Here is a 57,671-nt window from a genome sequence, read left to right as displayed (position 1 = left end):
TGGCGCCGCCACGCCGAGCACACCGCCGCGCGGGAACGCGGCCGCAGCGACTGGTACGACCATTTCGAACTGCGCGTGGCGAAGGTCGAGCGGGCGTACGGGTGGGACCGCGAGGAACGAGCGAAGAGGAGTGAGGAGTGAGCATGAAGCCTTGCTTTTTTTACCGGTCACTCGTTCCTCACTCCTCTCCACTCACTACTAATCCATGAGCGACATCCTCAACACCATCCTCGCCCGCAAGGCCGAAGAAATCGCCGAGCGCAGCGCACGCACGCCGCTCGCCGAACTCGTCGCTCGCGTGGGCGATGCCTCGCCCGTGCGCGGGTTCGCCGATGCCTTGCACGAACGCATCGCCACCGGCGATGCGGCGGTGATCGCCGAGATCAAGAAGGCCAGCCCGTCCAAGGGCGTGATCCGGCAGGATTTCCGGCCCGGCGAGATCGCCATGAGCTACGAGTTCGGCGGCGCGGCCTGCCTGTCGGTGTTGACCGACGTGGATTTCTTCCAGGGCGCCGACGCCTACCTGCAGCAGGCGCGCGAGGCCTGCACGCTGCCGGTGCTGCGCAAGGATTTCACCATCGATCCCTACCAGGTGTACGAAGCGCGCGTGCTCGGCGCGGACTGCATCCTGCTGATCGTCGCGGCGCTGGACGATGCGCAACTGGTCGAACTCTCCGACCTGGCGATGCGGCTGGACATGGACGTGCTGGTGGAAGTGCACGACATCGACGAACTGGAGCGGGCGCTGCAGGTGCCGGTGCCGCTGATCGGCATCAACAACCGCAACCTGCGTACTTTCGAAGTCTCGCTGGAGAACACGCTGGCGATGAAGGAGGCGGTGCCGAAAGACCGCTTGCTGGTCACCGAAAGCGGCATCGTGGTGGCGGACGACGTCGCCAGGATGCGCGCCGCCGGGGTCAATGCGTTCCTGGTCGGCGAGACCTTCATGCGCGCCGCCGAGCCGGGCGAGGCGTTGCGTCAGTTATTCTTCCCGTATGAGTGAAACCTATCCCGCGCCACGGCCGGATGCCCCGGTCGTGGTTTTCGATTTCGACCATACGCTTTATGACGGCGATTCCTTTGGCCACGTGCTGCGTTGGCTGCTGCAGCGCAATCCGTTGCGTTCGGTGTTGGCCATCGCGGCCTCTGTCGTGCTCGGTCCGATGGTCGCCTGGTTGCCGACGCGGCGCCGCGGCATCTCCGGTTATGTATGGATAGGCACCTTCGGCCTGCATGGTCGCCGCAGTTTCGACGCATTGCTCGATCTCTACGTGGGCACGCACCAGGACGAAATCCGCCAACGCCTGCTGCCGGTGGCGCTGGAAGTCCTGCGCGGCCATCGCGTTGCCGGCGATCGGGTGGTCATCGCCACTGGCGCCCCACCGGAATTGGCGCGCGCGATCCTGGCTTTCGTCGCCCACCAGGACGTTCCCGTCATCGGCACCGCGGTGGGACCGCGTTTCGGCGCGGTGGTGGCTACGCGGCATTGCCACAACCGGGAAAAGGTACGGATGCTGCTGGAGCGCGGCTATGGCGAAATCGCCGTGGCCTATTCCGACAGCAGCGCCGACCTGCCGCTGCTGCAGGCTGCGCGCGCGCCGGTGGTGGTGAATCCCAAAGCCAAGCGGGTGGAGATGTTCCGCCGGGTGCTGCCTCCCGGCACGCCGATCCTCAATTGGGGATGCAAGGATCGTGCAGGCCAGGCGGTCGCGTAGGGTGGGCCTTGGCCCACCCCACGTTCAATCCCGCGGCTTGGCCTTCCAGTCCAGGATGAGGTCGTGGAAATCGTGTTCGGCGAAGTCGCGGAATTCGCCGGCATCGTAAAAACGCCCGTAGCAGTTCTTGCAGCTCTCGAACCAGATGTGCGGCTGCTGCGGGTCGACCATACGGATCAGCGGCCGGTGGCCGGCGCAGGCCGGGCAGGCGATGTGATCGATCTCGTTGCTGGCCTCGCCGCGGCGCGCATCGCCGACGTCGATTTCCTCGGCGTAATTCTTCAAGTGTTCGTATTCGCCCATGTCGAACCACAGGCCCCTGCACTCGGTGCAGCGTTGGGCATGCCAGGCCAGGTGGGTGATGCGTTCCATCGTGCCGGCGCACTTGGGGCATTGCATGCGGAAACCTCGGTCAAGGGGGCGGGCCGAAGATACCCGAGTATCAGGATGCAGGCGAGAGCCGGCTTTGTAGGAGCGGGCCTTGCCCGCGATGCTCTTGCTCTTGGTGTCTGAAATGAAAAGCATCGCGGGCAAGGCCCGCTCCTACGGGAACAAACGCGGATATTCGCGCAAGGAAAAGGCGGGCCGAAGCCCGCCTTTTCCGATCCCCAAACCCGGTGAGGTCAGCGGGTGCCGTAGAGGACCACGGTCTTGCCGCGGGCATGCAGCACGCCATCGGCCTGCTGCTTCTTCAGCACGCGTCCGGCCATCTCGCGCGAGCAGCCGACCAGGCGGGCCAGTTCCTGGCGCGAGACGCGCAACTGGGTGCCTTGCGGATGGCTCATGGCTTCGGGTTCGCGGGCCAGGTCGTGCAGGGTGCGGACGATGCGGTCGGTGACGTCCAGGAAGGCCAGGCGGCTGGCTTTCCTGCTGGTGTCCAGCAGGCGGCGCGACAGCTGCGAGCCGATGGAATAGAGCAGACGCGGCGCATCGGCGGCCAGGGTGCCGGCGAACAGCTGGTGCAGGCGTTCGTAGCTGATCTCGGCCAGTTCGCATTGGGTACGGGTGCGCAGGATCACTTCGCGACGGTCGGATTCGATGAAGAGGCCCATCTCGCCGACGAATTCGCCGGTGCCGAAATAACCCAGCACCAGCTCGCGGTCGTCCTCTTCCTCGGTGATGATGCTGACCGAGCCGCTGACCACGTAATACAGGGTGCCTGCCGGGTCGCCGGGACGGAAGACGTCGGCCCGCGCCGGATAGCGGCGGCGATGGCAATGCGCCAGGAAGCGTTCGATAGTAGCTGCATCGGGCGTCAGCGGGCTGGACGCGATACGGGCGGGATTGGAAATCGGGGTACCTAGGCTCATCGGGGGATTTCAAGCTTGAGGATTCATTAAGCTTAGTCTGAATACGTGCGCAACGGCAAACACCGGCCAGCCGGACATTTCGCTGTCACCCCAATTGCCGCATAATCGCGCCCCTCGCCGCTTTCCCCAGAGGGATCATTGCCGTGGTCAAACCGCTTCCGCGCCTCAGGCTGCAAGGGTTCAACAACCTGACCAAGGCACTGAGTTTCAACATCTACGACGTCTGCTACGCGGTTTCCGAAGAGGAGCGCCAGCGCTATATCGCGTACATCGACGAGGAATACAACGCCGACCGGCTGACCCAGATCCTGACCGACGTGGCCGAGATCATCGGCGCCAACATCCTCAACGTGGCCCGCCAGGACTACGATCCGCAGGGCGCCTCGGTGACGATCCTGATCTCCGAGGAACCGGTGATCGACAAGAAGCTGGCCGGCAAGGAGATCATTTCCGACGCCGTGGTCGCGCACATGGACAAGAGCCACATCACCGTCCACACCTATCCGGAAACGCATCCGCAGCACGGCATCGCCACCTTCCGCGCCGACATCGACGTGGCCACCTGCGGGGTGATTTCGCCGCTGAAGGCGCTGAACTACCTGATCGAGAGCTTCGAGTCCGACATCGTGGTCGCCGACTACCGCGTGCGCGGCTTCACCCGCGACGTGAAGGGCAAGAAGCATTACATCGACCACAAGATCAATTCGATCCAGGACTTCCTGGCCAAGAACATCAAGTCGCGCTACGAGATGTTCGACGTCAACGTCTACCAGGAAAACATCTTCCACACCAAGATGCATCTGAAGGACTTCGACCTGGACCAGTACCTGTTCGAGGAAAAGGCCAAGAACCTGTCGTTCAAGGAGCGCATGAAGATCGAGGCGCTGTTGAAGCGCGAGATCGAAGAGCTGTTCCACGGGCGCAACCTGGTCGAATAAAGCCGGGAGCTTGCGCCTGGGTTACGCGGGATTCGGAATCGCGGGGTTATCCTGCGATCTTATGAAACAGGCGGGACGACCCGCGCGCATGGATCCGATATCCTGCGACGACAAGACCGACGACGGTCCGTGGCGAAAGCCCCGGGCCGTTTTTGCTTTCCGCACCACTCAAACTGAGGAGAACCACCATGGCATGGGTTTACCTGCTGCTCGCCGGCCTGTTCGAGATCGGCTTCGCCATCGGCCTGAAATACACCGAAGGCTTCACCCGGCTGTGGCCCAGCGCGGGCACGGTGGTCGCCGCGGGCATCAGCCTGTGGCTGCTGACCCAGGCCCTGCGCACGATTCCGGTCGGCACGGCTTACGCGATCTGGACCGGCATCGGTGCGGTGGGCGTGGCCACGCTGGGTGTGATTCTTTTTTCGGAAAGCGCCTCGCCTGCGCGGCTGGGCTGCATCGCGCTGATCGTGGCGGGCGTGGTCGGGCTGAAGCTGTTCTCGCCCGCTTGAACCGCAGATGCAGGAGCGACGTGAGTCGCGAATGAAAAGCAACAGGCGTTCGGTCGCGACTCACGTCGCTCCTGCGCGAGCTGCCAGGGTCGCTAGAGCCGGTAGGCCACGGCCTTCATGAAGTTGGAAGCGGCCGCCATCAGCGCGGGGATCGGCTGCGGCAACAGGCGCGCGCCAGCCTGTTCGGCGCGTTCGGCATGGCGGGACTCGTCGGCCTTCATCACCTTGAGGATCTCGCGGCTGCGCAGGTCGGCTTCCGGCAGGGTCTGCAGGTGTTCCTCCAGATGCGCTTCGACCTGGTGTTCGGTTTCCACCACGAAGCCCAGGTTCCAGCCATCGCCGCGCAGGCCGGCAAGCACGCCGAGCGAATAGCTGCCGGCGTACCAGAGCGGGTTGAACACGCTGGGCCGGCTGTCCAGCTCCTGCAGGCGGTCGGCGCACCAGGCCAGGTGATCGGTTTCTTCCTGCGCCGCCTCCATCAGGTGCTGGCGGGTCTGCGCATCGCGGGCGACGGCGGCCTGACCGAAGTACAGGCCCTGGGCGCAGACTTCGCCCACGTGGTTGATCCGCATCAGACCGGCGGCATGGCGGCGCTCGCGGTCGTCCAGTTCCACTTCCGGCGTGGCCGCCGCCGGGTTGGGGCGGCGGGCGAGGGGCCTGCCGGCCAGGGTGCCCAGGGCGTTTTGGGCGTCGACCAGCAGCCGATCGAGGGGAGTAAGAGCGCGGGAGGAGGTCATGACCGTATTGTGCCGCCTTGCGCAGGCCCAGTCAGCGATTGGGTTGGAATAACGGTAATGGCTGGAACATGGCCTCGTGGGAGCGGCGTCCCGCCGCGAGCTTTTGTTATGGGCTGTGGATACGCCAAAAGCTCGCGGCGGGACGCCGCTCCCGCAGCCGCCGATCCATTTGCCGGGCCGGGCTCATGCTGCGAGGGCGCCCTGTTCCGGGTTGCAATGCAGGGAACGGGTCCGTACAATTCCCGCTCTTGTGTTCCGCCATTCACAACGCGAGGCAAAGTTCCGCGGGGATTTCCCTGCCGGAATCAGCCCGACCAAACAACATCGAGCTCCTTCATGAATACGTTTAGCGCCAAGTCCGAGACCGTCCAGCGCGACTGGTACCTCGTCGACGCCGCAGGCAAGACCCTCGGTCGCCTGTCCACCGAGCTGGCCCGCCGCCTCCGCGGCAAGCACAAGCCCGTCTATACCCCGCACGTCGATACCGGCGATTACCTGGTGGTGATCAATGCCGAGAAGATCCACGTGACCGGCAACAAGCTGGCCGACAAGAAGTATCACCGCTTCACCGGCTACATCGGCAACCTGAAGACCGAGACCCTGGGCCAGGCGCTTGAGCGCCACCCCGAGCGCGTGATCGAGATCGCGGTCAAGGGCATGCTGCCGAAGAACACCCTGGGCCGCGAGATGTACCGCAAGCTCAAGGTCTACGCAGGCCCCAATCACCCGCACGCCGCTCAACAGCCGCAAGTCCTGGATATCTGATCATGGCAATTACCCAGAATTACGGCACCGGCCGTCGCAAGTCCTCCACCGCCCGCGTGTTCCTGCGCAAGGGCACCGGCGCCATCAGCGTCAATGGCCGTCCGCTGGACGAGTTCTTCGGCCGTGAGACCGCGCGCATGATCGTGCGCCAGCCGCTGGAGCTGACCAAGAACACCGAAAACTTCGACATCATGGTCACCGCCGCTGGCGGCGGCACCACCGGCCAGGCCGGCGCCATCCGCCTGGGCATCGCCCGCGCGCTGGTGGAATACGATGAAACGCTGAAGACCGAACTACGCAAGGCCGGATTCATGACCCGCGATGCGCGCGAAGTCGAGCGCAAGAAGGTCGGCCTGCACAAGGCACGCCGCGCCACCCAGTTCTCGAAGCGTTAATCGGCAAGGTTCTACAAGGCGTTACTTTTACGAAGTACCTGTTGCCCCGTCGCCAAGCGGTAAGGCACCTGACTCTGACTCAGGCATTCGGTGGTTCGAATCCATCCGGGGCAGCCACTTCGAAGTCGCACGTCATCATCGCCGGGGCAGGCAACACGCCCCGGCAGCAGAAACCCGCCCCGCGCGGGTTTTTTGCTTTTCCGGCCCATGCTTCATATGGGCGTGTTCCGCAGGGTATGTTCCGCTGGGAGTGAACTGAAAGATGGTCGCCACCTTCCTTCCCCCCTTCATCGAGCCGGCAGCCCTGCTTCCGCAACTGCGCGGACGTGGCTATGCGGTGCTGGCGCCGGCCGGCGTGGCGGCCCTGTGCGGCTTCGGACCGCAGGCGCTGGACGAGCTGAAACCGGCCTGGGACGATCTGCAGCCGGATCGCTACCTGAAGGATGGCGGCAACTATCGCAAGCGCCGGCATTCCTGCTTCGTTTCCGACCGCGGCAAGCTGGTCCAGGCGCCGCATCGGGCCCATTGGCAGTCCGAGGAATACAACGCCCTGCATGGCGGCATGCGCCGCTGGTTCGAGCCGATGCAGGCCGATACGATCGCGCAGCCGGCGTGGACACGATTGCTCCAGGCCCTGGCCGACGTCTGCACCGGGCTGAAGGGCGCGCAGCCCTGGTACGTGGAGGCCCATCAGTTCCGCATCGATACCACCGACGGCATCGGCCGGCCCACGCCGGAAGGCGCGCATCGTGACGGCGTGGATCTCGTGGCGGTGCTGCTGGTCGACCGGCATGGCATCAGCGGCGGCGAAACCCGGGTGTTCGACGCCACTGGTCCGGACGGCCAGCGCTTCACCCTGACCGAGCCCTGGACCCTGATGTTGCTTGACGACGAGCGCGTGATCCACGAATCCACCCCGATCCAACCGCTCGGCGACTACGGTTATCGCGATACGCTGGTGCTGACCTATCGTGCCGGCGGGTTCCAGGGCGACGCTCCGTGAGCTGGTAAGCAGCGAGAGGGATAAAGCACCGGGTTCACCGAGGGCGCGGGGTGCCGGATGCGCTTTCGGCTATGATCGGGCGCAGAGGGTCGCAAACCACCCGTCTGCCGGATGGAGCGAAGACGTGAGTGAGGATCTGACCGGATTGCTGCATGGCTGGCGCGGTGGCGACGTTCTCGCGCGGGATCGATTGCTGGAAGAGGTCTACGACACATTACGCGGCATGGCCGCAGCGCGGCTGGGTCGCGGCCGCGATAACCGCACGCTGCAGCCTACTGCTGTGGTCAACGAGGCGCTGTTGCGGTTGCTCGGGAACGATACAGACTGGGAGGACCGGGCCCATTTCTTCGCCTTGGCGTCGCTGAAGATGCGCGCCGTGCTGGTCGACCATGCGCGCGCCAGAGCCGCGGAAAAGCGTGGTGGCGACGTCGCCATGCTCACGCTCTCGCATGCCGAGCGCGAGTCGGGACAGAACGTGGACTACGACGTGTTGGCGTTGCACCAGGCCCTCGAACGCCTGGCCGGCCACGACGAGCGTGCCGCGCGTGGACTGGAGATGGCGTACTTCGGCGGCATGGAACAGCGCGACATCGCCTGCGTGCTGGGGATATCGGTGCCTACCGTGGAGCGCGACCTGCGTTTCGCGCGGGCCTGGCTGAACCAGCAATTGGCCTAGCCAATCGTGTCACCACAGGGGAGAACCGGTCATGGAGGCGGAGCGCTGGCAACAATTGCGGCGGTTGTTCGACGCGGTCTGCGAACTACCGTCGACGCAATGGTCGCAGCGCCTGGGTGAGCTGAGCGACGATCCCGCTCTGATCGAGGAGGCTTTGTCGCTGTTGGCGGCGCAGACCGCGAGTTTCAACCGCGCGCTGCAACCTTTGGGCGAATTGATGGCCGCGCTGCCGGCCAGCGAGTTGCAGGCCGGCGACCGCCTCGGCGCCTGGCAACTGGTCGAGCGCCTGGCCAGTGGCGGCATGGGGACGGTGTTCGTCGCCGAGCGCGTCGACCAGCTGTTCCGCCAGCGCGTGGCGATCAAGCTGTTGCGTGGCACTGTCGCCGGCCCTGCCGTCGCCGAGCGCCTGGCGTCGGAGCGGCAAATCCTGGCGGAACTGCAGCACCCTGGCATCGCCCGTCTCTACGACGGCGGCACCACGCCCGCGGGGCAGCCTTACCTGGTGATGGAATACGTCGATGGCCTGCCGCTCGACCGATATTGCGCACAGCACGCGCTGGATCTGCGCGGGCGCTTGCGGTTGTTTCTGCGCATCTGCGGGGCTGTGCAGGCCGCGCACCAGCAGTTGGTCGTCCACTGCGACCTGAAACCCAGCAACATACTGGTGCGCGGTGCCAGCGAGCCGGTACTGCTGGATTTCGGCATCGCGCGGATGATGGGCGACGGCGGGGATGTGGATGCGGCCGGCTTCTGTACGCCCGCCTATGCCAGCCCCGAATTGCTCGCTGGAGCCTACGTCGGCGTCGCCGGCGACGTATTCAGCCTCGGCGTGCTGCTCACGGAATTGCTCGTGGGCAAGCGGATCGACCGCGCGCTGACCGATTTCGCGCAACCGGTGCCGCTCGCCAGCGCGCTGGCCGGGCATGGGGCGCGGCGACGATTGTCCGGCGATCTCGATGCGATTGCCGGCAAGGCCTGCGCACTGGAGCCGGTGCAGCGATATCCGTCGGTGGAAGCACTTGCACTCGACATCGAGCGGTACCTGGCGCGGCGCCCGGTCGCGGCGCGCGCAGCGAGTGTGCGCTACCGGTTGGGTCGCTTCGTGCAACGGCATTGGCGCGAGAGCGCGATGGCCGCGCTGCTGCTGGTGCTGAGCACCGTCTTTGTCTGGCGCCTGGTGGTGGAGCGTGCGCGCGCCGAACACGAGGCAGTGGTCGCGGGCCAGGTCAGCGATTTCCTGGTCGAAGCCTTCAGTGTCGACAATACAACCGGGCGCGACGCGGCCGATCCAGCGGAAATCAGCGCGCGCGAGGTGCTTGACCGGGGTGTGGCGCGCGTCGACGCCGAGTTGACGGATGCGCCGGCCATGCAGGCACGCCTGCGCCTGGTGCTGGGCAGGGCGTACCGGGGGCTTGGTGCGCCGGAACAAGCCGAGCGGTTGTTGCGCCAGGCAGCCGATGGCTATCAGGACCGGCAAGTGGGGCGCCCGCTCGAAGCCGCCGAGGCGTTGGGCGACCTGTCGGTGTTGATGGGCAACCAGATGCGCGGCGACGACGCCGTGGCCGTTGCGCGACAGGCCATGTCGTTGCGCGAGGAGTTCGGTGCGGAACCGGAGTCGCTCGCCGATTCCTACAACATGCTTGGACTGGCGCTGCTGAGGAAGGCGGACCTCCAGCAAGCGCGCCGCGCGCTGGAAAAGAGCCTCGCATTGCGCCGCGAGTTGTTCGGATCGACAGCCATGCAGACGTCCGTCGCACTGCACAATCTCGGGCTTCTGTACCGCGAAATGGGCGACAACGCGAAAGCGGAGGCGTATTACCGGCAGGCCTTGGCGATCAGGCGCAAGCACAATCGACGCAGCGACGCGGTCCAGTCCAGCCTGCAGGGACTGGCGGTCACCCTGGCCGCGCAGGCACGCCCTGCCGAAGCAACCGCATTGCTGCGCGAGAACCTCGAGTTGGCGCAAGCCCTCTACGGCATCGACAGCGACAAGGTGGCCAAGGCCAGGATGCGTCTGGCCATGGCGCTGCAGGAGCGGGGCGATTACATGCTTGCGCGCGAACACCTGCTGCAGGCGATGGCGGCCAGCGAGCGTCTGAGCGGCGAAGACAGCCTGGACTACGGCCAGGTGCTCAACGCCTATGCGGCACTACTGGCGGTGCGTGGCGACTGGGTAACTGCGGAGCAGACATACCGGCGCGCGCTGGCGATCCGCGTCATGCGCCTGCCCGACGACGATCGTGCGGTCTTGCGAACCCGGGAGTATCTGGGCGGTGTGCTGATGCGGCTGCGGCGGATGCCCGAGGCCCGCGCCATTTTCGAGGACACGTGGCTGCAATGGCGGCGGAAATACGAGAATGAAGATCCGCGCCTGCCCGAGTTTCTGGACGCCCGGCTGCGGCGGTCCGAATGGCTGTCTTGGCAGGGCGAAACCGATGCCGCCGAAGCATCGCTGCCGGCATCGTTCGAAGGCCAGCCGGCCATGGACCTGCGTGCGCGGGTCCTGCGGGCGGAGCTGGCGCAACGCCGCCGCGACTGGAACGAGGCAGTCGCGCTCTGGCGGGGCGTCATTGCGATGTCCACGTCTCACACCGCCGCGGACGCCGCATCCACCGCGCAATGGCGCGTGCCCTATGCCGAAGCGCTGGCGGCGGCGGGTGACCGACCCGCGGCCGACGAGCAACTGCGCCTGGCCGAACGACCGCTGTACAGGGAAATGGTGGCCGGCGCGGAAGTGCTGCAGAGACTGAGTGCGCTCAAGATGACATTGGCCGCCGCCGCCGGTGAGGACCGGGATTGAAGAGAGGGAGCGGAGACGAAACGTCTCCGCTCCCGCGTACCGACAGCGTCGATGCCCGATCGCGGCATCACAGGTCATGGCCGAAGCCGATGCCGGTCGAACGTCCGCAACCGCTGCCGGTGTCGCCCGGAGATAGCGCGCCATGCCGGTTGGCACGATGGCCGACATCGGATCCGAATTGAGTCCAGCCACCAGGTGCCACGGTTCACGGCGGGGTGATCGCGCTACAAGTCGACGCCGAAGCCGACGCCCGCCGATTTTTCGCTGCCGCTGAAGGCGCCACCTAGCGAGAACGAAGCGCGTTTGCCCACACGCTTGCCGTAGCCGACCGACAGCGCCTGCTCGCCGCCCTGGAAGCCGGCGCCCACGGCGATGCGCCCGCGCGGGCTTTGCGAACCGGCGGCGTTGATCGCCATGTTGAGCATGGCCGAGCCCATCGCACCCTGGCGGTCGATGCGCTTGTCCTGGCGGTGCAGGCGTCGGTCGACGTCGACGAAGCGGTCTTCAAGCGCATCGAGGCGGCCGTTGATCGAACTCGGGTCGAAGCCGATCAGGCTGGCGATCTGGGTGTCGGTATAGGTGTTGGCCGCCGACAGTGTCTGCGCATCACCGGCATCGGCATGAGCGGTGGCCGTATCGAGCGTGGCGTCGTCGCCCGCATCCATCTGCCCCTTGTTGACCGCATCGGTCGCATCGACGCCTGCGGCGACATTGGAGATCGCGGTGCCTGCGGCGCCTTCCAGCGTGAGGGTGCCCTTGCCGTCGTCGTCGTAGGCCACGCTCAGCGGATTTCCCGGGCCTTGCGGGCCGGCCGGCCCCTGCGGTCCCGCTGGACCCTGTGGGCCTGCAGGTCCTGCCGGACCTTGCGGGCCAGGGGCGCCGACCTGATCAGACAATGCCGTCAACCTTGTGTCCACCGCGGCGAAGGCGCTGCCGACATCGTGGTAGTCGCTGCCCTGGATCGAATAGGTCGGCGCCGCGAACACGCCGCCGGCGAAGCTGGCGCCGCCGCCCAGCGCCGTGGCGAAGGGATGCAACTGGCCGACGTTGACCGCATCGGTGTCCGTCGCGCCGCCCAGCAGGTTGACCAGCCGGCGTTCGCTGCCGGCACTGCCGATCGAGACGGTGTCGGCCTGGTCGGCCACCGAGTTGGCACCCAGCGCCACCGCATTGGTCGCATCGGCCGTGGTCGCACTGGACATGCCCAGCGCCAGGCTCGCATCACCGGTGGCGACAGCGGTCGAGCCCAGCGCCATGCTGAGTTGGCCGCTGGCGATGCTGTCCACGCCGAATGCCGTGCTGCTCGTGCCACTGGCCCGGCTGTTGCGGCCCACAGCAGTGCTGTTGTCCCCACTGGCCTGGCTCAGCATGCCGAGCGCGGTGCCGCGCAGGCCGCTGGCGTCGCTGCCGGCGCCGAGTGCGGTGGAGTGCTCGCCGGTGGCATCGCTGGCCTGGCCCAGTGCAGTACTGCCCAGGCCGCTGGCCTCGCTACCGACACCCAGCGCGGTGCTGGCGCTGCCACTGGCGGTGCTGCTGCCGCCGATCGCGGTCGATGAGCTTGCGCTGGCGACGCTGCCCGTGCCCATAGCGGTCGCGACTTGGCCACTAGCCTCGCTCTGGTAGCCAACGGCGGTGGCGTAATCGCCGCTCGCCCCGGTTTCGGCGCCGAAAGCCGAACTGTTGCCGCCGCTGGCTGTGGCCCAAAAGCCGTTGGCGGTGGCGACCGCGCCGTTGGCCGTGCTCAGGTAGCCCGCGGCGGTGGCGCCGCTGCCCGTGGCGCTGCTGCGCGCGCCGGTGGCGGTGCTGAAGGTGGCCGAGGCGACGCTCTGTACGCCGGTAGCGGTGCTGTCGACGCCGGTCGCGCGAGCGCCGGCGCCAAAAGCGCTGGCTCGGGCGCCGGAGGCGAGCGTCAGCTCGCCAGCATCTGTGATGCCATCGTTGTCGGCATCGTGCCAGCCACCGATGGCCGTGGTGCTGGCACCGCTGGCCTCGCTGTAGGCGCCGATCGCGGTCGCATGCGTGCCGGACGCATTGGCGCTGCCTCCGAATGCGGAGCTGTGGTAACCGACCGCATTGCTTCCCATGCCTACCGCCGTGCTCGTCTCCTGGCTGGCTACGGAACCCGAACCGATCGCGATGCTGCGCGCGCCGCTGGCCACGCTGCCGTTGCCGAGCGCGACGGTGAACACTCCAGTCGCTTCGCTATCGCGTCCCAACGCCACGGCATAGGTGCCACCGGCGTTGCTGCCGGTGCCGCAGGCCAGCGCTTCGATTCCGGGTGCGGTTGCGGTGCCACCGCTTTCGCCGGCGGATTCGAAATCACAAACGTCGCCCGCCCAGGCCGTGCCGGTGGCGGCGAAACACAGGGCGATGGCAACGGCCAGGGTGCGACGCTGGCGTCGCGCGGTGATCATGTTCGGATGTTTCATCTAGGTTCTCCATGAGGATTCGATTGACTGGCGTTTGCGCCGGAGGCGAGCCGTCGATCCGCGGATCGATGCCGGGACACGACGACTGGGGCGACGACAACGCCGCACTTGAAGTAACAGTCGTAAAAACGGAACCGGACCCATCACGCGATGTCGCTGGGCGGCGGCGCGGTTGAACGCGGCCGCCACCGGTCCCGTGGTTGCGCTCAGAAGCCGATGCCCACGCCGATCGTGGTGGAGCGCTCCGAGCCGCTGAAGGCGCCACCGACGGTGAGGGCGACGCGCTTGCCGATGCGTTGTTGCAGACCGACGGAAAACGCCTGATGGCCGTTGTAGTCGCCGGCGGCGAAACCGATCCGGCTCTGTCCCTCTTCGACCGCGGCCGCGCTGGCCGCCATGCCGATCATCGCGGCGTTGAGCGCGCCGACCCGGCCGATGCGCGCGTCCTGCCGGTCCATGCGGCGATCGACGGCGTCGAAACGATCCTCCAATACGTCGAGGCGGCCGTTGATCGCACCCGCATCGAAGCCGACCAGATTGGCGATCTGCGTATCGGTGTACTGGTTGGCGGCGCTCAGGGTCGCGGCGTCGCCGGCCTCGGCGTAGGTTTCCGCCGCGTCCAGGGTGGCGGCATCGCCGGCCTCCATGTCGTTGCGGATCGCGGCTTCGCGGTCGTCGGTATAGGCGTTGGCCGCGGTGCCGCCGGTGGCGACGGCGGTGTCGGTGTAGGCATTGGCCGTGGCCAGCGTCGCCTGCAGCTGCGACAGGTTCACCGCATCGGTGGCCGCGGCGCCATCGGCGACGTTCACCACCCGGCGCTCGTTGCCGGCGTTGCCCACCGACACCGTGTCGTCCTGGTCGGCGACCGAGTTCGTGCCAAGGGCCACCGAGTTCTGACCGCTGGCCAGGCTCCCGGAACCCAGCGTGATGCTGTCGATGCCGCTCGCCGAACTCAGCACGCCGATGGCGATGCTGCCGTCGGCCGAGGCCAGGCTCTGAGATCCGACCGCGATCGCGTGACTGCCGCTGGCGAAGCTGAACGCCCCGAGCGCCGTACTCGATCCGCCGCTGGCCGTGGCCACGGCGCCGAAGGCGGCGTCGGCGAACGACGCGGCGCTGCTTTCGGCGCCGATCGCGGAACTGGCCATGGCCAGCGCCTCGCTGCCGTCGCCGACCGCGGTGCTGTTCTGCGCGGTAGCCAGGCTGTTGGTGCCGAGCGCGGTGCTGTATTGGCCGTTGGCCTGACTCAGCGCACCGAGTGCGGTGCCGTTCTCTCCGCTGGCCTGGCTGGCGCCGCCGACCGCGGTGCTCATCAGCCCAGAAGCGTTGCTGCCGGTCCCGTTGGCGGTGCTGTATTCGCCCGTGGCTTCGCTGGATGCGCCGGTGGCGGTGCTGTTGTTGCCTGAAGCCTGGCTGCCCACACCGATGGCAGTGCCGAAGTCGCCGCCGGCCTGGCTGATGTTGCCGATGGCCGTGCTTCCGGATCCGGTCGCCGAGCTGTAGGCGCCAGTCGCGGTGGCGCCGAACCCAGTCGCGAAGCTTGACGCCCCGGTAGCCGTGGACATGCCGCCGGTGGCGGTGCTGCCCTGGCCGGTGGCGGTGCTTTCATCGCCCGAGGCCAGGCTGGAGTCGCCGTAAGCCGTGGCACTGTCACCGCTGGCGCTGGCGCCGGCGCCGCAGGCGGTGGCGCCGGCGCCAGCGGCGTTGGCACCACCTTCGTCTTCGCCTGCAGTGGCGAGGTCGCAGGTCTCGCCGGCGAACGTGGCATTGGAAAAGGCAAGGCAAAGCGCGATGCCCAGTGCTGCGGACAGGCGGTGGCGGGGTTGCAAAGGCAGATTCTTGGTGTTCATTGGCGTGCTCCGGATGGATGACTGGTATCGCGCAGTCGCAGAGGGCCTTGCCCTCGACCATTGATCCGGCGGGCCCGCCCCCGCTTCCGGGACGACGACCACGCCGCGCTTGATCACAACAACCGGGAAACGCGTGGCGAACCCATCACTCGCCGTGCGGGTGGAGGCCTGCCCCGAAGGCAAGTACGCTGGCGCGCCGGGTGCCCGGGGAACGATTACAATTGAAACCATTGCGCTGAAGCGCCAAAAATCTGGAGTCCGGATGAAGCTCGGTTCACTGAAGGAAGGCGGCCGTGACGGCACGCTGATCGTGGTGTCGCGGGATCTGAAGCACGCTGTGCGCGCCGCCGGCGTGGCCGCAACGCTGCAGCAGGCGCTGGAGGACTGGTCCAATACCGCGCCGCGGCTCAATGCCCTGTCCGAATCGCTCAACGCGGGCGATGCCGATGGCGTGTTCGAACTGGATTTCGGCGCGCTGGCCGCACCGTTGCCACGGGCCTACGAATTCGTCGACGGCAGCGCCTATCTTCCGCATGTCGAACGCGTGCGCCGTGCGCGCGGCGCCGAAGTGCCGGAAAGCTTCTACACCGATCCGCTGATGTACCAGGCCACCAGCGCCGGCTTCCTCGGCCCGCGCGATCCGGTGCGGGTGGTCAGCGAGGACTACGGCATCGACCTGGAAGCGGAGATAGTGGTTGTCACCGACGACGTGCCGATGGCGGTCACCCCGGAGCAGGCGGCCGCGCACATCCAGCTGATCGGGCTGGTCAACGACGTGTCGCTGCGCAACCTGATCCCGGCCGAACTGGCCAAGGGCTTCGGCTTTCTGCAGTCCAAGCCGCGCTCGGCGCTGTCGCCGGTGTTCGTGACCCCGGACGAGCTGGGCGATGCCTGGCGCGCCAACAAGGTGCACCTGCCGCTGCTGACGCATATCAATGGCGAATGGTTCGGCGCGCCGGAAGCCGGCGTGGACATGCAGTTCGACTTCTCGCAACTGGTGGCGCATGCGGCCAGGACCCGGCCGCTGTCGGCCGGCGCCATCGTCGGTTCCGGCACCATCGCCAACCAGGACACCTCCAAGGGCGCCTCCTGCTTCGCGGAGAAGCGCACCGTGGAAACCCTGCGCGATGGCAAGCCGAGCACGCCGTTCATGAAATTCGGCGACGTGGTCCGGATCGAGATGGCTAATAGTGATGGAAGTCTCATTTTTGGCGCGATCGAGCAGCGGATCGAACAGCAGCCCTTGCCCTGAGCAGCGCTACGGGCACATAAGTGAGCCCAGTGGCACACGGGCCAGGACCGATGCACGACAGCTGCTTTTCCATTGCCATCCATTGCCCGGTGCGTCCCGCATGAGCGAACAACTGCGGCTTTATTCCTACTGGCGCTCCAGCGCCGCCTATCGCGTGCGCATCGGCCTGAACCTGAAAGGCCTGGACTACGAGACCTTGCCGGTGCACCTGGTCCGTGGCGGCGGCGAACAGCACCAGCCCGAATATGCGGCGGTGAACCCGCAGCAGCTGGTGCCCACGCTGATGCACGGCGTGCGCGTGATCCGCCAGTCGCTGGCGATCCTGGAATACCTGGACGAGGCCTGGCCCTCGCCGCGCCTGTTGCCGATGACCGCGCGCGACCGCGCCCGGGTCCGCGGCCTGGCGCAACTGGTCGCCAGCGACATCCACCCGCTCAACAACCTGCGGGTGCTGCGTTACTTCGAGCAGACCTGGCGGGTGCCGCAATCCGAGCGCGACGAATGGGTCCGGCACTGGATAAGCGAAGGCTTCATGGCGATGGAAGCGTTGCTGGAGGGCGATCCGGCGACGGGCACGTTCTGCCATGGACAGGTACCGGGACTGGCCGATTGCTGCCTGGTCCCGCAGGTCTTCAATGCGCGCCGCTTCGAGGTGGACATGACGGCATTCCCGACCATCTCGCGGATCGAGGCGGCCTGCCTGGAATTGCCCGCCTTCATCGAGGCGCGGCCGGACAGGCAACCGGATGCGGCGGAGCTGGGTCGATAAGTCGGGAAACTGAGGAACGAGGAACGAGGAGTGAGGAGTGAGGAGTGAGGAGTGAGGAGTGAGGAGCGAGGAGTGAGGGCGATCTATCGATCGGTCTCGCTGTTCGACTCCCCGCTCTCAGCCTCTCAGCCGAATCCCTGGGTGATCCGCGGCGAAGCGCCGGTCGAGGCTGCGTCGTAGTCGGCATACGGATCGTGTTCGCCGCTGCTGCCCTCGGACAGGCGGAACTTCAGGGCCAGGCCGTCGCGCGAATCGGCGGCGCGCAGCGCCTCCTCCTGCTCGATACGGCCTTCCTTGACCATGCGGAACAGGCACTGGTCGAACGACTCCATGCCGTCCTCCAACGAGGCTTCCATCGCCGCCTTGACCTCGTGGACCTGGCCGCGGCGCAACAGGTCGCGGATCATCGGCGTATTGATCAACACTTCCGCGGCCGGAATGCGCCGCCCGTCCTTGCCCTTGACCAGGCGCTGCGACACCACCGCGCGCAGGTTCAGGGCCAGGTTCATCAGCACGTTCTTGTGCGCGGTTTCGGGGAAGAAGTTGAGGATGCGTTCGATGGTCTGGTCGGCGTTGTTCGAGTGCAGCGTGGCCAGGCACAGGTGGCCGGTCTCGGCGAAGGCGATGGCCGCTTCCATGGTGGTCGCATCCAGGATCTCGCCGATCAGGATCACGTCCGGCGCCTCGCGCATCGCGTTCTTCAGCGCGTTGTGGAAGGCGTGGGTGTCCAGGCCGACCTCGCGCTGGTTGACTATCGACTGCTTGTGCTTGTGCAGGTATTCGATCGGATCCTCGATGGTGAGGATGTGGCCGGTGGTGGTGCTGTTGCGGTGGTCGATCATCGAGGCCAGCGAGGTGGACTTGCCGGAGCCGGTCGAACCGACCAGCAGCACCAGCCCGCGCGGGGTCATGATGATGTCCTTCAGCACCTGCGGCAGGTTCAGTTCCTCGATCGACGGGATCACGCTGCGGATCGCGCGGATCACCATGCCCACTTCGCCGCGCTGCTTGAACACGTTGATGCGGAAGCGGCCGGCATCCTGCAGGGCCAGGGCCATGTTCAATTCCAGTTCGCGCTCGAAGATCGGCACCTGGCCTTCGTCCATCAGCGAATAGGCGATCTTCTTGACCATGCCGGCGGGCAGGCCGGTGTTGCCGAGGGGGTAGAGCTTGCCTTCGATCTTGATGTAGACAGGCGCCCCGGTGGTCAGGAACATGTCCGAGGCGTTCTTTTCCGTCATCAGCTTCAGGAAATAGCCGATATCCATGTGCGATGGTCCCCAACAATGGCGCGCACCGTTTGCATGTGCGACGCAGGCTTCCGACAATGGCCGCGCATTCCCCTTTACGCCACGGCACTCCTATGCATCGTAGCTTCGCACAATTCCGCCGATTCCTGTGTGTGACGGTTGGCGCTTTCGCCCTGCTGGCCGCGTTCGCCGCACCGTCGCATGCCCAGGTCGCGCTTGCCCCGGAACTCGCCGCCGCGCAACAGGCGGTCGATCGCGCCGGCCAGGCCGATGCGGACCAGTACGCGCCCGAGCTGCTGGCTTCGGCGCGCGCGGCACTGGAACAGGCGCAGGCCGCGGCAGCCAGCCGTCGCGAACGCAAGCTCGCGCCCGGGCTCGCCCTGCGCGCTACGGTCGATGCCGACCTGGCCCGCGCACGCAGCGAGGAAGCCGTGGCCAATGCCCGGCTGCAGCAGCGCCGTCAGGAAATCGATGAACTCCAACGCACCCTTGGCGAAGGAGAGGCAGGATGAAAACGAAGTCGATGGCATTCGCCTTGTTGCTGGCCGCATTGCCGGCGCTGGCCGCCGAACGCCCCGAGGTGATGGCACTGAACCAGCGCCTGGCCGCGTTGCAATCGAACCCGCAACTGGTCGAGTTCGCCGCCTACGAAAGGCTGCAGGCGCAGCAGGCCGTGGCCGTGCTGGCCAAGGCGCGCGGCAAGCAGCGCGAAAGCGCCCTGTATATCGCCGATCGCCGGGTCGAGATCGCCGAAACCGCGGCCCGCACCGAGTCGGCGCAACGCGAGGCCGATCGCCTGGACCGCACCCGCAGCGAACTGCTGATCCAGGCCAGCCGCCGCGATGCGGCGCGCGCGCGCCAGGAAGCCGAACGCCTGCGCGTGCAGGCCCAGATCCAGGCCGAGGAGGCCGAGCGCCTGCGCCAGGCCACCGAGGCCGAGTCGCTGGCCCGCCAGGACGCGGAGGACATGCTGGCCTCGGTAGCCGGGCAGCAGACCGCCAAGCTCAGCGCCGCGCGCCAGAAGGAAGCGCAACTGGCCCGTCAGGAAGCCGAGCTGATGTCCGGGGCCAAGCTGCCGGCATCGAGGTTCGACACCCGCGGGGAGGTATTCACCCTGGGCGCCACCGCCTTCAACGCCGGCCAGGCCGGCCTGTCGGCCGCGGGCGCCTCCAGCATTACCGCGCTGGCGGCCTACCTGCAGGCCAATCCCAAGGCCAAGGCCAGGATCGAAGGTTTCGGCGACAAGCAGACCCCGGGCCAGCGCCGCGCCGACAGCGTGCGCAATGCTTTGCAGGAGGCCGGCGTGACCAGGGCGCGGCTGCAGTCGACGGGCAAGGGCGAGGGTAGCCGTAGCCGCGCCGTGGACGTGATCATCGCGCAGTAGAAAATTAAATAAATACAGTAAGTTACACGACTGCGCCTGGCTTCCAGGTGGTCTTCGAGGCCGGTTGGGGCGGCCGGCTTCCCCAAGCCAATCAAGCACTTGTGAGGACGCTTGCCGGGGTCGATTGCAAAGAGTAGGGTCGTATACCCAGGCGACCTCCGTCGCCTGGCTCACCGGAGGATCGAGCCGATGACGCCGACCCACAACCCAGAGGAAACCGCTCCCGGCCAAAAGGCCAGTGCGGGTGATTTTGGGGAATGTGCCCGCCACCGCCCGATATTCCGCTCCCAAGCCAACGCCCCGTGCCCGCAAAGGCCGGGGCGTTCGTATTTCCGCTGAAGGAGGTAACGTCATGTTCGAAGGACAACCGCAAACCGAAATCGAAGCACTGATCAAGGCCGATCCGGAATTCAAGCAGCTGTACCAGCGCCACCGCGAATTGAACAAGAAAGTCACCGACGCCGAACTCGGCGTGCTGCCCATCGACGACACCACCCTGGGCCAGATGAAGCGCGAGAAACTCGCGGCGAAAGAACGACTTATACGAATCTACGACGCCAAACCCCACTGACGTCCCCCGCGTTCCATTGTCGCGGGCGGCGACCTCCTCCTCGTCGGCGGTCGCCGTCCGCGTCACTCGGACGTGTCGCTCAAATCGGCAAGCCCGCTCCGGCGGGCTTCGCTTTGCCGGGAGCCCGGGGCCCCGGGATGCGATAATCGCGGTCTTCTTCGAGCCGAACGCGAGCGCACTTCCTGCATGGCCATCCATTCTTCTGTCCTGGAACTCATCGGCGAGACCCCGATCGTCAAAGCCCGGCGCCTGGATGCCGGCATCTGCGAGCTGTACCTGAAACTGGAAAGCTCCAACCCCGGCGGTTCGATCAAGGACCGCATCGGCATGTCGATGATCGAAGCCGCCGAGCAGCGCGGCGAGCTGAAGCCGGGCGCGACCCTGGTCGAAGGCACCGCCGGCAATACCGGCATCGGCCTGGCCCTGGTGGCCCAGCAGAAGGGCTACAAGCTGGTGCTGGTGGTCCCGGACAAGATGAGCCGGGAAAAGATCTTCAACCTCAAGGCGATGGGCGCCGAAGTCGTGCTGACCCGTTCGGACGTGGCCAAGGGCCATCCGGAGTACTACCAGGACCTGGCCGCGCGCATCGCCAGCGAGACCCCGGGCGCGTTCTTCGTCAACCAGTTCGGCAATCCCGACAATCCGGCCGCGCACGAATTCGGCACCGGCCCGGAAATCCTGCGGCAGATGGACGGGCAACTGGATGCCATCGTCTTCGGCTGCGGCAGTTCCGGAACCATGACCGGCCTGTCGCGCGCCTTCGCCGAACATGCGCCGGACGTGGAGCTGATCCTGGCCGACCCGGTCGGTTCCATCCTCACCGAATACATCAACGAAGGCACGCTCAGCGAAAAATCCGGCAGCTGGATGGTGGAAGGCATCGGCGAGGACTTCCTGCCGCAGATCTCCGACTTCACCCGGGTGAAGAAGGCGTACGCGATCAGCGACAAGGAAAGCTTCCTGACCGCGCGCGAATTGCTGGCCAAGGAGGGCATCCTCGGCGGTTCCTCCACCGGCACCCTGCTCGCGGCGGCGCTCAAGTACTGCAAGGAACAGACCACGCCGAAGAAGGTGCTGGTGTTCGTCTGCGACACCGGCAACAAGTACCTGTCGAAGATGTACAACGACTACTGGATGCTGGACAACGGCTTCATCGAACGCGCCCAGCATGGCGACCTGCGCGACCTGATCCTGCGCCCCTACAGCCAGAAGGACACGGTGGTGGTCAGCCCGACCGACCTGCTGACCACCGCCTACCAGCGCATGAAGCTTTACGACGTCTCGCAGCTGCCGGTGATGCAGGGCGAGAAGCTGGTCGGCATCGTCGACGAGAGCGACGTGCTGCTGCATGTCTACGGCGACGAGGACCGTTTCCGCGATCCGGTGTCCACCGCCATGGTCAGCAAGCTGGACCGGCTGGACGTGAAGTCGCCGATCGAGGCGTTGCTGCCGGTGTTCGATCGCGGCCAGGTCGCCATCGTCACCGACGGCGATGCCTTCCTCGGCCTGATCACCCGCATCGATCTGCTGAATTACCTGCGCCGGAGGGTGCAGTGAGCGCGAACAGGCCATTCAGGCTGAACTGGTAAAATCCGCCCCCATTTTGGAATCCTCCATGTCGAATACCTCTGCAAATGTCGACCCGGCCGAATCCGGGTTCGCACTCGGAACACTGGCGATACACGGCGGGCAATCGCCGGACCCCAGCACCGGGGCGGTGATGCCGCCGATCTACGCCACTTCCACCTACGCCCAGAGCAGTCCGGGTGTGCATCAGGGCTTCGAGTATTCGCGCACCCACAATCCCACGCGTTTCGCCTACGAGCGCTGCGTGGCGGCACTGGAAGGCGGTAGCCGCGGTTACGCCTTCGCCTCCGGCATGGCGGCCAGCTCGACCTTGCTGGAACTGCTGGACAGCGGCAGCCATGTCATCGCCATGGACGATATCTATGGCGGCACCTATCGTCTGTTCGAACGCGTGCGCAGGCGCAGCGCCGGCCTGGACTTCAGTTTCGTCGACCTGACCGACCCGGCTGCTTTCGAAGCGGCGATCCGCCCCAGTACGAAAATGGTGTGGATAGAAACGCCTACCAACCCGATGCTCAAGATCGTCGACATCGAGGCGGTCTGCGCCATCGCCCGCAAGCATGGCTTGCGGGTCGTGGTCGACAACACCTTCGCCTCGCCCATCCTGCAGCGCCCGCTGCGGCTGGGCGCCGATATCGTCGTGCATTCGGCCACCAAGTACCTCAACGGCCATTCCGACATGGTCGGAGGCATGGTCGTGGTCGGCGACGACAACGAACTGGCCGAGCAACTGGCGTTCCTGCAAAATTCGATCGGCGCGGTGCAGGGACCGTTCGACAGCTTCCTGGCGTTGCGCGGACTGAAGACGCTCGACCTGCGGATGAAGGCGCATTGCAGCAATGCGATGGCACTGGCCGAGTACCTGGTCGCGCACCCGGCGATCGAGAAAGTCATCTACCCGGGCCTTGAGTCGCACCCGCAGCACGCGCTGGCCGGGCGCCAGATGCAGGGGTACGGCGGCATCATTTCGATCGTGCTCAAGGGCGGTTTCGAGTCCGCGAGAACACTTTGCGAAAAGACCCATCTGTTCACCCTGGCTGAATCGCTGGGAGGAGTGGAAAGCCTGGTCAACCACCCGGCGGTGATGACCCATGCGTCGATCCCGCCCGAGCGCCGCCAAGCGCTGGGGATCACCGATGGCCTGGTCCGCCTGAGCGTGGGCGTGGAAGCGGTCTCCGATCTCCGTGACGACCTTGTGGAAGCCTTGGCAGGATGATTGCCGATGCGGCCACCTTTGCTTCACCGCGCCCTTCTTGCAGGCTGAGTCGCGCCAGTCGGTCGCTGGCCCTCCGATCGCGGAGTGGTGGATGAGTAATCTGTTTCGGGATCTGTCCGCAAGCATCCGCAACCCCGAGTTCTGGGCTTTGTCGGGCTGGCTGGACATCGTGGTCCGCTACCGGCAATCGCGACTGGGGATCTTCTGGCTGATGGCGCCGGCCATCATCTATGTCTGGGGGATGGGCAGCTTTTTCGCCAGCATGCAGAACCAGAGCATCGTCGCGTTCGCCGCGCACATGGCGCTCGGCTACACCCTGTTCCGTCTGGTCAGCAGCGTGGTCATCGAATCCACCTCGGCTTTCACCGCGGCAGGATCTTTCATCATGGACGGGCATGTCCGCCTGACCGATTTCGTACTGCGTGTTCTGGCCAAGGCGTTGTTCTATTTCGTAGCCTCCATCCCGGTCGTCGTGATAGCACTGGCCTTGTATCCAGGGGTCAGGTGGGAAGGATTGGTGTTCGCCCTGCTCTCGTTCCCCTTGGTGCTGGCCAATACCTTGTGGGTGGGAGTCCTGTTTGCCGTCATCGGCGCGCGCTTCCAGGACTTGAGCCAGTTCATCGGCAACATCTTCATGTTCGCCTTCCTGTTGACGCCCATCGTCTGGAAGGCGGATTCGATGCCCGTGGACAGCATCCGCGGTACCGTTGCGCGCTTCAATCCCCTGTACCACATGGTTGAAGTGGTGCGCGCGCCCATATTGGGCGAACCACTCGAACCACTGACTCTCTACTACCTGGCGATCATGGCGTTGGCGGGCTGGGTGCTGGCTGCATTGGTGTACCGCCGTTATGCGCGTTTCGTGCCTATCTGGATTTGAACGACGATGAGCAGCGCACATATCAAACTGGATCGGGTCAGGCTGGCCGTCCCTCTATATGTCCAACGCGAGCGCCGCGCCAGGAACTGGAGGTCGATGTTTCTCGGTGCGGCGTTGGACCCGCCCAAGCGCGTCGACGTCGAACTGCTGAGCGGCATCGATCTGGAGGCCAACGAAGGCGATCGCATTGCCATACTTGGGCGTAACGGCGCCGGGAAATCGACGCTCTTGCGCGTGATCAACGGCGTCTACCAGCCCACTTCGGGAAAGGTGACCATCAATGGCAGTTGCCAGGCATTGCTCAACATGTCGCTCGGGTTCAATGCCGAAGCGACCGTGCGTGAAAACATATTCCTGCGCGGCACCGCCATGCGCTTGAAGGCTTCGAGCCTGCGCGACCATATCGAACCGATCCTGCATTTCGCCGGCTTGCAGGAAAAATCCAGCCACCGCCTGCGCACGCTTTCCGCGGGGCAGAAAATGCGGCTCGGGTTCGCCATTTCCACCTCCGTGCAACACGACATCATATTGATGGACGAATGGGTCGGCGCTGGCGATTCGGATTTCATGGCCAAGGCCAAGGCGCGGATGCAGAGTCGGGTGGGCGGCAGCAAGATCGTGATCCTTGCCAGCCACAGCGTCGGTTTGCTGCGCGACATATGCAACAAGGGCATCGTGCTGGAGCAGGGCAGGATCATACATGCGGGCGACATCGCATCTTCGCTGCAGCGCTACCACAGCCTGATGGCCTCCGTGCGCGCGCACGATGGGGACGCCACCGAAGCGGATCAGCATGTCTATGGTTGTGCGGAAACCATCGTGTTCGATGGCGGCGTCATCCGCATCCGCGGGTGGATGACCAGTACCGACGGTCATGCCCCGAAAGGACTGGCGCTGGAAATCGGTGGCATCCGTTACCGGCCGAATGAGCTGGTGCGGGTCGACAGGCAGGACGTGATGCGGCATTTCGGGTTGTCCGAACCGCGTTGTGGATTCACAGCGAGTTTCCCGAGCCCCGACAACATCGATTCATTGCAGGCACTGGGCGACGGGCTGAGGGTGTTGGGAGGGTCCACGTCGGAAACCGCCAACGTGGCGTTACGCCTGGCCCCAGCGATTTCCACTGCATTGCACACAGAAGCCTGAAACGTCGCACCTTCCATTCCCCATCGAATCCAGACTAGCGCATGGCCCAATATCAATCCTTTCCCGACGCAGACGGCGATTCACGGACGCTGGATAAGCTGAAGGCCCTGAAACTTCCGGATCTTGCCGGCTTGACGTTCCTGGATGTCGGCTGCAACGAAGGCTTCTTTTGCGGCTTCGCCAAGTTCCAGGGCGCGCAACGCGTGGTCGGCATCGATCAGTCCAGGGGTTTCATCGACCGAGCGCGCCGTCGTTTTCCGGATTGCGAGTTCTATCAGCAGAACTGGGACAGCCTGCCGGAAGGCCAGTTCGACGTGATCCTGTTGGCGTCGGCATTGCACTATGCCGACGACCAGGCCGCACTGGTGGGCCGACTGGTCGAGCGCCTGTCCCCGGATGGCGTGCTGGTGCTCGAGCTGGGTATCGTGTCGAAGAAGGAAAGCGAATGGGTGAAGGTCGAACGTGGCATCGACCAACGTTATTTCCCGACCATGGCCAAGCTGACCGAAGTGCTTGCTCCATTCGCCTGGAAATGGATGGGCCCCAGCGTTTCTCAAAGCGGCGATCCTATTGCCCGCCACGTCCTCCATATTTCGCGTCGTCGTCCGATAGCCTACTTGCTGCTACAGCCCCCTGGCTATGGAAAGAGCAGCATATCGACGCGGCTTTTCGTGCCTGCCGGGGTGCCCGTAATTTCGGGCGACCAACAGATAAGCCTGGTTGCCCAAGGAAAAAAATCGGTGTCACAAGCATTGCATGAGGTGATCAATCGCGATTACTCGCCATTCCACCTGGACCAAACCTTGCAGCGCGTGTTCGACCAGGGCGCGGGTTCCGAGTTGATCGGCTTGTGTATCGAGGAAGCGGGCAGCGCTCGTGATCTGGCGCTGGACATGTATGTGCCAGTGGAGCATCACGCAACCGTCGAAAAAGCGTTCTCGGAAAAGGCATATCTGCCTGTGCTGATGCTTTGGGACAGGGTGGGGCCCTCGCCGACCTCCGAGCAAGTACAAGAGGAACGTGCGCGAGCCTACTACCTTGCCATGCCGGCGCCGAGCATGGCTACCCGCACAGGTAAATCTGGCTTTTCAGGCATAGTCGGCTTCGTCGACGATGTCCGCTTGAAGGGCGGCAACCTGTTGGTGAGGGGGTGGGCAGTGGATGAGAATGGGCAATTGCCCGCACAGCTGAATGTGCGTATCCGGGGACAGGTTTTCCCGGCCGAGTCCCTGCAGGCCCTGGAGCGTCCGGATGTACAGCATCATCTGAAGAGCGCCAATGCGCATGTGGGTTTCCGCATCCTGTTGAAAATCCCCGCACTGACCGGTTACCAGGACATCGCGGGTGATTTCGAAGTGGTGACCACCACAGGGAAAAAATTGCGGTTGACGCGCAAGGTCGCCGAAACCTTGGCAATGAAATGAACGGGTAAGCGGATCGCGGTGAGTCCTAAAGTAATGTATCGATCCTACTGGGTAGCATGAACATGTCGGCATTGGGGAAAACAAGGAGTTTCATGGCGCGGCTCCTCGGCGCCGGTCCCGTTGCGCAGGCGAACCGTGAAGTGCTGGCGTTGCGTCAGTCGGGATTATTCGACGAGGCGGGTTATCTGCGCCGATATCCGGACGTAGCGGCCGGGGGAGTGGATCCGGTACTGCACTACGTGCTGGATGGCGCGAGGGAAAACCGCAACCCTTGTGACTTTTTCGATACGGCTTACTACCTGGAGAAAAATCCGGATGTAGCGCATGCGCACGTCAATCCATTCCTCCATTATTGCCAGTTTGGCTTCAAGGAAGACCGCAGTCCAAGCGCGGATTTTGATGCGCCGTGGTATGCGCGTACTCACCTGGAAGAGGGCGACGCCGAAATCAATCCCCTGCGGCATTACCTAGAGGTCGGACGAGCAGCTGGCTTGGAGATCAGGCGCGTACCCGATCCGGTACGAGACACCTTGCTCCTCTCGGGCACTTTCGACCGGGACTATTACCTGCGGCAGTATCCGGATGTGCTGGCCAGCGGACTCGAGCCCATCGACCACTATCTGAAATACGGGGCGAAGGAGCGCAGGAACCCGAACGCCATGTTCGACGCCCTCTACTACCTGGCCAAGAACCCGGACGTCTCGTCGAGCCGCATGAATCCGCTTTACCATTTCTGCGAACATGGCTGGAAGCAGTTGCGCAACCCAAGCGCCGACTTCGATGTATGGTGGTACTGGACCACCCATCTGGATCCAGCATCGGAGGAAATCAATCCTCTGGCGCATTATCTCGCCGTCGGCCGCCTGTTGGAACTGGATACATGCCCTCCGCGTCCACCTTCGCAGTTCGCGGGCAGCGGTTACCGGCATGCGGATGGCGCTCATATCAAGCGTATCTGCCTATTCGCCGGTTACGATCCCGATGGATTGATCGACGATTACGTGGTCGATTACCTGCGCGAACTCAGTCAGTACGCGGATATCTATTACCTGGCCGACTGCGAGATCCCGCTGGAGCAACTTGCCAGGATAGATGGCTATACCAAGGGCGCCTGGGGCGAACGTCATGGGAACTACGATTTCGGTTCCTATTCACGCCTGGCCAGCGAGTTGGTGGGTTGGGAAACGATAGAACAGTACGACGAACTGATCCTGGCCAACGACAGTTGCTATCTGTTGCGCGACCTACATCATGTTTTCGCGAGAATGGATGCCAAGGCCTGCGACTGGTGGGGCATGCAGGCGACCAAGGGCATGGCTGCCACGCGCCGCGATCCCAAGAACCAGTTCCCGCGGCCCATCCCCATGGACGCAGTGCGCAGGTCGATGCTGGAAGGCTTCGAGGGCGACTACCGCTACGACTTCCATGTCGGCTCCTATTTCGTCGCCTATCGGCGCCCGGTCATCGCAGACGGCCAATTCCGCAAGTTGCTGGATACGGTTACCGCCCAGGAATCCAAACGCAACGTCATACTGAAGTATGAGGCCGGGTTCACCCGTTACCTCATCGCAGCGGGTTACGTCTTCGACACCTTCATTGACAGTCTTTATCCCTTCCACCCCATCTACACCAGCTGGTATTTCCGCTTGCTGGAAGAAGGCTTCCCGTTTCTCAAGCGCTATTTGCTGGCGGAAAACCACTATCAAGTGCCGCGCCTGGGCGCATGGATGGAAAACGGTTTGAAGAGCTTCCCGCAAGCCAACGTGGATACCATCAGGCAGAACCTACGACGAGTGACCGATCCGGACAAGCTGGAGCAGAATCTGGGCATCGGCACCTCCCACCTGCATGACGATGGCGAAGTGCCGGCTGCCCTGCTGAGCGACCAGGAATTCATCGCGGCGGATCAGGCCACGCCCAAGTACAGCCACTGGTGGGTTTTCCCTGTCTGCGCCTTCACGGGCGTGTTCTCCGGAAACGAACGTGCTCTGTTCGAAGAGGTCAAGAACGACCCCACCATCAAGAAGATCGTGTTGACCCGGGATGGCCCGGTAAGCGTTGACGGCGTGGATGTGGAGATCGCAGCCCTGCTGAGTCCGCAGGGCCAGTATTATCTATTGCGCGCAGGCAATATTTTCATCAAACATAGCGCCGCGCGCAATCTGGTGTATCCAGTGGCCAGCGAGCTGCACAATCTGATCAACCTGTGGCACGGGATCCCGTTCAAGCGCATCGGCTACGCCTCGCTCGACAGTCAGCAGAATCGCCTGGCTATGGCGCGCGACCATGCCAAGTACCGTGCAGTAATCAGTTCCTCGCAAGTCGACACCCTGGCCATGGCCGCCGCATTCCACCCATTGTCCTATACAGACATCTGGAACACCGGACTTCCGCGCAACGATTTCATCCTGCGGAATTTCGAGCAGTTGCCGGAGGATCTGCGTCACGAAGGCGCCGCCCTGTACGACCTTGTCGCCGGAAGGAAATTGGTGCTGTTCATGCCGACTTTCCGCAATGCGCAGGCCGATGCATATTTCCGGTTTAGTGAAGCGCAGATCGACTGGATAGAGGAATGGCTGCAGCGCAACAACGCTGTGCTGGGGATTCGCGAGCACATGGCCGACAGCGCACGCACCTATGGCACCCAGTTCGCGCGCATCGGCGCTCTGGACCTGTCGGATGCGAATTTTCCCAATGTGGAAATCCTTTACCGCTATTCCTCCGCGCTGATCACCGACTATTCCAGCTGCTTCATCGACTACATGCTGACTGAAAAGCCGTCCATCAGTTTCGCGTACGACTACGACAGCTATGCCAGCATCGAGCGTGGCGCCTTCTACGACCTCGATTTCGCTTTTCCTGGGCCGGTCTGCAAAATTTTTAGCGAGCTTCAGGCAGCACTGGAAGTCGTATTCGACGAGCCGTCAGCACTGGACCTCGCCTCGCGGCAATGGAAGCGAAAACTATTCTTCGACCATGTCGATGATCGTAATTCGGCACGAGTGATGGCTCGGGTCAAACAATTGGCCGATTCGTCGGATCTTGGCCAGAACCTATTGGGACGGGAGCGGGCATGAGGACGGTCATCACTTATGGAACTTTCGATATCCTGCATGTCGGTCACATCAATCTGTTGAAGCGCGCACGCGCGCTGGGCGACAGGCTGGTGGTGGGCTTATCGTCGGATGAGTTCAACCAGGGGAAGCACAAATCCTCACTGCTCAATTTCGAGAACCGGAGAGTGGTGCTGGAATCCATCCGCTACGTGGACGAGGTATTCGCTGAAAACACGTGGGAGCAAAAGGCCGAGGATATTCGCAAGTACCAGGCAGGAATATTCGTGATGGGCGATGACTGGGCGGGTAAATTCGATTTCCTGATGGATCTATGCAAGGTGGTGTATCTGCCGCGCACATCGGAAATATCGACGACGGAGATCAAGCAGTCGTTGGGCAATGTCTAGGAATAACCATGGTAATTACACATGTCGACGGGTTGCGACCGCAGATGCATGCTTATGCAAATGACCGTTCCCGCGAACTGCGCTTGAGGAAAACACCGTGCAATTGATCGTGTTAGGCATGCATCGTTCCGGAACGTCGGTCTTGGCCCGGCTGCTCAACCTCATGGGTGCCTACTTCGGGCCAGAAGGAATCAGTACCGGTGCCAACGATGAAAACCCGAAGGGATTCTGGGAAAGACGTGACGTGAGGATGTTGAATGATTCCGTTCTTCATGCACTAGGCTGTGATTGGAACCGTGTGCTGAAATTCGATGCAGAGAATTTACCGGAAGCCATTGTCGCGGATTTTACTAGGCGCGCGTCCAAGCTGGTTCTCGAAATGGATGCGCATCGCCCGTGGTTACTGAAGGAGCCAAGGCTGTGCCTGCTGCTGCCGCTGTGGCGCAAGGTATTGGAAGTTCCGGTTTGCGTGCAAATATTCCGCAATCCGATCGAGGTTGCCGCCAGCCTGCATACGCGCAACGAAATGCCGATTGATGCAGGTCTTGCGCTTTGGGAACACTATGTCAGGTCGGCCAGGAACGCCTCAACTGGCCTGCCGAACGTAGTTGTGCTTCATCGGCAGCTGATGCAAGAGCCAATGGCGGTCGCAAGACAGCTGCTGAGGCAGCTCGAGTCCGTAGGAGTTGGCGGCATGCGCTTGCCTTCTGATCGCGAAATATCCGCGTTTGTCCGTGACGATCTCTACAGGGAGCGGGAGTCGCGCCAAGACTTATTTGCTTATACAAAAGCGCCGCAGATGGACATCTTCAGGCATTTGATGGCTGCCGGGAACGCACCGGCCAAGATCGATGCGGGCCCAACACCGGCTGGTAGAAAAGCGCTGGCAAAGTATGAGTCAGGGTTGCCGCCATTGAAACCAAAATCAAGTGGAAGCATCGAGTCGCGATCCGAGTTGGTACTTCGCGGACAACTATCGCTCCGAGAACAAGAGGCGAAGCTTGTGAGGGAGATGTCCATGAGGCTCGATTCGGAGCTCAAGCAGCGGGATAGCCAGCTCGCCTTCATGGAGACGGAATTCAGAGTTGCGCGCGAGTCCGCGGCTAAGCTGGATGCAGACCTCAAGCAGGCGAGAGAAAGACTTTCGGGCAAGGACCAGGAGCTTCGGACAGTCACGCAGCTGGCAGAAAGCCGCGCCTCCGATCTCGAGGCATACAAGGGCAAGATTTCGATTTACGAAAATGAATCCCGCGCGGCAGTTGAAGAGCATGCACGGTTGACGGACGAGCTGAGACTGATGGACGCAGCCAAGACCGCCGCTGAGGCTAGCGTTTCCGAGCGCTTCCGGGAAATCGAACAACTGACCATGGTGCTGATAAACAGGGAGCAGGAGTTGGAGCGGGTCGATGGAGAAAGGCGTGGCGCGTCGGAAAAGCTGAGGCGTCAGCTCTCCGCGACCAACGACCAGATCACAAAATTGAAGGGTCAGTTGCTTGAAACGAGCAAGCAGACAGCCAAGATAATGCGCCATTTGGCTGTGGAAGAAGCAGAAAAATTACAGCTCAAATCACTGGTTTCAGAAAAGGTAGTCGAGCTCAAGCAATGCGAGGATCGCCTGGCTGAAATTACCGGAAGCATATTCTGGAGAATAATGAAGCCATTGCGTGCAGCAAAGCGCCTCTTCAGCTCAGGGGGGCAACCCGTATCGAGTGATCTCAATACGATAAGAGGGTCGGGTTGGTTCGATGCCGATTGGTATCTGAAGCGCAACCAGGACGTCGCTAGAAGCGGCATCGATCCGGCGGAGCATTATTTGAACCATGGGGCTGCCGAAGGAAGGGATCCAGGCCCGGAATTCGACGCCAAGTTCTACTTGGCTACTTACGCGGACGTGGCTGCATCAAAGATCAATCCGTTGCTTCACTACATGCATCACGGCAAAGCTGAGGGCCGTTCAGTAAGGGCGAATGGCGCGAAGTAAGAACGCTATCTAGCCAGTAATGGTTTATGTCATCAGGCCAATCTCTTAGCGCTAGAAATCGCACAACAGAAAACACACATGAAGCATTGTCATGGTTGTTTTTAGATTGAACCGTCATCCTGCAGAAAGGAACCGATCAAGATGGGAATGATATGCGCAATATGTCAAGGATCACCACGAAGCCGTGACGATGCACGGGTTTCCTAGTTATGAATAAGTATAGTTCCCAGATCGCGAGAATAGTGGAGTGCGGCTTGTTTGATGCCGTGTGGTATGTCAACAAGTATCCGGATGTCGCCTCGCTGTCGATTGAACCTGCGGAGCATTATCTTCGCTACGGCGCGCGGTTGCTCCGCGATCCGGGCCCTAATTTCAGCACCAGGAGATATCTGTCAGAAAATAGCGGGGTAGATTTTGCGACATCCAATCCGCTACTGCACTATCTTGAATCGTCGTCCAGAAATGGGGCGCTGCCGCAACCTGCGCCGGCTTTGGTCGGTTCAACAAAGATTGGCTATTTCGACAGGTTCAGCGAATCGATGATTTCTGGCTGGGCCATCGATCCTGCACGCCCTGGGCAGGCGGTCGAGTTGGAGATAAAGATCGATGAAGAGCCGCTTTGCAGGATAAAAACCGGCCTGCCGCGGGCTGATGTCAGTGCTGCTGGGCTGGATGGTTCGGTGGCCGGGTTCTCGCTGTCTTTCCCGCCGGGACTTTTCCCTGACGGAACAAAGATTGATGTCACGTTCTTGACGGACGCCGTATCTTTGCGGAGAAGTCCTCGTATAGCGAATGCGGCCGTACAAATTTCTCCTGGCGGGCATGGTCGCTTTATGGATGCAGTCCGGCAAAAATATGTCAGACCCATCACAATAATTGTTCCTATATTCAATGCGCACGAGGCCGTGGCAGAGTGCCTGCCCGCTGCGATTGAGTGCCTGGGCGAGAAAGTTGAGTTGTTGCTCATTGACGACGCCAGTACAGAACAGGAAATCGGGAACCTTCTGAATCACTATGGCGACTTCCCTTATGTCCATGTATACAGGAACGAAACCAATCTTGGCTACACACGTACAGTGAACCGTGGATTGTCACTGTGCGAAGGCAGGGATGTCGTACTGCTGAACAGCGACACGGTGGTAACAGGGCATTGGTTGAGTAGTCTCAGATACTGCGCCTACGCATTTGGAAAAGTGGCGACTGTCACTGCCCTCTCGAACAATGCTGGCGCCTTCTCGGCTCCCGAGCCCACCGGAGCGGACTGGTTACCTGACGCAGCTGAACGCCAATCATGCGCGCACGCAATCGTGCAAGCGGGGGCGGGGCGGGAGATAGCCGTTCCAACTGGGAACGGATTTTGTTTATATATCCGTAGGGATGCTCTGGAAGAGATTGGTGTATTCGACGAGATAAAGTTTCCACGCGGCTATGGGGAGGAAAATGAGTTCTGTATGCGCGGCCAGAGAAAAGGCTGGCGACATCTGGTCAGCGACAAAGCATATGTTTTCCACAAGCGGTCCCAGAGCTTTCTTGGAGAAAAAGCAGAGTTGATTGCGCAGGCATCCAGGGCGCTAAATTCTGAATTTCCCGAGTACAAGAGGCTTGTGGCCCGTTTCAATGATCTGGAGTTCTGCATGATCAGGAAGCGCGCCAAGGCTGCTATCTATCGGGCGGAGCAAGGTGCGAGGCGCAAGAGAATTCTCTATGTGATCTCGACACAAACTGGCGGCACGCCGCAAACAAACATGGATTTGATGCGGGAGATAAGTTCAAGTCACGATTGTCTATTGTTGTGCTGCGATACGGTTACCGTAAAGCTCTTCAGGTTGGTCGACGACAAGCTTCTGGAGATCGAGACGCAACATATGCATAGTCAGATTGACCCGCTGAGGCATACATCTAGCCAGTATGACAACTATGTCGCTGACCTGTTATACCGGCACTCGATAGATATTCTGCATATCCGGCATATTGCTTGGCATAGCCTGGGATTGATCGAGGCTGCCAAAGAGCTTTCGGTGCCGATTGTCTACTCGATACATGATTTCTACACGGCATGTCCGACCGTTAAGCTCCTCGACCAAGATGCAAAGTTTTGTGGCGGTGTATGTACGGCTGGCAAGGGGGAATGCCGTGTGGAGTTATGGCGCCAAGAGGAGATCCCGAACCTGAAGCACAGATTCATCGAACGGTGGCGGGAATTGCAGTCCTCGCATTTCGACGCAGTGGGTGCTTTCGTCACCACGTCAGCATTCGTCGCGGATCTGTTCGTCAACATATTCCCGTCCGTATCGCGCGACAAGTTCTATGTGATTCCACACGGAAGAGACTTCCCGAGATTCATATCCGCCAAGGTGCCGTCACGTCAGATCGAGAAGCTTCGTGTCGTTGTCCTCGGAAACATCGGCGCTGCCAAAGGATCGAGCCTGCTAAGGGCGATGTCGGGAAAGGATAGGGAAGGAATCCTGGAACTACATTTCTTGGGGAATATGGCGGCTGAGCTCACAGGGATCGGAATTCACCATGGAAAATACAGCCGAGAGAACGTTGTCCAGAAGATAGAGGAAATTGATCCGCATGTGGGGGTGATATTTTCCATCTGGCCCGAAACGTTCTGTCATACGCTTACCGAGCTTTGGGCCAGCGGCATACCAGTGCTGGGGATGGACATCGGAGCGGTTGGCGAACGAATAGCCGCGTCTGGCGCTGGCTGGTTGATTGCCCATGATGCGAGCGCGGACGAGGCCTTGGGGAAACTCATGGAAATACGTGGCGATCTTCCGGCGTACGAACAGGCTGTGGCAGCGGTTAATGCGTGGCAGCAGACAGAGGGCGTGTCGAACAGTTGTGCCATGATGGCCGAGCGCTATTTGCACGTATATAAAAGTGTTTCCAACAGCGGCTGCGCGGCAAATTAAGGCGGCGTGGTTTTAGTAGCCCTCGTCCAGAACTAGTTCCTTGGAGGAACAATGTCAATTGTAACGCCAGCCAACTTGACACGTGCAGCGCGCTGGACCGGTTGCGCAGCGCTTTGCTTGCTTGCCGCGCTACTGTTGTGCAGTGGCGTTTTCTATTTCGGCGGGCACAGAGTTGATGAGTCGGAAGTAGTGATGAATGCGGTCGCGATCGCCGCCGGAAGCTGGACGCCAGAGTGGGCAGGTTATGGGCATCTAGCCATGTACTTGCCAGCGATAGCTATTGCCATGGCAGCATCATTCCTACAATTGAGTGGCATGTCATCGAGCTACTCAGAGGGAATCTATCTTCTCTTTCAGAGTGATGCCGCATATAGGATCACTCGTTTTCTGTACACGCTCGCTGATGTTGCAACAGCATTCGTGTTCGCGAAGCTCATCGTAAAAGTGACGGGCCAGAGGCTAGTGGCTTTATGCTTCTTGGCGTACTTCATGATATCCCCGGACACATGGTTGTATGCCAACTATATCCGTACGGATACGCTGGTCTCGTTCTTTGTTGCGATTGCGATTTATGCGCTGGCCACTGATCGTACCAAGGTCACGCCATATATGGTCGGCATGGCGATCGGCGCGGCGGTCGCTTGCAAGTATTCCGCCATGGCTTATATCGCATTGATCGTTGTGCTCCTTATCGATGATCCGGCACGACCACGGAGTTGGAAAGAGAGGGGCTCCATGGTGGTCATTGCCGGCGTTGTTACCATTGCTGCGGCTTTTCTGCTGCAGCCGAGGTTCAATTTCATGGGGGTGATATCGAATGCGGGCATCCATCTGTCGGGTTCGAATTTCACCGAAGAATCTATTCCCATCGGTGAAAGGCTGGCAAGGCTCTGGAAACTCGCGACAACGGTTGAGCCCTTGGCTTGGATATTTCTGCTGACCATGTGGCTTTCGGTTCTTAGGTTTCAGCGCAGCTCGGCGCTATTGATCGCCGTTCTTGTGGGGATTGTTCCCTTCGCACTGTCCAACTATCCGCGCGAATATTGGTTGATCCCTTTTGCCGACGCGGCGCGCGCGGCAGGCTGGTTGGGTGTTGCCTGTCTCGCCGAGGTCTTGCGCCGACGTGTCGGGAACAGTAGGCAGAGATGGGTGCTTGTTGCGTTAGCGGCATGCACGGTGATTATCGTTGGCTTGCGCATGCATGCATGGCGTGAAGTGAGATCCGATCCGCTACAGCAAATGAATAGCCAAATGGCAGAACGATGGCTGTACCTTAATGCCGCCAATCGGGTTCCAATCATATATTCCTATGAGAAGAACTACGTGTTGCCACGTGCATACTCGTTCGCAAATTATGAGGAAGCGGCGATGCTTTCCCGCATATTCATTTTCAATCGTCAGAAGTTCGAGTCATTGCACAGACTCTTTGGCCGCCGTCTGTATACGAAAGATTATTCCAAGTTCAGCCAGTCAACCATGCCGGCACCGCTGTTGTTGAGTGTTGGCTCCGGGACGGCCGCGCGCCTTGGAAAGAGCCTTCGTTTATGCGCCGGGAAGCATTGTTATGCTCCGAAAATAACGGCTTGTGACGAAAGGTTGAAAGGCGTGATGGGCGAATGCGTTGTTTATCGTTGGGACATGGATCATCCGGAGTTGCGGTCCGACCTGTCCACGATGAGTATCAGATTTGGCGATAAGGTATCGGCGTTCTCACTTTGTTGGTATAGCTGCGCAACCGTCGATGCATGGCGGATAGTCAGGAGAAATTTGGAGGGAGAGGTCGGTCTGCTGGAACTGAGCGACCTTCTATTCGCATCAGAGAAGATGATGCCGCTCGATAAGATCGCGCAATCGCACTCGAGTGCTGCAGGCGATATGATAGTCACCAGTCCTACCGCGTATGTGCCTTGGTTGAAGAAGAATGGCCTGTATGCTGAATCGGAAAGCGCTCATAAAGAATTGGCGCGGGCACTGGGTGCCGAGCTTATCCAACGATTCGAGACCGGTTCCGGCCCGGTAATCGAGCTCTACAAGAGATCCGAGAACACCTCACCGATGGTCGCTCCAGCTGAGGCTCCAGTCGAAGGAGAAGGCATCTTGAAGTCGGGGAAGCCGGTTTCTAGCAAGCCGGCTGGATGAGTAGGCGTATTCTTCCGATGCCGGTATGGCACTCGCTTTCTGCAGCCGTCCTGATGGGAGCCTCTAGCAAGCGTTCCGCAAAGCTCGATTGCATAGATGGTTCCCAAGTGAATCATGGATGCATCAGTGCCCAACATGAAGAATGAGCGTATGCATCGAGTCCGAATAGGTCTTGGGGAATGCCCTGCCGGCTGGTACTTGGTCGAAGGTGTCGGCTTCGAACCATCTGAACGGATGCAGCTAGTCGTCGAATCCACGACGTCTGAACCGCACGTCAAGTTGCCGCTTGCCTCCGTGGATCGAAAGGGACGGCTTAGGTCTACGATCGTGCTTACCCACAACGCTCGTCATGTCGGTCTGGCATCCAACGCCACTCGCCTGTCCGGGGAGTTATGGCTACGACCCATCGGTCGCACCGAGGCCGTGTTCCGGATGTTGGCTGGACTGCGAACGGAAAAGGGTGCGATCCATTGGAGAATGATGCTTCGTACACTCCTTGACGCTGCAGCCACTGCCACGGGCGGAATCCGTCGCGCCGCCGGGCTTGTCGTCGCGCGCTATTTCTTCCATCTTCGTGCCGAACCCGGAAAGAAAGGCTCAAGCGCCGACGCAAGGCTGCGCCCCGGCCCTTGGCCGATTGCCATCCCCATGCAATTACAGCCTCTTATGCATCTCGAGCCGACAGTGGATACGGACGGGCTGGAGGCATGGGAGGCAACAGGCGAAGACCCCAGCTTCCGATTCGAGGATCATGGCGCAGCGATGCCGCTGAAGGCGGGCTGGTATCGATTGCATGTCCGGATCATGGCGGAAAGCGGGAATATCGTCGCACCAGCCCTGTACCCGGATCTTGGACAAGGGTATGTCGATGAAGAGTTGATCCGCCTGCCGGATCCAGGGCCTTCGGGAGAGATCGATGCACTGATCTTGTTGAAACAGGATGCAAGCGCCCTGAGATTCGATCCGACGGTCAGGCTAGCGCGCTTCAGGGTCGCCGAATTCGACCTTGCGAGAATCGGTCGTGTATCGGCAATGATCCATATGCTTTTGGGCTTGCGGCATGGAGATGGGCGTCTGGATGCAGGGAGGATGATCCTTGCGGTAGTCGGTTTCGTCCGGACTGCAGTCGCGCATGGAATTTCCACGGCCGCCTCGGATCTGTTCGCCATGCAGCCTAGCCCACAGGTACATGGGGGTAGCTACGCGGACTGGGTTCGTCGATACGACACGTTCGGCGCGCTGGAACTCGAACGCCTCAGGCAGCGTGCGCGTAGGATAGAGCACGGTCCGTTGATATCTTTGATCCTGCCCGTCTATCAGACGCCGGAAATATGGCTACGCCGCTGCTTGGACAGTGTGCAGCAGCAGGCTTACCACCACTGGGAGTTGTGCGTTGCCGATGACGCATCGCCGGATCCGCGGGTCCGCGAAGTGCTGGAGGAGTATGCCGCACGCGATGCGCGCATCAAGCTGGTTTTTCGATCGCTCAATGGCCATATCGCCGAGGCTTCCAATAGTGCGCTGGAATTGGCAGCGGGCGAATTCATCGGACTGCTGGACCACGATGATGAATTGCGGCCTCACGCCCTGCTGGAAATGGCCGAAGCCATCTCCGCTCGCGGAAACGTGGGATTGCTTTATTCGGATGAGGATAAGATTGACGCGGAGGGCCGTCGTTTCGCTCCCTATTTCAAACCGGACTGGAATCCGGACCTGCTGCTTTCGCAGAACTACATCTGCCATTTCACCGTTATCCGCACGGATCTCGCACGCGACGTGGGCGGGTTCCGCAAGGGTTTCGAGGGGAGCCAGGACCATGATCTGATCCTGCGATGCACCGAACGTCTGTCTTCCGCACAGATCCACCATATCGCCAAGATCTTGTACCACTGGCGTGCGATAGAGGGCTCGACCGCCTTGGGCCGTTCCGCCAAAGATTACGCCGCGGCTGCGGGTGCGCGTGCTGTTTACGGCCATCTCCAGCGCATCGGCACTACCGCCACCGTGGATGAGCTACCGCACGGACATTTCCGGGTGCGTTGGCCGCTGCCATCCGTGCAAAAAAAGGTCAGCATCATAATTCCGACCCGGGATCGGCTCGAACTGCTGAAGGCGTGCGTGGAAAGCGTACTGGCGAAGACCGATTATCCGGATTACGAGGTCGTTGTGGTCGACAATCGGTCCGTCGAAACCGAGACGCTGTCGTATCTGGAGGATATCCAGAGACGCGCGAACGTGACGGTGTTGCGCTACGACGAACCGTTCAACTATTCGGCTATCAATAACTGGGCAGTTTCCCGGTGCGCGGGCGAACTCATATGCCTTTTGAACAACGACATAGAGGTGGTTGACGGAGGCTGGTTGCATGAAATGGCTGGCCATGCTCTGCGCCCGGAGATCGGCGCAGTGGGCAGCATGCTGTACTACCCGGACCTCACCATCCAGCACGCCGGCGTGATTCTTGGCATTGGCGGTGTCGCCAACCATGCTTATGTGCACCAGCCTGCGGGTTACCCGGGCCACGGTGCTCGCGCCCTTGTGGCGCAGAATCTTTCAGCTGTGACTGGAGCTTGCCTGGTTGTGCGCCGCGACGCCTACTTGGGCGTTGGGGGTCTGAATGAACAGCTCGAGGTCGCTTTCAACGATGTCGATTTCTGCCTACGCCTGCGCACCGCCGGCTATCGGAATGTTTGGACGCCGTTTTCGGCGTTGATCCACCATGAATCGGCGTCCCGGGGTAACGATGACTCGCCGGAGAAGCGGGCAAGATTCATCGGAGAAGTCGATTATATGCTCAAGCGGTGGGGCGAAGAAATCCAGCACGACCTGGCCTATAATCCGAACCTGTCCTTGCAGAGCGTGAACTCGGAACTTGCATTCCCGCCGAGGTCGTGAGGCAGGCCTTCACCCACCTTGCCAGGATGCGTGGTCCGACGTAGATCTGTTAAAACAAACCCCGACCACCCGTGAATGGATCAGAAGAATAGGCGCTATCTCCGCGGATCGGCCGGCAAAATCCGCCGGGATTGCGCCAGCCCTGCCACGGAATGAGCTAAACCACCTAAAGGATTGAAGCGTGAATGTAGTGATTGTCGGCGGGGCAGGTTTTATAGGGTGCTCGCTGGTCAAGCAGTTACGCAGCCATGGCTTAAAACTCCGCGTTCTGGATTCTGCGCGCAGGTTGGAAAGGGCCGGTGATCTGCTCGGCGACGTTGAGCAGCATGTCTTCGATTTTTCTGTCGATACTGGCGCCGACCGGTTCATGGAAGGAGCTCAGGCGCTCGTGCACCTCGGTTGCAGCACCACCCCGGCCAAATCCATGGGGAACATGGTGCACGACGCGAATTCCAACATTGGTCCGAGCCTGAAGCTGTTTGATGCGGCGATGACATCGGGAATCAAGCGCGTCGTCTTCGCTTCCAGCGGAGGTACCGTCTATGGAGTGCCCGAAAGGTTGCCGATCGAGGAGTCGCACCCCACCCATCCGCTCAGCGCCTACGGTGTGTCGAAACTGTCGATCGAGAATTATCTGAGGCTGTATCCGGCTTTGAATGGAATCAGCCTTCGTATCGCCAATCCCTATGGTCCTTATCAATTGAATGGTTCGGCGGTAGGCGTCATCGCGCGATATGTCGATGCCGTGAGCCGTGGGCAACCCATCGAAGTCTGGGGGGACGGAAGCGTTATCCGAGATTACATCGCCATTCAAGACCTGGTTGAAGCGATGTACGTCGCGATCACCACTTCGGAACTGGGCGGCGGAGCCTACAACTTAGGTTCGGGGCACCCCACTTCCGTGAACGAGATAATCCAGGGGATATTCGAGGTCGCGGCGCGCGAGGTTCCAGTGCGCTATTCCCCGGCGAGGACGTTCGACGTGCCTACCGTGGTGCTCAGCAACAGGCTTTTCTCCGAGAAAACGCTCTGGAAGCCAAAAATAACCTTGCGCCAGGGTATCTCTGCCTTATGGGAAGCGGCGAATGGTCCTTAAGCGACCCGGCGTCTCGCTTAAGGTTATGGTACGCAATCTGTCGCTCGTGTCGTGAATCTCGTGTCTTTAAAATTGAGAGAAGAACCGTGAAAAAAACCGACGATCCCGAATTCGACCGATACGCGCATACATACAAGGAACTGCACAAGCAAAGCGTACAGGCGAGCGGGGAAGAACCCGAATACTTCGCTGCCTACAAGGCCGCCTACATGGCCGGCGCTTTGGGCCATCTCAGCAAGTCGCGTTTGGATATCCTGGATTTCGGCTGTGGCGTGGGCGGTTCCACGCCGCATCTGCGGGTCTTCTTCCCCGGTGCCGAAATTACGGGGATGGACGTTTCGGGTGAAAGCATTGCGCTCGCAAGGGCCGCAAACCCGGAAACCAGCTATAAAGCGATCACCGACGATGTGCTCGATCTACCCGACGACAGCGTGGATGTCGCCATGGCCGCATGCGTTTACCATCACATCCCACCGGAACAGCGCCTGCGATGGACGCTGGAATTGCAGCGCGTGCTCAAGCCGGGTGGCCATTTTTTCCTGTTCGAGCACAATCCGTTCAATCCGTTGACTCGAAAAGTCGTCAACGAATGCCCCTTTGACGAAGATGCGATCCTGCTGAAGAGCGGGGAAAGCGCGAAGTTGTTGGCCGATGCAGGGTTCAAGCAGACGAAGATCAGCTACATCGTTTTCTTTCCCAAGGCGATGGCCGGCTTCAGGCCGCTCGAGTCTTACCTGTCATGGCTTCCTCTGGGCGCCCAGTACGTAGCGCATGGCGTCGCCTGAGACGTTAGGAATTTCCAAGCCAGAGAAGAATGGCTGCGCCAAACGTTAGCGCGATGGCAAAAGCGACCTGTAGGTAGAAGAGCGCCTTTTCCTCGCTAGCTTCCAGGATCATGGCCGGGGGTCCGGGCGTCTTGTGAACTCGCTGCAAAGCCGTGGTCATGACGAACGCGGCCGACAGGGCGCAGAGCGGGGCGAAAACCGTCCAGTACCTTCCGCCGCTGATGTGCACGAACGGTTGCGCCAGCATGGCGACCGTGAAGAGTTTCAACAACAGGCTTTCGAGCTGCTTTTCCACCGACCGTCTTTTCACGACGAACCAGCTTATCGCCATCATCAGCAAGAACAAGTAGTAAGGATAGCGGGTGCCTGCATCGATGAACTTCTCGTATAAGGGCTTTTCGGCCGCATAGGCCTTGCTCTTTTCCGAAGACAGGAAGTGCTTGACGAAGGCGGAAGGGAAGAATGCGTACCTCCGGATGTTCGTCAGGACCTTGGCCGAGTAGGATCGGGCCGTAACGTGCCGCATGGCATATCGCGACATGCTTTTCTGCACTGTGATTTCATCCTCGCCCCGCATGGCCGCTATCTGCTTGGAATAGCGGACCGAATTGAACCAGATGTTGCCCTTGCCGCAGGATCCAAAGCATAGTTGGTTCGGATTCCCGAACGCCACGGCCATTGAAATGGGCACGGTGGTTGTCGTGACGACGCGGGATTTCAGGAATGCCGAAGCCGTTATCGACCAGGGCAGAAGCAGGGCTACGAAGGCTATGGCGCCCATCGCGAGCGCCTTGACGCCCTGGATCCGCGAGCTTCCTTTTGCCAGCATCATCAAGCCAGCGCCGAGGAAGGCGAACAACAAGGGGATGAGAGGCAACACGCTGGATCTGAGGTAAAGACACGAGATCGCCAGTACGCCAAGTTTGGCGCCGTCCCATAGACGTATTTGCTGCTGTTCGCGGAAATTCCGCAGTAATGCCAAGGAATGGCAAAGCAGCACAACCAGCAAAAGTCCTGCGTACAGATCGCCCCAGGCCGTAAAGGAGAACAATACCCATATGGGCGCCACCGACGGAAATGCGAGCAACGCCAACGCATATGCCGGCCCCAGGTTTTTGTAGGCCGATCGAAGAGCCCACAGCAATGCACCCAGGCTCAGTAATCCCATATAGATGCGCACCGCCAGGATGCTGGGATCGGACACGACCAGATAAAGCGGGGTCAACAACACCGCCATTCCAGGCATGAACCATCCATTCCCTACGACGCTGCGCCCTATCTGCGACGCGTCGGGTGGCGACAGGCTCAGCAGGTCCCGGACCAAATTGGACAGCGCCATCGCAGCGTCGCTATAGGCGTTCTCGTCCCCCGTAAGCTTCAGGTCGATGATGTGGCCGCCCAGCCAAAACTTCATCGAAACGTGGAGCAGAAGCAAGGCCATGAACACAACGGAGAGCCGCGTTTTCCCAGCAGGCACTTCAAAAAATGAGTTCATGGGTATTCCATTTGAATCAGACGATCAGGAAATGCGAGATCCGGGTTCTTTCCGTGAAGAGCGAAAAACCCAAAGGTTCATCGCAAGGAACGACAGGAGTGGAATCAAGAGCATGGTGATGGCGATGCCAATGCGGTAGTCCATCCCCAATGCCGATACCAGGAGATCCATTACCGCAATGGATACGAGAATGTTGAAGCCGTGCACAAGCATAAAGCGTGGAGCCTGCCTGCGCTTGCTGCCTTCGGACCGAAAAGAAAAGCTCCTTTGCAGAAGGAAGCTCAACGGGATCGCAAGCGCATAACCTATCGCCGAGGAAACGACAGGCGACATGCGAAATGCATAGACCAGGGTCCATGTGAAAAGCGCATAGCTGAGCGAAGAGATCAGGCCGGCGATTCCGAACCGTACCAGCTTGGCCCAAGACGCGTGTCCCCTGAGGAGGGGGTCAAGCACCAATATCCCCGTCCGCCGCCGTTGCTGCGTGTGAATTGACGGTTTCTCGAATCACATATTGAGGCTGTTTATTGATGGTAAGCAGTATCCGGGCGATATATTCGCCGATCGCGCCGAGCGCGAGAAGTTGCAGGCTTCCCATGAGGAAAATGGTGATGATCAGCGAAGGCCAGCCGATCGCCATCGCCGGGTCCAGAAGTTTCTTTGCCAGTATCGCCACGGCCAGCAGCATAGCCAATGCGGAACCCACGATTCCAGCCACCGAAACGAGTCGCAACGGCGCAGCCGAGAAGCTTGTGGCCATCTTCAGCCACAGCGAGATCGACTTTCTCAGGCTGTAGCCCGAAGTGCCGGTACTCCGCGCATGATGCGTCGCGGAAATCGTCGTAATGCGGTTGGTCGCCTGCAGCAGGAGCCCGTCTAGATAGACGAAGGGACCGTCATACCTTGTCACCGCCGCCAGGATCGAGCGGCGCATCCCCCTGAAGGGCGAGAGGTAAAGGCCCTTCGGTTTGCCCAGCAGGGCTTGCGCCACCAAGCCATTGAACCAGCTTCCGAGTCGCTTCCAGGCCACGTGCTGCCTCGATTCGAATTCGACGTAGCAGAGGTCGTGGTTCGTACCCAGGCTTGAGATGATCCGCATTATGTCCTTGGGATCGTGCTGCAAGTCGTCATCCATGGTGACCACGAATTTACCGACCGCGACTTTGAGGCCGGCCATGATGGCGTTGTGCTGGCCGGAATTCTTCGCCAGGTTGATGCCGGTTAACCAAGGCCGTGACTTTGCATGGTCCTCTATGACGCGCCAGGAATCATCCGGTCCCGAATCATGGACCAGTATCAGCTCAAAGGCGTCGTACTTGCCCGCTTCACGGAAGGCATCTTCCATATCCTGAATCAGGCGCGGCAATATCGGCTCCGATCCATAGACCGGAATGACGACGGAGACTTCGATGTCAGCCAGAGGATCCATGTCAGGACGCCGGGCTCAGCCGCCCTGGTTTGTATTGCCGGCCGGTGGCGGCGCGGTCTTCTTTGCCGGCGACGGCGGATTGAACTGAGGTGGCGGGAGGTCAAAGGCCACCTCGCCCTTGATGACGTACTCATCCGTACCAGACTGGGCGGTAGGTTCGAGCAGAACATGCGCCATGCCGTAGCCCTTCTTCGCGTAGCGGCTATGGGTTCCCCCTTCTTTGCCAGGCTTGACATCGTGGAACGCGAAGCCTGCGGCAAGCATGGACTGCTTGATGCTTGCGTCGATTTCGGCAGGGGTTCCTTCGCTGTACTGGAACACCACGCGATGACGGATCATCTTTCTCACGTTGAGGTAGTAGTAATCCGATGCGAGCTTGTTGGGAAACGTCAGTGCGATGGACTCGGGCAGCACCTGGCCCGCGGTGGGCACTGCTGCGGGTTCGGAAGATTTTGCGAACGTGTCCTTGGGAGTGGCGCGTTCTCCGCAGCCGACGAGTGCGATCGAAATCATCAGGATTGTTGCGGGAAGTTTCATGGCGGGGCCTCTTTCTGGAGTTCTGCAGCGGCGGAATAAACGGGAAAAGGAAAGTCTGGGCATTGCAATCAGGCGAGTGCGGCTTCCAGCTCCGGCAGCAGCTTGAACAGATCCCCCACCAGGCCGATGTCGGCGATCTCGAAGATAGGCGCTTCCGCATCCTTGTTGATCGCGACGATGGTGCCGGCGTCCTTGATCCCGGTCAGGTGCTGGATGGCGCCTGAAATGCCGATGGCGACATAAAGTTCCGGCGCGATGATCTTGCCGGTCTGTCCGACCTGCATCTCGTTGGGGCAGTAGCCGGCGTCGACCGCCGCGCGCGAGGCGCCCACGGCTGCACCGAGCCTGTCGGCGAACGCATAGATGATCTTGAAGTTTTCTTCCGAGCCGACGCCGCGGCCGCCGGAGACCACGCGCCTGGCGCTCTGCAGGTCGGGACGATCGGACTTGCCGGCGGCCAGGCCGATGAAGCGGGTGTGGCCCGGCAATGCGGTTTCCACCGTGGCAACTTCGATCGTCGCGCTGCCGCCCTTGGCCGCTTCCGGCCAGGAGGCGGCGCGCACGGTGGCGACCACCACGTGATCGGCCGGGGCTTCGACGGTGATGATGGCGTTGCCGGCGTAGATCGGACGCTTGAAGGTGTGGCTGCCTTCCACCGCCATCACGTCCGAGACCTGGGCGGTGCCGAGCAGCGCGGCGACGCAGGGCATCAGGTCCTTGCCGAAGGTGGTCGAGGGACCGAACACATGCGTATAGCCGTCCGCCAGTTTGGCGATCTGCGGAGCCAGCACCTGGGCCAGGGCATGCGCGTTGGCGGCATTGGCCACGGTCAACACCTTGGCGACGCCGGCGATCTGCGCGGCTTCGGCCGCGATCGCGGCGGGATCGGCGGCCAGCACGGCGATATCGATGGAGTCGGGTTGCAATGCCAAGGCGGCACTGACGGTCTTGGCGGTGGCGGCGTTGAGCTTGCCGTCCAGGTGTTCGGCGATGACGAGGACTTTGGACATGAAGGTTGACTCCTGTTGGCGTAGCGCCGGGCTTGCCCGGCGGCTTTGTCATGTGGGAAGCAGCGGAGCAAGCTCCGCTCTACAGCAGGCCCTTGGCCTTGAGTGCGGCGACCAGTTCGGCCGCATCCTTGACCATCACGCCCTTGCCGCGCTTGGCGGGGGCGGCGTAATGGGTGGTCTTGAGGGTGTCGCCGCTGTCCACGCCCAGGTCGGCGAAGGCGACGCTTTCCAGCGGTTTGCTCTTGGCCTTCATGATGTCCGGCAGCTTGATGAAGCGCGGCTCGTTGAGGCGCAGGTCGGTGGTGACCACGGCCGGCAGGTCCACTTCCAGGGTTTCCAGGCCGGCGTCGACTTCGCGGGTCACCGTGGCCTTGCCGTCGGCGATCTCGAGCTTGCTTGCGAAGGTCGCCTGTGGCCGGCCCCACAACGTGGCCAGCATCTGCCCGGTCTGGCTGGAATCGTCGTCGATCGCCTGTTTGCCCAGGATCACCAGGTCGGGCTGTTCCTTTTCCACTAGCTTCAGCAGCGTGCGGGCGGCGGTCAGCGGCTGGATCGGGCCGTCGACGACCACGTGTATGGCCCGATTGGCACCCATGGCCAGGCCGTTGCGCAGGTGCGCCTGGGCATCGGCCGGGGCGATGGTGGCGACGATGACCTCGGTGGCGATGCCCTTGTCGCGCAGGCGCAGGGCCTCTTCCAGCGCGATCTCGTCGAAGGGGTTGGCCGAAAGCTTGACGCCCTCGGTGACCACGCCGGAACCATCCGGCTTGACCTGGACGCGGACGTTGTAGTCCACCACGCGCTTGTAGGCGACGAGAATCTTCATCCTGTGGGGGTTCCTGGGTGCTGGAGGAATGGCCCGGCGAGACGGATGGCTGGCCGAGGTCAGGAGGGGGATTTTACCGGCGGAAGGGAGGTCGTGCGAGTACGCGGGGATCAGCAGTCGAGCCGCTGGGCGAGGGCAGCCGCGAATCGGTCGGCGCTGCCGGGTGCCTGGGCGAAGAAAAGCGAGGGCTCGGTAAGTTCCAGTTCCAGCAGGGTGGGAAGACCCTGGTCGTCGCGGACAATGTCGATGCGGGCGTAGGGCAGCGGTCGCTCGAGTTGCAGTTGCCGCGCAACGGCCGACAGGGCGAGTTCCGCAAGCGCCCGTTCGTCTGGATCCGCGTCGCGCGGAGTGATGTCGCCCATGGCTAAGGGCGCTTCGGTGGCAGGTTGTTCGGGAGGCAACAGCGCGCCTTTGCGGATCGCGTGGCTGAACTGGCCGTTGAAATAAACCAGGGCGGTTTCGCCTGCATTGTCGACCGAGCGCAGGTAGGGCTGCAGCATCACGCTCCTGGCCTGTTCCAGCAACCGGGCGATGTGGTTGCTGGCAGCGAATTCCTGCGTCCGTGCATAGCGCTGGGTGTCGCGCGCTCCTGCGCTGATCGCTGGCTTGACCACGAACTCCGCGGCGGGCTGCTCCAGTAGAAAGGCCTGCAGGGCCTGCAGGGGTTCGGCTTCCGGTTCCACGAAAATGGTCGGAACGACAGCTACACCGGCGGAAGCGAGGTCGGAAAGATAGTGCTTGTCGGTGTTCCAGCGCACCACCGGCAGGGGGTTCAACAGCTGCGCGGATTGCTCCACGCGATCGCACCAGCCCAGGAATTCCCCCAGACGCTCGGTGTAATCCCACGGCGAACGCAGCAGTGCCGCATCAAAGCGCCGCCAGCTGATGGTGGCGTCGTCCCAGGCAACGGCGCGCGCCTGCAGGCCGGCCCGGGCGCAAGCCTGCAGCAGTGGAACAAGGTCGTCGTCGTGGCCAGTGGCGGCCACCGCGGTGACGAGAGCGAGGTTCTTCATGGCCGCAGTTTAAGTGAGCAGGCTGGTCTGCATGTGGGTATTGGTCGAAAGTACCTGCGTGTGCCTGCGGCGACTGGTTAAAATGATGAACACTTCACGAAATGGATACGGTCATGGTCGATGCGGTCGCCTCCCTGCCAACAGGCAGTGGATCCAGGAGCAAGCTCTATCCAAGCGCCACTACGGCCCTGCAAGGCGTCGTCGCCAATGATCAGGTCGTGGCTGTTGGCGGCTTCGGCCTGTGCGGCATTCCCGAGGCCCTGATCGCGGCCTTGCGCGACAGCGGGGTCACTGGGCTTACCGCCATTTCCAACAACGCCGGCGTGGACGGCTTCGGCCTGGGCCAGCTGCTGACTACCCGTCAGATCCGCAAGATGATTTCGTCCTATGTGGGCGAGAACAAGGAATTCGAGCGTCAGTATCTGTCGGGCGAACTCGAGCTCGAATTCAATCCGCAAGGCACCCTGGCCGAGCGCCTGCGCGCCGGCGGCGCCGGGATCCCGGCCTTCTTCACCCGTACCGGCTACGGCACCATCGTCGCCGAAGGCAAGGAGACGCGCGAATTCGATGGTCATCACTACGTGATGGAAACCGCGTTGAAGGCCGATGTCTCGCTGGTCAAGGCATGGAAGGCAGACACCGCCGGCAACCTCATCTACCGCAAGACCGCGCGCAACTTCAATCCGGCCGTGGCCACCGCGGGCAAGGTCTGCATCGCCGAAGCGGAGATCATCGTCGAGCTCGGCGAACTGGACCCCGACCAGATCCACACCCCCGGCATCTACGTGGACCGGCTGGTCCACAACCCGCATCCCGAGAAGCGCATCGAGAACCGCACCGTAAGTGCGGCCGCAACCAATGGAGGAGCACGCTGATGGCCTGGACCCGTGACGAGATGGCGCAGCGCGCCGCCCGCGAACTGACCGATGGCGCCTACGTGAACCTGGGTATCGGCCTGCCGACCCTGGTCGCCAATTACATACCCGAGGGTATGGATGTGTGGCTGCAGTCCGAAAACGGTTTGCTGGGCATCGGTCCTTTTCCGACCGAGGAGGAACTCGACGCCGACCTGATCAACGCCGGCAAGCAGACCGTGACCGCCCGCAAGGGTGCCAGTTACTTCGGCAGCCATGACTCCTTCGCCATGATCCGCGGCGGCCATATCGACCTGGCCGTGCTGGGCGCCATGCAGGTCACCGACCGGGGCGACCTGGCCAACTGGATGGTCCCGGGCAAGATGGTCAAGGGCATGGGCGGGGCCATGGACCTGGTCGCCGGGGTCAAGCGCATCGTGGTGCTGATGGAGCACGTGGCCAAGGACGGAAGCCACAAGATCCTGCCGCAATGCGATCTGCCCCTGACCGGGGTGGGGGTGGTCAACCGGATCATCACCGACCTGGCGGTGTTCGACGTGACCCGGGGGGGATTGGTATTGGTTCAGATGGCAGATGGGGTCACGCAAGAGGAGCTGCAGCGCAAAACCGGTGTTCCTATCGTAAAAGCCTCCTGAATCGGGGGCAACTGCACTAATTGTGAGGGGTGTTCCGGAACCGCAGGACGTGACTGATACTGGCCTTTCCTTTGCTAAGCTGCGTTAAAGTATGCGACTGCATTTCTATTTATCCCCTGCTTTAGGAATTCTTATGAAGAACCGACTGGGCGTACTCGCTCTCGCGGCCTTGCTCGCTGCATGCACCGGGCAGAGCAACAAGACTGTTGCTGACGGCCCGAAGGCACATGACGCTCAATCAGGGGGATTGAGTAGCGGCGCCCTACAGGCATTGTCCAAGGATGCACACCGTGCGTTTGCGAACGCTCCGGATAGGGGGGCGTTGCTTACTTATACGAAACAAGCTGCGATCAAACAGCATGGAGCGTATACCCTCTTACCCGTTCAACTGAGCGAAGAGCACGCCATTCGCGGGGTCGTTACCGGACTTATGACGGTCCCAGCCCCCGATGGTAGCAACATCAAGATCCGTTACGACCGGACCGAAGAAGGCATTGACGGCAACTGGTCCTGGATTGGCAGCGTGGTCGGGGGCGACGCGGGCCAGAAAGCGATCATTACCTTCGGCGAAAACGCGGTTTCCGGAACCATTCCCCAGGCGGTGGGGCCGGCGCTTAGTTTGAAGACGGAAAATGGCGTGGCCTATATGGTCCAAGCCGACGCATCCCGGCTGAAAAAAGTCTATCGCGCAGGTGGCGATATCAAAGTCCGTGCCCTCGCCGGCGCGCAAGATAGTTCCAGCGAGGCTTTGGTCGCGGCTGCGAAAACGAAGGCCGTCGCGCTTGCCAATGCCGATGTTTCTAGCAAAGCATTCTCCGCAGCTAACACCATTGACCTCGTCGTAGGTTATTCGAACGGATTCGTCAGCGCCAACAGCGGCGCATCCGGCGCGGCAACACGCATCAGCGAGTTGGTGGCGATCTCGAATCAGGCGCTCCTGGACAGCAAGGTCAACGCGCGTATCCGCGTGGTATCGGCAATCCAAGTCAATTATGCCGACAATACCGACAACGGCATCGCGCTCGATCAGCTCACCGGCAACGATGGTAACGGCCCGGTCACCGTTCCGGCTGCGCTTGCGCCGCTACGCGCGGCTCGAGACGAGAAAGGCGCCGATCTAGTGACCTTGATCCGCGATTTCCAGCCTGAGAATCAGGGGTGCGGCATTGCCTGGCTGCTAGGCGCGAACGGCGCTCCCATTACTGCTGCCGACGACGCGCCGTTCGGATATTCCGTCGTAAGCGACGGTAATTACCTGGACACCAACAACTATTTTTGCGAAAACATTTCGCTTATTCATGAGATTGCGCACAACATGGGTGAAGCCCATGACATCGCCAACGCGGGTGGGATATCGGGTCGCTTCCCCTATTCGTACGGGTACAAGACTACTGCGGCGGCAGGCAATTTCTTTACCGTGATGGCTTACGGCGACGACAACCAGGCCATCTACCGCGTGTTCTCGAACCCGAACATAACGATCTGCGGCGGATTCGCCTGCGGTATCGCGAATCAGGCAGACAACGCGCGCAGTCTGAACCAGACAGTCCCGATCATCGCGACATTCCGCGCCACCGTTGTGCCTATCGGTGGCGCGGTCAGCGATTTCAACGGCGATGGCGTGTCGGACATCCTGTGGCGCAACTTAAGCAGTGGGCGTAGCACGATCTGGAAATCGGCCAACAGCACCACCGAGCAAGGCGTGGCGACCTTGAGCGACTTGACCTGGAAGATGGTGGGATCCGGCGATTTCGACGGCGATGGAATTACGGACATCCTCTGGCGCAATTCCTCGACCGGCCGTAATTCGATCTGGAAATCCGGAAATTCCACAAAGCTACAAGCTGTTGCCACCGTCGCCGATCTCACCTGGACAGTGGCAGGCGTCGGCGATTTCAACAAGGATGGCAAGGCGGACATCGTCTGGCGCAACATCAAGACTGGTCGTAATTCGATCTGGTTGTCCGGGAATACGGCGACCCAGCGTCGTGTCGCGACACTGTCGAATCTAAGCTACAAGATTGTTGGCATTGGCGATTTCAACGGAGATGGAATAGCAGATATCCTTTGGCGGAACACCGCCAATGGACGCAATTCGGTCTGGAAATCCGGGCTCAACACCTCACTGATCGGCATGACCACAGTGACGGACCAGCGGTGGACTGTCGTTGGGGTCGGTGATTTTGACGGCGATGGCAAGTCCGATGTGCTGTGGCGCCATACCGTAAGCGGCGCAAATTCCATCTGGAAATCTGCCAACTCCCGCACGCCACAGTTGGTGGCCTCGGTTACCGATCAACGCTGGAAAGTGGCGGCGATAGGCGACTACAGTGGTGATGGCCAATCAGACATTTTGTGGCGCCACTCGCTGACCGGCGCCAACACTATCTGGAGGTCGGGCCTTGTAGCGAACCCGCAGACGGTAACTGCGGTCACGAATCTCGACTACGCGGTACAGAAATAGTTTGGGCGAACCACTGGCGGATGGGAGTTAACTCCCATCCGCGCACCTATGCTGTTGCTCCATCGGCACGGTCGCCTGTATTCGGCCGACCGATCCGTATCCCGAGACAGTCAAAGATTCTGGTAATTCGGCCCCGAGCCGCCCTCCGGCGTGACCCAGGTGATGATCTCGTAGGGATCCTTGATGTCGCAGGTCTTGCAGTGGACGCAGTTGGCCGCGTTGATCTGCAGGCGTTTCCCGGCCTCATCCGACACGATCTCGTAGACGTTGGCCGGGCAGAAGCGGGTGCAGGGGTTGTCGTATTCCTCGGTGCATTTCGTGATGCAGATCGAGGTGTCGGCGACCTTCAGGTGCACCGGCTGGTCCTCGTCGTGTTCGGTGGCGGCGTAGTACACGGCCTGCAGCCGGTCGCGCGGGGCCAGGGTGCGTTGCACGTAGTCGCGTTTCGGTGTTTCGTGCGCGCCGAGCTTGTCCAGCGACGACCAGTCCGGCTTCACCTTCAGCGTCCATGGCGACAGGCCGGCGGTCACGGTTTCCCATGCCGCATTGAGCATGCCGAACCACAAGCCTTTCTTGAAGCCGGGCTTGATGTTGCGGACCTGGCGCAGTTCCTTCATCGCATCGGAAGCGCGCAGCCTTGCGTCGAAACCGGCCGGGTCCAGCACGCCCTGTTGCTGTAGCGATTGGGCCAGGTGTTCGGCGGCCAGCATGCCGCTGCGGATCGCCTGGTGGGTGCCCTTGATCTTGGGCACGTTGAGCAGGCCGGCGGTGTCGCCGATCAGCAGCGCGCCCGGCATTTCCACCTTGGGCAGCGACTGCCAGCCGCCGGTGACGATGGCGCGTGCGCCGGCGGAAAGGATGGTGCCGCCTTCCAGCAACGGCGCGATCAGCGGGTGGTTCTTCCATTGCTGGAAGGCTTCCCACGGCTTGTATTCCGGATCCTGGTAATCCAGTCCGCTGACGTAGCCGAGCGCGATCTGGTTGTTGTCCAAGTGGTACAGGAAGCTGCCGCCGTAGATCCTGTTGTCGGCCGGCCAGCCCAGCGTATGCACGATCTTGCCTGGCGACACGCGGCCTTCGGGCACCTGCCACAGTTCCTTGATGCCGATCGAATACGCCTGCGGGTCGCTGTCCTGGTCCAATTCGAACTGCTTGACCAGGCGCTTGGTCAGGTGGCCGCGCGCGCCTTCGGCCAGCACCGTGACCTTGGCGTGGATGTCGATGCCGGCGGTGTAGCCGGGCTTGTGCGAACCATCCCTGGCCACGCCCATGTCGCCGATGCGCACGCCGATGACTTTTCCAGCGTCATCGTGCAAGGTCTCGGCGGCGGCGAAGCCGGGATAGATCTCCACCCCCAGCGCTTCGGCCTGCGGCGCCAGCCACGCGCACATCGCGCCGAGGCTGACGATGAAGTTGCCCTTGTTGTGCATTCCCGGCGGCACCAGCGGGAACTTGCGTCCGCCGGTCTTGCTGAAATGCCAGAACTCGTCTTCCTTCGCCGCCACGCAGATCGGCGGCGGCGACTCGCGCCAGCCGGGCAACAGCGCGTCCAGCGGGCCGGGTTCGATCACTGCGCCGGACAGGATGTGCGCGCCGATGGTGCTGGACTTCTCGATCACGCAGACCGTGAGTTCCGGATTGAGCTGTTTCAGGCGGATGGCGAACGAGAGGCCGGCCGGCCCCGCGCCGACGGTGACGACGTCGTACTCCATCACGTCGCGCTCCATGTGGGCTTGCTCGGCATCGGTCATCGGGAACTCCAGGGCTGGCTCTTGGCTCCAGTCATTTTCAGTGTTTGCGCAGCAAGGGGCAAATCCGCGAGCATGGCCGCATGACCGTACTGCGCTCCCTCGAGGCGAATAGTAGCGATAGCGCCCTGCATGGCGCGGAACTCCGGTTCGCGCCCGACTGGCTGACGAGGGCGGAAGCGGATGCTTTGCTGGTGTCGTTGCGCGAAGAAATCCCTTGGGAAACCCATCGCATCCGCCTGTTCGGACGCGAACTGGATTCGCCGCGGCTCAGTTGCTGGATCGGCGACGAAGGCGCGGCCTACAGTTATTCCGGCGCGCGTTTCCAGCCGCATCCTTGGCCAGCGGCGCTGCTTCCTGTCCGGCAGCGGCTCGCGAACGAACTGGATGGCGCATTCAACAGTGTCCTGGCCAATCGCTATCGCGATGGATGCGATTACATGGGCTGGCACAGCGATAACGAATCCGCACTGGGCGCGCATCCGCTGATCGCTTCGCTGAGCCTGGGAGCGGCGCGGCGTTTCGTGCTGAAACACCGGGGTGACCCATCGCGAAAACTGGAGCTGGAACTGCCGCATGGCAGCCTGCTGGTGATGGGGGGCGACACCCAGCGGAACTACAAACATGCCTTGCCGCGCACGGCCAAGCCGATCGGAGAAAGGATCAACCTCACGTTCCGCAGGATCGTGGCCTGATCGCAGCAGCGGCGAGGAAGGCCCGCGTAGGAGCGACGTGAGTCGCGGAAATGGAAAATGTCTTCGCGACTCACGTCGCTGCTACGGCTTGTTCCTCGTGTCCGCTTCACCGGTGGCAAGCACCCAGCCGGTGACTTCAGCGCCAAGTTTCCCCAGCGCCTGGTCGAAGGCGCTGGTCACCTGCGCCACTTCGGTTCCGCTGGAGGGCTGCACCTGCAGGAAGGTGCGCGAGGCGACGATGCGCTGGTCGCTGGCGTGCAGCAGCTTGGCGGTGAGTTCGATGGTGGCGGAAGGAATCGCGGCCCCGGCGTAGTCGGACTCGAAACGGCGCAGGTCCATGACCAGCTTGTAGTCGGCGCGGATGCCGCTGCCGTCGCGGGCGACGGCGGGAATCCGGCCCGAATCCTCCAATGCGCGGAGCACGATGGCTTCGACCAGGTCGGTGGAGGGCTGCGACCAGCTCGCGCCCTTGTACACCTGCAATTCGCCGGGCGCGGGGCGCACGGCGATGCGCGGGCTGTCGACCACGCGCGGGGCGGTGGGTTTGCCGACCGACAGTTGCCAGGCCACCGTGGGCCAGGATGGATCCGATGCGACCTGCGGCTGCGGCGCATAGATGGTGACCGGGTCGCGCTGTTCGCTGCCCAGGATCGAGCAGCCGGCCAGCGCGAGCAGTCCGACGATGGCGAGCGCACGAAGACGGAGGGAGCGCATGGATTTCATTTCGGTTCGAACTCCTTGGGTGCGTCGCGGCCCAGCAGGTAGCGCGCGGGATTGCCTTCGAGGCGGTCGCTGACCTGGCGCAGGTCGCGGATCAGCCGGCGCAGCTCGGACAGGGTGGGGCCCAACTGGCCCAGCCCTTCGTTGGCGAAGTTGTTGATGGCGGCGCGATTCTCGCCAAGGATCGAGTCGGCATTGCCGGCGGCCGAATCCAGCCGGGCCAGGGTGCTGTCCAGTTTCGCCAGCAGCGGCGGCAATTGCTTCACCAGGTTCTGGTCCAGTCGCTGCATGGTGCCGTTGGTGGTGTCCAGGGTCCGGTCCAGGTTGCGCGCCGCATCGCGCGCGCTGACCAGCAACGCCTGCAAGCCCTGGTCGCGGTCGGCCATCGAGCCGCTGACAGCTTCCAGATGCGCGAGGGTGGCGGTGATGCTGGCCACGTTCTTGTCGCTCAACACCTGGTCCAGGCGCTCGACGATGCGGTTCGCGGTATCGGAGATGTTCTGCAGGGCCGAAGGCGTGGTCTGGATCAACGGTGCGTCGCGGGTATCGACCGAAGTCAGTGCCGGCGCCTGCGGCGTGCCGCCGCTTAGCTGGATGATGGAGGGACCGGTCAGGCTGGTGATGGCCAGCTTGGCGCGGGTGTCGGTCTTGACCGGGGTGTCGGATTCCAGGCGGATCCGCGCGATCACCTGGCGCGGGTCGTTGGGCGCCAGCGACAGCTTGGTGATCGAACCGACCGCGATGCCGTTGTACTGCACCGGGCTGCCGACCGACAGGCCGGTCACGGCCTCGCGGAACACCACCTGGTAATCCTGCCAGCTGCGTTCGGACGAATACTTGGCCGCCCACAAGCCGAACAGCAGCAGCGCCGCGGCGATGATCAGGGTGAAGGCGCCGATGAGGACGTAGTTGGCTTTGGTTTCCATGACTCAGGACGCCTCTTGCTTGGTTCGTTCTTGCACGGTTCTTTCCTGGTAGGCATCGCGGCCATCGCGCGCGGCGCGCGCGCGCGGGCCGTGGAAATATTCCTGCACCCACGGATGATCGAGCTTCTCGACCTCGGCGATCGGTGCGGTGATAACCACCTTGCGGTCGGCCAGCACCGCGACCCGGTCGCAGATAGCGTACAGGGTGTCCAGGTCGTGGGTGATGAGGAACACGGTCAGGCCCAGCGCCTGCTGCAGGGTCCGGATCAGGCGGTCGAAGGCGGCCGCGCCGATCGGGTCCAGCCCGGCGGTGGGTTCGTCCAGGAACAGCAGCGGCGGATCCAGGGCCAGCGCGCGGGCCAGGCCGGCGCGCTTGCGCATGCCGCCGGACAGCTGCGAGGGCAATTTGTTCAAGGCATCGGCCGGCAATCCGGCCAGCTTCACCTTCAGCAGCGCCAGTTCGTAGCGCCAGCTGTCGGGCAGTTCGGAATGGTGCTCCTTCAGTGGCACCTGCACGTTCTCGCCCACGGTCAGCGACGAGAACAGCGCACCATCCTGGAACAACACGCCGGTGTTGCGCTCGATGTGCTGGCGATCCTGCGGGCGGGTCGAGCGCGCATCGGTACCCAGCACCTCGATCTGGCCGGCATCGGGAATGCGCAACCCAAGGATCGAGCGCATCAGCACCGACTTGCCGGTACCCGAGCCGCCGACCACGCCGAGGATCTCGCCCGGCACGACGTCCAGGTCCAGGCCTTCATGCACGGTCTGCTCGCCGAAGCGGTTGACGAGGCCGCGGACGGAAATGATTGGGGATGCGGCGGGGGCGTCGGTTTCGACAGACATCACGGGACGTTACCTGTCCGGCGCTGGGAAGCGGTAAAGGGTGAAGTCGGCGGCTGCGCCGCCTGCGAATGGCCGATGAAAAGCGGAAGCCGTACGCCTTTGCTCCCGCTTTCCCATTGGCAGCCCGCACAGCGGGCGACTTTACTATTCACCCTTCACCGCCCTCACCAATCCATCTTCATGAACCACAACGCCGCCAGCGCGTCGAGGATGATCACCAGCGAAATGGCCTGGACCACGCTGGAAGTGGTGCGTTCGCCCACCGATTGCGCGGTGCCTTCCACCTGCAGGCCTTCCAGGCAACCGATCAGGCCGATGATCAACGCGAATACCGGCGCCTTGGACATCCCGACCAGGAAATGCCGCACCTCCAGGGTTTCGTGCATGCGCGCCAGGTACATCTGCGGCGGGATGCCCAGGTCGAATGCGCCGACGGTGATGCCGCCGGCCAGGCCGGCCATCATCGCGATGAAGGTCAGCAGCGGCAGGGTGATCAGCAGGGCCAGCAGGCGCGGGATCACCAGCAGGTCGATCGGATCCAGGCCCAGGGTGCGGATCGCGTCGATCTC

Annotated in this window: 50 protein-coding genes and 1 tRNA gene (2 of these 51 running past the window's edge); 33 read left to right on the top strand and 18 right to left on the bottom strand. The window is 62.1% G+C overall.

From position 1 onward, the window contains the following. The 3 genes from CSC74_RS12460 to CSC74_RS12450 form a co-directional block, all read left to right on the top strand. Positions 1-141 carry the final stretch of an antibiotic biosynthesis monooxygenase family protein gene (locus CSC74_RS12460; RefSeq protein ID WP_162314808.1) on the top strand. The gene continues 222 nt to the left of window position 1, outside the view, so only the last 141 of its 363 coding nucleotides appear in the window; the start codon falls outside the window, past its left edge; its stop codon occupies positions 139-141. A 64-nt stretch (positions 142-205) separates the two neighbouring features. Then, a complete protein-coding gene (trpC, locus tag CSC74_RS12455) occupies positions 206-1,003 on the top strand; it encodes an indole-3-glycerol phosphate synthase TrpC (protein WP_162314807.1) in 798 nt (265 codons plus the stop codon). After that, on the top strand, positions 996-1,715 hold the full coding sequence (locus CSC74_RS12450) for a haloacid dehalogenase-like hydrolase (RefSeq protein ID WP_162314806.1): 720 nt from the start codon (positions 996-998) through the stop codon (positions 1,713-1,715). The genes trpC and CSC74_RS12450 overlap by 8 nt, the downstream gene beginning before the upstream one ends. 24 nt (positions 1,716-1,739) lie before the next feature. Here CSC74_RS12450 and CSC74_RS12445 read toward each other — a convergent pair whose 3' ends face one another. Beyond that, positions 1,740-2,114 (bottom strand): TFIIB-type zinc ribbon-containing protein, encoded by a 375-nt coding sequence (locus CSC74_RS12445; protein ID WP_162314805.1) that lies wholly within the window; start codon positions 2,112-2,114, stop codon positions 1,740-1,742. Positions 2,115-2,338: 224 nt separating this feature from the next. Beyond that, entirely contained in the window at positions 2,339-3,025 is a 687-nt protein-coding gene (gene crp, locus CSC74_RS12440) for a cAMP-activated global transcriptional regulator CRP (protein ID WP_162314804.1), read from the bottom strand. A 143-nt stretch (positions 3,026-3,168) separates the two neighbouring features. On the opposite strand from crp, the gene speD reads away from it, so the two are divergent. Continuing rightward, a complete protein-coding gene (speD, locus tag CSC74_RS12435; RefSeq protein ID WP_162314803.1) occupies positions 3,169-3,963 on the top strand; it encodes an adenosylmethionine decarboxylase in 795 nt (264 codons plus the stop codon). Positions 3,964-4,151: 188 nt separating this feature from the next. Next, a complete protein-coding gene (sugE, locus tag CSC74_RS12430) occupies positions 4,152-4,472 on the top strand; it encodes a quaternary ammonium compound efflux SMR transporter SugE (RefSeq protein WP_162314802.1) in 321 nt (106 codons plus the stop codon). Positions 4,473-4,564: 92 nt separating this feature from the next. On the opposite strand, the gene coq7 is transcribed toward sugE, so the two are convergent. After that, entirely contained in the window at positions 4,565-5,209 is a 645-nt protein-coding gene (gene coq7, locus CSC74_RS12425; protein WP_162314801.1) for a 2-polyprenyl-3-methyl-6-methoxy-1,4-benzoquinone monooxygenase, read from the bottom strand. A 336-nt stretch (positions 5,210-5,545) separates the two neighbouring features. On the opposite strand from coq7, the gene rplM reads away from it, so the two are divergent. The 6 genes from rplM (at position 5,546) to CSC74_RS12395 (ending at position 10,848) form a co-directional block, all read left to right on the top strand. Beyond that, entirely contained in the window at positions 5,546-5,974 is a 429-nt protein-coding gene (rplM, locus tag CSC74_RS12420) for a 50S ribosomal protein L13 (protein WP_162314800.1), read from the top strand. 2 nt (positions 5,975-5,976) lie between these two features. Continuing rightward, positions 5,977-6,369 (top strand): 30S ribosomal protein S9, encoded by a 393-nt coding sequence (gene rpsI, locus CSC74_RS12415; RefSeq protein ID WP_162314799.1) that lies wholly within the window; start codon positions 5,977-5,979, stop codon positions 6,367-6,369. Positions 6,370-6,411: 42 nt separating this feature from the next. Further along, a tRNA-Gln gene (locus CSC74_RS12410) sits at positions 6,412-6,486 on the top strand. 145 nt (positions 6,487-6,631) lie between these two features. Beyond that, positions 6,632-7,372, top strand: a complete 741-nt coding sequence (locus tag CSC74_RS12405; RefSeq protein WP_162314798.1) for a 2OG-Fe dioxygenase family protein — start codon at positions 6,632-6,634, stop codon at positions 7,370-7,372. 124 nt (positions 7,373-7,496) lie between these two features. Then, positions 7,497-8,048, top strand: a complete 552-nt coding sequence (locus CSC74_RS12400) for an ECF-type sigma factor (RefSeq protein WP_162314797.1) — start codon at positions 7,497-7,499, stop codon at positions 8,046-8,048. A 31-nt stretch (positions 8,049-8,079) separates the two neighbouring features. Then, positions 8,080-10,848, top strand: coding sequence for a serine/threonine-protein kinase (locus tag CSC74_RS12395; protein WP_162314796.1), 2,769 nt, complete (start codon positions 8,080-8,082; stop codon positions 10,846-10,848). A gap of 224 nt (positions 10,849-11,072) precedes the next feature. On the opposite strand, the gene CSC74_RS12390 is transcribed toward CSC74_RS12395, so the two are convergent. Together CSC74_RS12390 and CSC74_RS17675 are read right to left on the bottom strand one after the other, a co-directional pair. Further along, positions 11,073-13,277 carry a YadA-like family protein gene (locus CSC74_RS12390; RefSeq protein WP_162314795.1) on the bottom strand — a complete coding sequence of 735 codons (2,205 nt, stop codon included), beginning with the start codon at positions 13,275-13,277 and terminating at the stop codon, positions 11,073-11,075. A gap of 206 nt (positions 13,278-13,483) precedes the next feature. Further along, on the bottom strand, positions 13,484-15,127 hold the full coding sequence (locus tag CSC74_RS17675; RefSeq protein WP_162314794.1) for a YadA-like family protein: 1,644 nt from the start codon (positions 15,125-15,127) through the stop codon (positions 13,484-13,486). A 262-nt stretch (positions 15,128-15,389) separates the two neighbouring features. Here CSC74_RS17675 and CSC74_RS12380 point away from each other — a divergent pair, with 262 nt between their 5' ends. Both CSC74_RS12380 and maiA read left to right on the top strand, forming a co-directional pair. Next, positions 15,390-16,379, top strand: coding sequence for a fumarylacetoacetate hydrolase family protein (locus CSC74_RS12380; protein WP_162314793.1), 990 nt, complete (start codon positions 15,390-15,392; stop codon positions 16,377-16,379). A 100-nt stretch (positions 16,380-16,479) separates the two neighbouring features. Further along, positions 16,480-17,148, top strand: coding sequence for a maleylacetoacetate isomerase (gene maiA, locus CSC74_RS12375; RefSeq protein WP_162314792.1), 669 nt, complete (start codon positions 16,480-16,482; stop codon positions 17,146-17,148). Between the two features lie 125 nt (positions 17,149-17,273). Here the strand turns inward: maiA and CSC74_RS12370 are convergent, their stop codons facing one another. After that, positions 17,274-18,416 carry a PilT/PilU family type 4a pilus ATPase gene (locus CSC74_RS12370; protein ID WP_162314791.1) on the bottom strand — a complete coding sequence of 381 codons (1,143 nt, stop codon included), beginning with the start codon at positions 18,414-18,416 and terminating at the stop codon, positions 17,274-17,276. A 95-nt stretch (positions 18,417-18,511) separates the two neighbouring features. On the opposite strand from CSC74_RS12370, the gene CSC74_RS12365 reads away from it, so the two are divergent. The 16 genes from CSC74_RS12365 to CSC74_RS12290 all read left to right on the top strand — a co-directional run bounded on the left by CSC74_RS12365 (position 18,512) and on the right by CSC74_RS12290 (position 41,883). Beyond that, on the top strand, positions 18,512-18,910 hold the full coding sequence (locus CSC74_RS12365; RefSeq protein ID WP_162314790.1) for a DUF4398 domain-containing protein: 399 nt from the start codon (positions 18,512-18,514) through the stop codon (positions 18,908-18,910). Beyond that, entirely contained in the window at positions 18,907-19,782 is an 876-nt protein-coding gene (locus CSC74_RS12360) for an OmpA family protein (RefSeq protein WP_162314789.1), read from the top strand. The genes CSC74_RS12365 and CSC74_RS12360 overlap by 4 nt, the downstream gene beginning before the upstream one ends. Before the next feature lie 352 nt (positions 19,783-20,134). Beyond that, a complete protein-coding gene (locus tag CSC74_RS12355) occupies positions 20,135-20,353 on the top strand; it encodes an HP1242/YdcH family protein (protein ID WP_162314788.1) in 219 nt (72 codons plus the stop codon). Positions 20,354-20,539: 186 nt separating this feature from the next. Then, positions 20,540-21,910, top strand: coding sequence for a pyridoxal-phosphate dependent enzyme (locus CSC74_RS12350; protein WP_162314787.1), 1,371 nt, complete (start codon positions 20,540-20,542; stop codon positions 21,908-21,910). A gap of 58 nt (positions 21,911-21,968) precedes the next feature. Then, positions 21,969-23,156, top strand: a complete 1,188-nt coding sequence (locus CSC74_RS12345) for a cystathionine gamma-synthase (protein WP_162314786.1) — start codon at positions 21,969-21,971, stop codon at positions 23,154-23,156. A gap of 91 nt (positions 23,157-23,247) precedes the next feature. After that, entirely contained in the window at positions 23,248-24,036 is a 789-nt protein-coding gene (locus CSC74_RS12340; protein WP_162314785.1) for an ABC transporter permease, read from the top strand. Between the two features lie 6 nt (positions 24,037-24,042). Next, entirely contained in the window at positions 24,043-25,182 is a 1,140-nt protein-coding gene (locus tag CSC74_RS12335; RefSeq protein ID WP_162314784.1) for an ABC transporter ATP-binding protein, read from the top strand. Positions 25,183-25,223: 41 nt separating this feature from the next. Continuing rightward, positions 25,224-26,606: a class I SAM-dependent methyltransferase gene (locus CSC74_RS12330; protein ID WP_162314783.1), complete on the top strand. Its 1,383-nt coding sequence runs from the start codon at positions 25,224-25,226 to the stop codon at positions 26,604-26,606. A gap of 92 nt (positions 26,607-26,698) precedes the next feature. Continuing rightward, on the top strand, positions 26,699-29,683 hold the full coding sequence (locus CSC74_RS12325) for a CDP-glycerol glycerophosphotransferase family protein (RefSeq protein ID WP_162314782.1): 2,985 nt from the start codon (positions 26,699-26,701) through the stop codon (positions 29,681-29,683). Next, positions 29,680-30,069 carry a glycerol-3-phosphate cytidylyltransferase gene (gene tagD, locus CSC74_RS12320; protein WP_162314781.1) on the top strand — a complete coding sequence of 130 codons (390 nt, stop codon included), beginning with the start codon at positions 29,680-29,682 and terminating at the stop codon, positions 30,067-30,069. Before CSC74_RS12325 ends, tagD begins: the two co-directional genes overlap by 4 nt. A gap of 97 nt (positions 30,070-30,166) precedes the next feature. Further along, complete coding sequence (locus tag CSC74_RS12315; RefSeq protein WP_162314780.1) at positions 30,167-32,050, top strand: sulfotransferase; 1,884 nt, start codon at positions 30,167-30,169, stop codon at positions 32,048-32,050. Positions 32,051-32,304: 254 nt separating this feature from the next. Next, positions 32,305-34,968: a glycosyltransferase gene (locus CSC74_RS12310; RefSeq protein WP_162314779.1), complete on the top strand. Its 2,664-nt coding sequence runs from the start codon at positions 32,305-32,307 to the stop codon at positions 34,966-34,968. 192 nt (positions 34,969-35,160) lie between these two features. Then, positions 35,161-37,107, top strand: coding sequence for a hypothetical protein (locus tag CSC74_RS12305; protein WP_162314778.1), 1,947 nt, complete (start codon positions 35,161-35,163; stop codon positions 37,105-37,107). Positions 37,108-37,242: 135 nt separating this feature from the next. Further along, on the top strand, positions 37,243-40,002 hold the full coding sequence (locus CSC74_RS12300; RefSeq protein WP_246193229.1) for a glycosyltransferase family 2 protein: 2,760 nt from the start codon (positions 37,243-37,245) through the stop codon (positions 40,000-40,002). 181 nt (positions 40,003-40,183) lie between these two features. Then, positions 40,184-41,098 carry an NAD-dependent epimerase/dehydratase family protein gene (locus CSC74_RS12295; RefSeq protein WP_162314776.1) on the top strand — a complete coding sequence of 305 codons (915 nt, stop codon included), beginning with the start codon at positions 40,184-40,186 and terminating at the stop codon, positions 41,096-41,098. Between the two features lie 86 nt (positions 41,099-41,184). Beyond that, positions 41,185-41,883 carry a class I SAM-dependent methyltransferase gene (locus CSC74_RS12290; RefSeq protein ID WP_162314775.1) on the top strand — a complete coding sequence of 233 codons (699 nt, stop codon included), beginning with the start codon at positions 41,185-41,187 and terminating at the stop codon, positions 41,881-41,883. Positions 41,884-41,887: 4 nt separating this feature from the next. Here CSC74_RS12290 and CSC74_RS12285 read toward each other — a convergent pair whose 3' ends face one another. From CSC74_RS12285 to CSC74_RS12255, 7 genes are all read right to left on the bottom strand, one after another. Then, on the bottom strand, positions 41,888-43,378 hold the full coding sequence (locus tag CSC74_RS12285; RefSeq protein WP_162314774.1) for a hypothetical protein: 1,491 nt from the start codon (positions 43,376-43,378) through the stop codon (positions 41,888-41,890). 24 nt (positions 43,379-43,402) lie between these two features. Next, positions 43,403-43,834, bottom strand: a complete 432-nt coding sequence (locus tag CSC74_RS12280; protein ID WP_162314773.1) for a GtrA family protein — start codon at positions 43,832-43,834, stop codon at positions 43,403-43,405. Beyond that, on the bottom strand, positions 43,827-44,807 hold the full coding sequence (locus CSC74_RS12275; protein ID WP_162314772.1) for a glycosyltransferase: 981 nt from the start codon (positions 44,805-44,807) through the stop codon (positions 43,827-43,829). Before CSC74_RS12275 ends, CSC74_RS12280 begins: the two co-directional genes overlap by 8 nt. Positions 44,808-44,822: 15 nt before the next feature. Continuing rightward, positions 44,823-45,344, bottom strand: coding sequence for a hypothetical protein (locus tag CSC74_RS12270; RefSeq protein WP_162314771.1), 522 nt, complete (start codon positions 45,342-45,344; stop codon positions 44,823-44,825). Between the two features lie 68 nt (positions 45,345-45,412). Then, positions 45,413-46,354 carry an electron transfer flavoprotein subunit alpha/FixB family protein gene (locus tag CSC74_RS12265; RefSeq protein WP_162314770.1) on the bottom strand — a complete coding sequence of 314 codons (942 nt, stop codon included), beginning with the start codon at positions 46,352-46,354 and terminating at the stop codon, positions 45,413-45,415. Between the two features lie 79 nt (positions 46,355-46,433). After that, positions 46,434-47,180, bottom strand: coding sequence for an electron transfer flavoprotein subunit beta/FixA family protein (locus CSC74_RS12260; protein ID WP_162314769.1), 747 nt, complete (start codon positions 47,178-47,180; stop codon positions 46,434-46,436). Between the two features lie 110 nt (positions 47,181-47,290). Then, positions 47,291-48,193, bottom strand: coding sequence for an ATP-grasp domain-containing protein (locus CSC74_RS12255; protein ID WP_162314768.1), 903 nt, complete (start codon positions 48,191-48,193; stop codon positions 47,291-47,293). Between the two features lie 113 nt (positions 48,194-48,306). Between CSC74_RS12255 and CSC74_RS12250 the strand changes: the two genes are divergently transcribed. The 3 genes from CSC74_RS12250 to CSC74_RS12240 all read left to right on the top strand — a co-directional run bounded on the left by CSC74_RS12250 (position 48,307) and on the right by CSC74_RS12240 (position 52,167). Beyond that, a complete protein-coding gene (locus tag CSC74_RS12250) occupies positions 48,307-49,068 on the top strand; it encodes a CoA transferase subunit A (protein WP_162314914.1) in 762 nt (253 codons plus the stop codon). After that, on the top strand, positions 49,068-49,703 hold the full coding sequence (locus CSC74_RS12245) for a CoA transferase subunit B (protein WP_162314767.1): 636 nt from the start codon (positions 49,068-49,070) through the stop codon (positions 49,701-49,703). Before CSC74_RS12250 ends, CSC74_RS12245 begins: the two co-directional genes overlap by 1 nt. Positions 49,704-49,836: 133 nt before the next feature. Further along, complete coding sequence (locus tag CSC74_RS12240) at positions 49,837-52,167, top strand: FG-GAP-like repeat-containing protein (RefSeq protein ID WP_162314766.1); 2,331 nt, start codon at positions 49,837-49,839, stop codon at positions 52,165-52,167. A gap of 110 nt (positions 52,168-52,277) precedes the next feature. Here the strand turns inward: CSC74_RS12240 and CSC74_RS12235 are convergent, their stop codons facing one another. After that, positions 52,278-53,918: an electron transfer flavoprotein-ubiquinone oxidoreductase gene (locus CSC74_RS12235; protein ID WP_162314765.1), complete on the bottom strand. Its 1,641-nt coding sequence runs from the start codon at positions 53,916-53,918 to the stop codon at positions 52,278-52,280. 80 nt (positions 53,919-53,998) lie between these two features. Between CSC74_RS12235 and CSC74_RS12230 the strand changes: the two genes are divergently transcribed. Continuing rightward, positions 53,999-54,610, top strand: a complete 612-nt coding sequence (locus tag CSC74_RS12230) for an alpha-ketoglutarate-dependent dioxygenase AlkB family protein (RefSeq protein WP_162314764.1) — start codon at positions 53,999-54,001, stop codon at positions 54,608-54,610. Positions 54,611-54,691: 81 nt separating this feature from the next. On the opposite strand, the gene CSC74_RS12225 is transcribed toward CSC74_RS12230, so the two are convergent. The 4 genes from CSC74_RS12225 to CSC74_RS12210 form a co-directional block, all read right to left on the bottom strand. Continuing rightward, positions 54,692-55,324, bottom strand: a complete 633-nt coding sequence (locus tag CSC74_RS12225; protein ID WP_211369634.1) for an ABC-type transport auxiliary lipoprotein family protein — start codon at positions 55,322-55,324, stop codon at positions 54,692-54,694. Positions 55,325-55,329: 5 nt separating this feature from the next. After that, positions 55,330-56,256: an MlaD family protein gene (locus CSC74_RS12220; protein ID WP_162314762.1), complete on the bottom strand. Its 927-nt coding sequence runs from the start codon at positions 56,254-56,256 to the stop codon at positions 55,330-55,332. 3 nt (positions 56,257-56,259) lie between these two features. Continuing rightward, positions 56,260-57,102 (bottom strand): ABC transporter ATP-binding protein, encoded by an 843-nt coding sequence (locus CSC74_RS12215; RefSeq protein WP_162314761.1) that lies wholly within the window; start codon positions 57,100-57,102, stop codon positions 56,260-56,262. A gap of 164 nt (positions 57,103-57,266) precedes the next feature. Then, on the bottom strand, positions 57,267-57,671 hold the 3' end of the coding sequence (locus tag CSC74_RS12210) for an ABC transporter permease (protein ID WP_162314760.1). It continues 711 nt past the right edge of the window; the window shows 405 of its 1,116 coding nt (coding positions 712-1,116); its start codon lies off the right edge, out of view; the stop codon is at positions 57,267-57,269.

This window comes from Pseudoxanthomonas yeongjuensis (assembly GCF_010093345.1).
GTDB lineage: Bacteria > Pseudomonadota > Gammaproteobacteria > Xanthomonadales > Xanthomonadaceae > Pseudoxanthomonas_A > Pseudoxanthomonas_A yeongjuensis.
Note: the sequence above shows the minus strand (reverse complement) of the source record. Positions and strands in the feature narration are given on the sequence as shown.

What these genes read in the sequence shown, in the direction of transcription:
- CSC74_RS12370 (WP_162314791.1), bottom strand. Translation starts at nt 18,416, where the DNA reads ATGGATATCGGCTATTTCCTGAAGCTGATGACGGAAAAGAACGCCTCG.
- CSC74_RS12285 (WP_162314774.1), bottom strand. Translation starts at nt 43,378, where the DNA reads ATGAACTCATTTTTTGAAGTGCCTGCTGGGAAAACGCGGCTCTCCGTT.
- CSC74_RS12335 (WP_162314784.1), top strand. Translation starts at nt 24,043, where the DNA reads ATGAGCAGCGCACATATCAAACTGGATCGGGTCAGGCTGGCCGTCCCT.
- crp (WP_162314804.1), bottom strand. Translation starts at nt 3,025, where the DNA reads ATGAGCCTAGGTACCCCGATTTCCAATCCCGCCCGTATCGCGTCCAGC.
- CSC74_RS12380 (WP_162314793.1), top strand. Translation starts at nt 15,390, where the DNA reads ATGAAGCTCGGTTCACTGAAGGAAGGCGGCCGTGACGGCACGCTGATC.
- rpsI (WP_162314799.1), top strand. Translation starts at nt 5,977, where the DNA reads ATGGCAATTACCCAGAATTACGGCACCGGCCGTCGCAAGTCCTCCACC.
- CSC74_RS12395 (WP_162314796.1), top strand. Translation starts at nt 8,080, where the DNA reads ATGGAGGCGGAGCGCTGGCAACAATTGCGGCGGTTGTTCGACGCGGTC.
- CSC74_RS12365 (WP_162314790.1), top strand. Translation starts at nt 18,512, where the DNA reads ATGCATCGTAGCTTCGCACAATTCCGCCGATTCCTGTGTGTGACGGTT.
- CSC74_RS12235 (WP_162314765.1), bottom strand. Translation starts at nt 53,918, where the DNA reads ATGACCGATGCCGAGCAAGCCCACATGGAGCGCGACGTGATGGAGTAC.
- CSC74_RS12305 (WP_162314778.1), top strand. Translation starts at nt 35,161, where the DNA reads ATGAATGCGGTCGCGATCGCCGCCGGAAGCTGGACGCCAGAGTGGGCA.
- CSC74_RS12250 (WP_162314914.1), top strand. Translation starts at nt 48,307, where the DNA reads ATGGTCGATGCGGTCGCCTCCCTGCCAACAGGCAGTGGATCCAGGAGC.
- CSC74_RS17675 (WP_162314794.1), bottom strand. Translation starts at nt 15,127, where the DNA reads ATGAACACCAAGAATCTGCCTTTGCAACCCCGCCACCGCCTGTCCGCA.
- CSC74_RS12215 (WP_162314761.1), bottom strand. Translation starts at nt 57,102, where the DNA reads ATGTCTGTCGAAACCGACGCCCCCGCCGCATCCCCAATCATTTCCGTC.
- CSC74_RS12330 (WP_162314783.1), top strand. Translation starts at nt 25,224, where the DNA reads ATGGCCCAATATCAATCCTTTCCCGACGCAGACGGCGATTCACGGACG.
- CSC74_RS12300 (WP_246193229.1), top strand. Translation starts at nt 37,243, where the DNA reads ATGAAGAATGAGCGTATGCATCGAGTCCGAATAGGTCTTGGGGAATGC.
- CSC74_RS12360 (WP_162314789.1), top strand. Translation starts at nt 18,907, where the DNA reads ATGAAAACGAAGTCGATGGCATTCGCCTTGTTGCTGGCCGCATTGCCG.
- CSC74_RS12225 (WP_211369634.1), bottom strand. Translation starts at nt 55,324, where the DNA reads ATGCGCTCCCTCCGTCTTCGTGCGCTCGCCATCGTCGGACTGCTCGCG.
- CSC74_RS12405 (WP_162314798.1), top strand. Translation starts at nt 6,632, where the DNA reads ATGGTCGCCACCTTCCTTCCCCCCTTCATCGAGCCGGCAGCCCTGCTT.
- CSC74_RS12230 (WP_162314764.1), top strand. Translation starts at nt 53,999, where the DNA reads ATGACCGTACTGCGCTCCCTCGAGGCGAATAGTAGCGATAGCGCCCTG.
- CSC74_RS12340 (WP_162314785.1), top strand. Translation starts at nt 23,248, where the DNA reads ATGAGTAATCTGTTTCGGGATCTGTCCGCAAGCATCCGCAACCCCGAG.
- CSC74_RS12450 (WP_162314806.1), top strand. Translation starts at nt 996, where the DNA reads ATGAGTGAAACCTATCCCGCGCCACGGCCGGATGCCCCGGTCGTGGTT.
- CSC74_RS12390 (WP_162314795.1), bottom strand. Translation starts at nt 13,277, where the DNA reads ATGAAACATCCGAACATGATCACCGCGCGACGCCAGCGTCGCACCCTG.
- CSC74_RS12265 (WP_162314770.1), bottom strand. Translation starts at nt 46,354, where the DNA reads ATGTCCAAAGTCCTCGTCATCGCCGAACACCTGGACGGCAAGCTCAAC.
- CSC74_RS12350 (WP_162314787.1), top strand. Translation starts at nt 20,540, where the DNA reads ATGGCCATCCATTCTTCTGTCCTGGAACTCATCGGCGAGACCCCGATC.
- CSC74_RS12240 (WP_162314766.1), top strand. Translation starts at nt 49,837, where the DNA reads ATGAAGAACCGACTGGGCGTACTCGCTCTCGCGGCCTTGCTCGCTGCA.
- CSC74_RS12275 (WP_162314772.1), bottom strand. Translation starts at nt 44,807, where the DNA reads ATGGATCCTCTGGCTGACATCGAAGTCTCCGTCGTCATTCCGGTCTAT.
- coq7 (WP_162314801.1), bottom strand. Translation starts at nt 5,209, where the DNA reads ATGACCTCCTCCCGCGCTCTTACTCCCCTCGATCGGCTGCTGGTCGAC.
- CSC74_RS12325 (WP_162314782.1), top strand. Translation starts at nt 26,699, where the DNA reads ATGGCGCGGCTCCTCGGCGCCGGTCCCGTTGCGCAGGCGAACCGTGAA.
- tagD (WP_162314781.1), top strand. Translation starts at nt 29,680, where the DNA reads ATGAGGACGGTCATCACTTATGGAACTTTCGATATCCTGCATGTCGGT.
- CSC74_RS12255 (WP_162314768.1), bottom strand. Translation starts at nt 48,193, where the DNA reads ATGAAGAACCTCGCTCTCGTCACCGCGGTGGCCGCCACTGGCCACGAC.
- CSC74_RS12220 (WP_162314762.1), bottom strand. Translation starts at nt 56,256, where the DNA reads ATGGAAACCAAAGCCAACTACGTCCTCATCGGCGCCTTCACCCTGATC.
- CSC74_RS12355 (WP_162314788.1), top strand. Translation starts at nt 20,135, where the DNA reads ATGTTCGAAGGACAACCGCAAACCGAAATCGAAGCACTGATCAAGGCC.
- sugE (WP_162314802.1), top strand. Translation starts at nt 4,152, where the DNA reads ATGGCATGGGTTTACCTGCTGCTCGCCGGCCTGTTCGAGATCGGCTTC.
- CSC74_RS12345 (WP_162314786.1), top strand. Translation starts at nt 21,969, where the DNA reads ATGTCGAATACCTCTGCAAATGTCGACCCGGCCGAATCCGGGTTCGCA.
- maiA (WP_162314792.1), top strand. Translation starts at nt 16,480, where the DNA reads ATGAGCGAACAACTGCGGCTTTATTCCTACTGGCGCTCCAGCGCCGCC.
- trpC (WP_162314807.1), top strand. Translation starts at nt 206, where the DNA reads ATGAGCGACATCCTCAACACCATCCTCGCCCGCAAGGCCGAAGAAATC.
- CSC74_RS12445 (WP_162314805.1), bottom strand. Translation starts at nt 2,114, where the DNA reads ATGCAATGCCCCAAGTGCGCCGGCACGATGGAACGCATCACCCACCTG.
- CSC74_RS12270 (WP_162314771.1), bottom strand. Translation starts at nt 45,344, where the DNA reads ATGAAACTTCCCGCAACAATCCTGATGATTTCGATCGCACTCGTCGGC.
- CSC74_RS12245 (WP_162314767.1), top strand. Translation starts at nt 49,068, where the DNA reads ATGGCCTGGACCCGTGACGAGATGGCGCAGCGCGCCGCCCGCGAACTG.
- rplM (WP_162314800.1), top strand. Translation starts at nt 5,546, where the DNA reads ATGAATACGTTTAGCGCCAAGTCCGAGACCGTCCAGCGCGACTGGTAC.
- CSC74_RS12260 (WP_162314769.1), bottom strand. Translation starts at nt 47,180, where the DNA reads ATGAAGATTCTCGTCGCCTACAAGCGCGTGGTGGACTACAACGTCCGC.